This window comes from Marininema mesophilum (assembly GCF_900106775.1).
In the GTDB taxonomy this organism is placed as follows: Bacteria; Bacillota; Bacilli; order Thermoactinomycetales; family DSM-45169; genus Marininema; species Marininema mesophilum.
The window spans coordinates 57672-107692 of record NZ_FNNQ01000014.1 but is presented as its reverse complement, the minus strand read 5'-3'; the positions used below and the strand labels follow the sequence as shown (position 1 = coordinate 107692).

At 45.3% G+C, this 50021-nt stretch carries 42 protein-coding genes, 11 tRNA genes and 3 pseudogenes (1 of these 56 only partly in view); 11 read left to right on the top strand and 45 right to left on the bottom strand.

Annotation, left to right across the window (positions count from 1 at the left end):
* A pseudogene (locus tag BLV90_RS16415) lies at window positions 1-285 on the top strand (amino acid permease); the annotation flags it as partial.
* A gap of 86 nt (window positions 286-371) precedes the next feature.
* On the top strand, window positions 372-896 hold the full coding sequence (locus tag BLV90_RS13350) for a bifunctional transcriptional activator/DNA repair enzyme AdaA (RefSeq protein WP_245726357.1): 525 nt from the start codon (window positions 372-374) through the stop codon (window positions 894-896).
* A 146-nt stretch (window positions 897-1042) separates the two neighbouring features.
* Here BLV90_RS13350 and BLV90_RS13345 read toward each other — a convergent pair.
* The 3 genes from BLV90_RS13345 to BLV90_RS13330 form a co-directional block, all read right to left on the bottom strand.
* Window positions 1043-1128, bottom strand: a tRNA-Leu gene (locus BLV90_RS13345).
* Window positions 1129-1157: 29 nt separating this feature from the next.
* Window positions 1158-1242 (bottom strand) — tRNA-Leu (locus BLV90_RS13340).
* Window positions 1243-1599: 357 nt separating this feature from the next.
* Window positions 1600-1884, bottom strand: coding sequence for a hypothetical protein (locus tag BLV90_RS13330; protein WP_091742017.1), 285 nt, complete (start codon window positions 1882-1884; stop codon window positions 1600-1602).
* 266 nt (window positions 1885-2150) lie between these two features.
* Here BLV90_RS13330 and BLV90_RS13325 point away from each other — a divergent pair, with 266 nt between their 5' ends.
* Window positions 2151-3281 (top strand): hypothetical protein, encoded by a 1131-nt coding sequence (locus BLV90_RS13325; protein ID WP_091742014.1) that lies wholly within the window; start codon window positions 2151-2153, stop codon window positions 3279-3281.
* Window positions 3282-4245: 964 nt separating this feature from the next.
* Here BLV90_RS13325 and BLV90_RS16015 read toward each other — a convergent pair.
* Window positions 4246-4371 (bottom strand): annotated as a pseudogene (locus tag BLV90_RS16015) (IS982 family transposase); the annotation flags it as partial.
* Window positions 4372-4704: 333 nt separating this feature from the next.
* Here BLV90_RS16015 and BLV90_RS13310 point away from each other — a divergent pair.
* Window positions 4705-4902 (top strand): DUF3951 domain-containing protein, encoded by a 198-nt coding sequence (locus BLV90_RS13310; RefSeq protein ID WP_245726356.1) that lies wholly within the window; start codon window positions 4705-4707, stop codon window positions 4900-4902.
* A gap of 1203 nt (window positions 4903-6105) precedes the next feature.
* Here BLV90_RS13310 and BLV90_RS13305 read toward each other — a convergent pair.
* A complete protein-coding gene (locus BLV90_RS13305) occupies window positions 6106-7770 on the bottom strand; it encodes a catalase (protein WP_091742008.1) in 1665 nt (554 codons plus the stop codon).
* A gap of 211 nt (window positions 7771-7981) precedes the next feature.
* Window positions 7982-8635 (bottom strand): type A chloramphenicol O-acetyltransferase, encoded by a 654-nt coding sequence (gene catA, locus BLV90_RS13300; protein ID WP_091742005.1) that lies wholly within the window; start codon window positions 8633-8635, stop codon window positions 7982-7984.
* Between the two features lie 171 nt (window positions 8636-8806).
* Between catA and BLV90_RS16880 the strand changes: the two are divergent.
* Window positions 8807-8902: pseudogene (locus BLV90_RS16880) on the top strand (NAD(P)-dependent oxidoreductase); the annotation flags it as partial.
* A 110-nt stretch (window positions 8903-9012) separates the two neighbouring features.
* Here the strand turns inward: BLV90_RS16880 and BLV90_RS13295 are convergent.
* The 15 genes from BLV90_RS13295 to BLV90_RS16710 all read right to left on the bottom strand — a co-directional run bounded on the left by BLV90_RS13295 (window position 9013) and on the right by BLV90_RS16710 (window position 15916).
* A complete protein-coding gene (locus BLV90_RS13295; protein ID WP_091742002.1) occupies window positions 9013-9651 on the bottom strand; it encodes a DUF6518 family protein in 639 nt (212 codons plus the stop codon).
* Window positions 9652-10306: 655 nt separating this feature from the next.
* Window positions 10307-10382: transfer RNA gene (locus BLV90_RS13290), tRNA-His, on the bottom strand.
* Between the two features lie 10 nt (window positions 10383-10392).
* Window positions 10393-10469, bottom strand: a tRNA-Asp gene (locus BLV90_RS13285).
* Between the two features lie 203 nt (window positions 10470-10672).
* Window positions 10673-10748 (bottom strand) — tRNA-Lys (locus BLV90_RS13280).
* Window positions 10749-10822: 74 nt separating this feature from the next.
* Window positions 10823-10898: transfer RNA gene (locus BLV90_RS13275), tRNA-His, on the bottom strand.
* A gap of 10 nt (window positions 10899-10908) precedes the next feature.
* Window positions 10909-10985 (bottom strand) — tRNA-Asp (locus BLV90_RS13270).
* A gap of 6 nt (window positions 10986-10991) precedes the next feature.
* Window positions 10992-11067 (bottom strand) — tRNA-Val (locus BLV90_RS13265).
* Window positions 11068-11072: 5 nt separating this feature from the next.
* Window positions 11073-11148, bottom strand: a tRNA-Glu gene (locus BLV90_RS13260).
* A gap of 36 nt (window positions 11149-11184) precedes the next feature.
* Window positions 11185-11276 (bottom strand) — tRNA-Ser (locus BLV90_RS13255).
* Between the two features lie 7 nt (window positions 11277-11283).
* Window positions 11284-11358: transfer RNA gene (locus BLV90_RS13250), tRNA-Asn, on the bottom strand.
* Window positions 11359-11647: 289 nt separating this feature from the next.
* A complete protein-coding gene (locus BLV90_RS13245) occupies window positions 11648-12139 on the bottom strand; it encodes a MogA/MoaB family molybdenum cofactor biosynthesis protein (RefSeq protein ID WP_091741999.1) in 492 nt (163 codons plus the stop codon).
* Window positions 12136-12621: a cyclic pyranopterin monophosphate synthase MoaC gene (gene moaC / locus BLV90_RS13240; protein WP_091741996.1), complete on the bottom strand. Its 486-nt coding sequence runs from the start codon at window positions 12619-12621 to the stop codon at window positions 12136-12138. The genes BLV90_RS13245 and moaC overlap by 4 nt, the downstream gene beginning before the upstream one ends.
* 13 nt (window positions 12622-12634) lie before the next feature.
* On the bottom strand, window positions 12635-13651 hold the full coding sequence (gene moaA / locus BLV90_RS13235) for a GTP 3',8-cyclase MoaA (protein ID WP_091741993.1): 1017 nt from the start codon (window positions 13649-13651) through the stop codon (window positions 12635-12637).
* A gap of 57 nt (window positions 13652-13708) precedes the next feature.
* Entirely contained in the window at window positions 13709-15523 is a 1815-nt protein-coding gene (locus BLV90_RS13230; RefSeq protein ID WP_177168064.1) for a molybdenum cofactor synthesis domain-containing protein, read from the bottom strand.
* Between the two features lie 270 nt (window positions 15524-15793).
* Window positions 15794-15916 carry a hypothetical protein gene (locus BLV90_RS16710; RefSeq protein WP_281242040.1) on the bottom strand — a complete coding sequence of 41 codons (123 nt, stop codon included), beginning with the start codon at window positions 15914-15916 and terminating at the stop codon, window positions 15794-15796.
* Window positions 15917-16126: 210 nt separating this feature from the next.
* Here BLV90_RS16710 and BLV90_RS13225 point away from each other — a divergent pair, with 210 nt between their 5' ends.
* The gene (locus tag BLV90_RS13225) at window positions 16127-17272 is read left to right on the top strand and encodes an aminotransferase class I/II-fold pyridoxal phosphate-dependent enzyme (RefSeq protein WP_091741988.1); all 1146 of its coding nucleotides are present in this window, start codon (window positions 16127-16129) and stop codon (window positions 17270-17272) included.
* Window positions 17273-17474: 202 nt separating this feature from the next.
* Here the strand turns inward: BLV90_RS13225 and BLV90_RS13220 are convergent, their stop codons facing one another.
* Window positions 17475-18164, bottom strand: a complete 690-nt coding sequence (locus BLV90_RS13220) for a Bax inhibitor-1/YccA family protein (RefSeq protein ID WP_091741985.1) — start codon at window positions 18162-18164, stop codon at window positions 17475-17477.
* Window positions 18165-18293: 129 nt separating this feature from the next.
* The gene (locus BLV90_RS13215; RefSeq protein ID WP_091741983.1) at window positions 18294-18794 is read right to left on the bottom strand and encodes a hypothetical protein; all 501 of its coding nucleotides are present in this window, start codon (window positions 18792-18794) and stop codon (window positions 18294-18296) included.
* A gap of 402 nt (window positions 18795-19196) precedes the next feature.
* On the opposite strand from BLV90_RS13215, the gene moaD reads away from it, so the two are divergent.
* Both moaD and BLV90_RS13205 read left to right on the top strand, forming a co-directional pair.
* Window positions 19197-19916, top strand: a complete 720-nt coding sequence (gene moaD / locus BLV90_RS13210) for a molybdopterin converting factor subunit 1 (RefSeq protein WP_091741980.1) — start codon at window positions 19197-19199, stop codon at window positions 19914-19916.
* On the top strand, window positions 19913-20944 hold the full coding sequence (locus BLV90_RS13205; RefSeq protein ID WP_091742039.1) for a ThiF family adenylyltransferase: 1032 nt from the start codon (window positions 19913-19915) through the stop codon (window positions 20942-20944). Before moaD ends, BLV90_RS13205 begins: the two co-directional genes overlap by 4 nt.
* A 237-nt stretch (window positions 20945-21181) precedes the next feature.
* Here BLV90_RS13205 and BLV90_RS13200 read toward each other — a convergent pair whose 3' ends face one another.
* The 4 genes from BLV90_RS13200 to BLV90_RS13185 form a co-directional block, all read right to left on the bottom strand.
* The gene (locus BLV90_RS13200; protein ID WP_091741977.1) at window positions 21182-22093 is read right to left on the bottom strand and encodes an NAD(P)-dependent oxidoreductase; all 912 of its coding nucleotides are present in this window, start codon (window positions 22091-22093) and stop codon (window positions 21182-21184) included.
* Between the two features lie 19 nt (window positions 22094-22112).
* Entirely contained in the window at window positions 22113-22685 is a 573-nt protein-coding gene (locus BLV90_RS13195) for a thioredoxin family protein (protein WP_091741974.1), read from the bottom strand.
* 198 nt (window positions 22686-22883) lie between these two features.
* Window positions 22884-23459: an N-acetylmuramoyl-L-alanine amidase gene (locus BLV90_RS13190; RefSeq protein ID WP_091741971.1), complete on the bottom strand. Its 576-nt coding sequence runs from the start codon at window positions 23457-23459 to the stop codon at window positions 22884-22886.
* A 265-nt stretch (window positions 23460-23724) separates the two neighbouring features.
* Entirely contained in the window at window positions 23725-24183 is a 459-nt protein-coding gene (locus tag BLV90_RS13185) for a SprT family protein (RefSeq protein ID WP_091742036.1), read from the bottom strand.
* Window positions 24184-24272: 89 nt separating this feature from the next.
* Here BLV90_RS13185 and cmpA point away from each other — a divergent pair, with 89 nt between their 5' ends.
* Window positions 24273-24404: a cortex morphogenetic protein CmpA gene (gene cmpA / locus BLV90_RS13180; protein WP_091741968.1), complete on the top strand. Its 132-nt coding sequence runs from the start codon at window positions 24273-24275 to the stop codon at window positions 24402-24404.
* Between the two features lie 210 nt (window positions 24405-24614).
* Here cmpA and BLV90_RS13175 read toward each other — a convergent pair whose 3' ends face one another.
* Window positions 24615-25031 (bottom strand): hypothetical protein, encoded by a 417-nt coding sequence (locus BLV90_RS13175; protein WP_091741965.1) that lies wholly within the window; start codon window positions 25029-25031, stop codon window positions 24615-24617.
* A 132-nt stretch (window positions 25032-25163) separates the two neighbouring features.
* Entirely contained in the window at window positions 25164-27305 is a 2142-nt protein-coding gene (locus tag BLV90_RS13170; RefSeq protein WP_091741962.1) for a Tex family protein, read from the bottom strand.
* A gap of 261 nt (window positions 27306-27566) precedes the next feature.
* On the opposite strand from BLV90_RS13170, the gene fdhD reads away from it, so the two are divergent.
* A complete protein-coding gene (gene fdhD, locus BLV90_RS13165; RefSeq protein WP_091741959.1) occupies window positions 27567-28421 on the top strand; it encodes a formate dehydrogenase accessory sulfurtransferase FdhD in 855 nt (284 codons plus the stop codon).
* Window positions 28422-28580: 159 nt separating this feature from the next.
* Here the strand turns inward: fdhD and sigB are convergent, their stop codons facing one another.
* From sigB to BLV90_RS13095, 14 genes are all read right to left on the bottom strand, one after another.
* Window positions 28581-29366, bottom strand: a complete 786-nt coding sequence (gene sigB, locus BLV90_RS13160; protein ID WP_091741956.1) for an RNA polymerase sigma factor SigB — start codon at window positions 29364-29366, stop codon at window positions 28581-28583.
* Window positions 29329-29817 (bottom strand): anti-sigma B factor RsbW, encoded by a 489-nt coding sequence (rsbW, locus tag BLV90_RS13155; protein ID WP_091741953.1) that lies wholly within the window; start codon window positions 29815-29817, stop codon window positions 29329-29331. The genes sigB and rsbW overlap by 38 nt, the downstream gene beginning before the upstream one ends.
* 11 nt (window positions 29818-29828) lie before the next feature.
* Window positions 29829-30146, bottom strand: a complete 318-nt coding sequence (locus BLV90_RS13150) for an anti-sigma factor antagonist (RefSeq protein WP_091741950.1) — start codon at window positions 30144-30146, stop codon at window positions 29829-29831.
* A 66-nt stretch (window positions 30147-30212) separates the two neighbouring features.
* On the bottom strand, window positions 30213-31217 hold the full coding sequence (locus tag BLV90_RS13145) for a PP2C family protein-serine/threonine phosphatase (RefSeq protein WP_091741947.1): 1005 nt from the start codon (window positions 31215-31217) through the stop codon (window positions 30213-30215).
* Window positions 31218-31502: 285 nt separating this feature from the next.
* Window positions 31503-31853 (bottom strand): type II toxin-antitoxin system PemK/MazF family toxin, encoded by a 351-nt coding sequence (locus tag BLV90_RS13140; RefSeq protein WP_091741943.1) that lies wholly within the window; start codon window positions 31851-31853, stop codon window positions 31503-31505.
* 4 nt (window positions 31854-31857) lie between these two features.
* The gene (locus BLV90_RS13135; protein ID WP_091741940.1) at window positions 31858-32133 is read right to left on the bottom strand and encodes a CopG family ribbon-helix-helix protein; all 276 of its coding nucleotides are present in this window, start codon (window positions 32131-32133) and stop codon (window positions 31858-31860) included.
* A gap of 303 nt (window positions 32134-32436) precedes the next feature.
* Window positions 32437-33612 carry an alanine racemase gene (alr, locus tag BLV90_RS13130; RefSeq protein ID WP_091741937.1) on the bottom strand — a complete coding sequence of 392 codons (1176 nt, stop codon included), beginning with the start codon at window positions 33610-33612 and terminating at the stop codon, window positions 32437-32439.
* Entirely contained in the window at window positions 33602-34126 is a 525-nt protein-coding gene (locus BLV90_RS13125) for a hypothetical protein (RefSeq protein ID WP_091741934.1), read from the bottom strand. Before BLV90_RS13125 ends, alr begins: the two co-directional genes overlap by 11 nt.
* A 58-nt stretch (window positions 34127-34184) precedes the next feature.
* Window positions 34185-35207 (bottom strand): LolA family protein, encoded by a 1023-nt coding sequence (locus BLV90_RS13120; RefSeq protein ID WP_091741931.1) that lies wholly within the window; start codon window positions 35205-35207, stop codon window positions 34185-34187.
* A gap of 88 nt (window positions 35208-35295) precedes the next feature.
* On the bottom strand, window positions 35296-36831 hold the full coding sequence (locus BLV90_RS13115) for an NAD(P)H-hydrate dehydratase (RefSeq protein ID WP_091741928.1): 1536 nt from the start codon (window positions 36829-36831) through the stop codon (window positions 35296-35298).
* Window positions 36832-37078: 247 nt separating this feature from the next.
* The gene (gene acpS / locus BLV90_RS13110) at window positions 37079-37465 is read right to left on the bottom strand and encodes a holo-ACP synthase (RefSeq protein ID WP_091741925.1); all 387 of its coding nucleotides are present in this window, start codon (window positions 37463-37465) and stop codon (window positions 37079-37081) included.
* A 39-nt stretch (window positions 37466-37504) separates the two neighbouring features.
* Window positions 37505-38617 (bottom strand): ABC transporter permease, encoded by a 1113-nt coding sequence (locus tag BLV90_RS13105; protein WP_091741922.1) that lies wholly within the window; start codon window positions 38615-38617, stop codon window positions 37505-37507.
* Window positions 38614-39579 (bottom strand): ABC transporter ATP-binding protein, encoded by a 966-nt coding sequence (locus tag BLV90_RS13100; RefSeq protein ID WP_425433897.1) that lies wholly within the window; start codon window positions 39577-39579, stop codon window positions 38614-38616. Before BLV90_RS13100 ends, BLV90_RS13105 begins: the two co-directional genes overlap by 4 nt.
* 40 nt (window positions 39580-39619) lie before the next feature.
* On the bottom strand, window positions 39620-40048 hold the full coding sequence (locus BLV90_RS13095) for a DUF2621 family protein (RefSeq protein ID WP_091741919.1): 429 nt from the start codon (window positions 40046-40048) through the stop codon (window positions 39620-39622).
* A 192-nt stretch (window positions 40049-40240) separates the two neighbouring features.
* Here BLV90_RS13095 and BLV90_RS13090 point away from each other — a divergent pair, with 192 nt between their 5' ends.
* Complete coding sequence (locus tag BLV90_RS13090; RefSeq protein ID WP_091741916.1) at window positions 40241-42448, top strand: transglycosylase domain-containing protein; 2208 nt, start codon at window positions 40241-40243, stop codon at window positions 42446-42448.
* A gap of 79 nt (window positions 42449-42527) precedes the next feature.
* Here the strand turns inward: BLV90_RS13090 and BLV90_RS13085 are convergent, their stop codons facing one another.
* Both BLV90_RS13085 and BLV90_RS13080 read right to left on the bottom strand, forming a co-directional pair.
* Window positions 42528-46628, bottom strand: a complete 4101-nt coding sequence (locus tag BLV90_RS13085; RefSeq protein ID WP_091741913.1) for a non-ribosomal peptide synthetase — start codon at window positions 46626-46628, stop codon at window positions 42528-42530.
* On the bottom strand, window positions 46625-50021 hold the 3' portion of the coding sequence (locus BLV90_RS13080; RefSeq protein ID WP_091741910.1) for a non-ribosomal peptide synthetase. 4079 nt of this gene lie beyond the right edge of the window; only the last 3397 of its 7476 coding nucleotides appear in the window; its start codon lies beyond the right edge, outside the window; the stop codon is at window positions 46625-46627. Before BLV90_RS13080 ends, BLV90_RS13085 begins: the two co-directional genes overlap by 4 nt.

Genomic DNA, 50021 nt, shown 5'->3' with positions numbered 1-50021 from the left:
GTAATGATCACCACAGGATTAGGGATACATTTCACGAAGTTACTCTTTATACCGAACTCCCTAGGCATAGTTGTTTACATCCTTTCCATGATGGCGGCAATGAAATTATACAAAAAGAATTCCATGGTTTGGGTTAGCGGATTGATTTCGCTTATAATGCTGGTACTGTTTAGTCCTTTCCTTGGATTGCACCTCATCGTGCCTGCCTTTGTTAGTGGTCTGTATTTCACCTATAAGAAATCAAGAAACAGGAGAGATTCTAAAGCACAAGTTAATTCTTCTTAGAAGGGGGCTTTCATCCCACATGAACACGATTGAACTTGGAGGTGTGAAAAATTAAAACTTTCCAGTCGGAAAAGTTATGGCAGGCAGTGGTTCAATGCGATGGAACCTACGATGGATGCTTCTATTATGCAGTAAAAACTACTAAAATATTTTGCCGTCCCTCATGTAGATCAAAGACGCCCAAGGAAGAAAACGTGGAATACTTTTTTCACATCGAGGATGCGCTTTGTTCCAATTATCGGCCTTGTAAACGGTGCCGTCCCGATCTTCTCCAAGCTAACTATGAGCCTACTCAAGAAGTTGTTGATCAAGTTCAACAATTATTGGAAAGTAAGTATGATCAATCGTGGACATTGGAGAAGATTTCTAACCATGTGGGAATCAGCGCTTGTCATTTGCAACGGCTATTCAAGAACAAGACGGGACTTAGTCCTCGACAGTATCTCAATCAAATTCGTATACAACGAGCAGAGCAATTGCTTCTAAATGGGGAAATGAATAATGTGGAGATATGTTATGCAGTAGGATTCAGAGAACCAAATCAGTTTTATGCTGCTTTTCGCAAGGAAACGGGCTCTTCACCATTGAATTTTAAGCGTAGTCAATATTGAACTATTTCTCCAAGTGAGTTAGTGGTTTTGGGTTGAATAGCGAATTTCTTCAACACAAAAAACCACTCCTCGATTAAAATACCGAGTAGTGGTCTTCTCTTCGTAAATAGGGCTTCAAATGAGCCAAATCACATAAAAGCCCATTTTGGTGCGGTCGGCGAGACTCGAACTCGCACAGCCAGAGGCCACTACCCCCTCAAGGTAGCGTGTCTGCCAATTCCACCACGACCGCCCATTTGGTATATCATCTTAAAACAAAACTGGTGCGGATGAAGGGACTCGAACCCCCACGCCCAAAGGCGCTAGATCCTAAATCTAGTGCGTCTGCCAATTCCGCCACATCCGCTCAATGGCAATATTTCTAACGATTTACTTATGCGCTTTTTTCGACCTATGTGTTAGACCATCTAAAGACGCGCCTCAAAATCACAAGGATTATACTACACCTTTACGGGTATCTTGTCAACTATTGCGTCAAAAGTTTCATTTTCGATTTAAAGATCCAGAGGTAACGGAGGCGGAGACATCTTCGCAATGAATGGATGAACAGCTTCACCACCCGATCTAATGACATTAATCCCATGCCAACGCTTTAGATTCATCGCATCTTCAACAGCATATGGTGCGATCTCTTCCTTTAGTTCTTGAAACGTCTTTTTTGATATCGGGTATAACGAATAATGCGGAAGAGCCGACTCAATAATCACTCGCCGTTCTTCGGCATATGCTCCCAGTTGTGAAACATCCATATGTGGGCTACGCGATACTTGCGGCTGGTCACCGCCGCACCCTTCCACACTTCAGAACCTTTGATATAGTGGTGTGGTTCATCAAGAACGACAAAATACGGAAATTGAGGCTCTGGACGCAATCTCATCGCAAGGTGAATGCTGGCATTGAAAATACATAAACCATGCTTGTCGTTATTCTTATAAGCTTTTTCCGAGGTACTTTCGGCATAATCTCCCCTTAGAAAAACGGCCCCCATTCGATGCTACCGTCTTCGATTTTTCTCCTTATATTTTCTCCCTAATTTATATTGTTGTTCTCCAATGGGCCTTATCCAGGCCCTCTTTTTTTACTAGGGTAAATCTACCTTCTCACGTTGTCATTGTCATAGAAACTGGCGACTGTCAGGCCATGCATATATTGCCAACATCACCAATAACTTTAGCTTGATAAAGCCTTAGTTTATCTATTTAATTAATTTAGATAGAAAGAGGGGGACACAATTAAATAAAAGGAGAGAAGATCATGAAAAATGGCAAAAGAAGATTGTTTACAGGTGTGATGGCTTTACTACTAGCTGCTAGTGTGAGTGTGGGTGCGAGCTCAAAAGCCTTTGCTGCACAAAAGAAAGATGCGAAGCTACCCGATAAGTATATTCAAGGGTATAAGGTGGACAGCAAAGATGGTAAAAAAACACCAGTCTATAATACTACACCACAATCTAAAGGTAATAAATTACTAGATTCACCACAAAATAAAGAGGCTAGTCCGTATGAGGCCAATTACCCTAAATTATCCGAAGATCCCTATGCGCCTGCACCGGAAAGCGGAACAACTACAACTGATTCGGGGAAAATAGGAGATGTCGTATATTTTAAACTAAAAGGTGTACAAGCACACTTTAATGGGTCAAAGGAATTCACAGATGCTGGAGTTTATTTAGAAAAAAAATCGGATGGTACCATTGAAAAGGGGCTCTATGATGTGAAAACAGGTGCAACAAACACTGCCCCAGTTGAGACAATTAATAACGAGAGGGCTCAGCATGGCGAAGCATGGATGGTAGAAAAATATGGACCATCCATGGCTTGGAGTAAAGCTTTTGATGGAACCTCCAAGTTAAAAAGAGAGAGCAAATATAAATTACTTGGAACAAGTACCGTTGCCAATTCCGCAGAGTGGTGGTCTGGGCTAGATATTAAACATGGTGTATCGAAGACAGAATCATATAGTTTTGCATGGACTATTGGATTCAAGTTTAGTGTTGAAGAAGGTGGCGGTATAGTTCCAGGGAAAGTTACAGAAGAATTTAGTACGGACTTAACGAATACATTTGGCGAAGAGATTGCCATTTCGGATGAAGTAACGTATAAAGATCAAACTAGAGTGCCAAAAGCTGATAATTCAGCTTATCAATATGACGTCTATCGAGGAGCATTGTATCAATTGACAAACACTTATACCCTTGAACCTGGAACCGGTTTACAAGAACTGATCAACGCTGAGGAATATCCGGGAGACTACGGTTTTAAACAAGGATTGGCTAACCCTTCATTCCAATATAATTCCAAAGAACTGTATTATCCCATAACACCGGGTTCACATGTTAAACCTGGAGAAGGCGGCGAAGATAACCCACCTGAAGAAGGCGAATAATAATTCCAAAAACCTAGTTAAAACAACTTCTATACACCGCATTAGAGATTGTAAAAGCCCGATTATTAAAGAATAGAGTAGCGAGGAGATCGAACACCCTCGCTACTCTATTTTTTTATGCCTCCATCACCATTGACAACGTGATTAGGAAAACTTTTATTTCAAAATATCGGAAAAACTTCATATAATTATAGTGGAGTTGAAATGTATTTTGCTGTAACACCAGGTTCACATTGTATCTCGAATCACTGTGAGATAACTTAGAAATTCCGCGATTCCAAGCCATCTAAGATAAATAAATCAGGCGCTGAGAGCCGTTGCGGAAGCCCCGGATCTGAGATCCCAGTGATGTCGCCTCCATTTTTGTCCCCGATGTGGTAAGAAAAGCAGTCTCGGAATCCTTTTCATTTCGGGATTTCTGTTCAAAAAGAAGTTCCCCAAATCAGCCCTTAACTTCATATTATATTTAAGTTGGGACGAAGCTCACCGGAGAAAATTAATGGAGCCACTATTCGTCTCTGAAATAATCAGTATCATTCTTCGCTTGCGAAATACTATTTCATGGACTGGGAACGCATTAGATAGATAAGCTGATTTCGCATGTCCGCGACTTGCCGCCCATGCTATTCGAGCGGTTTTATTTCGGTTTGATACCGAATCCAAAATCCTTGAGAGTTTCCTATGGAACTCAGGTGCACCGTCTTTATCCACTGTCGCCGAAGGAACTAAGTTATCTGGGTTAACTGGGTTTCTCGCCTCAGAGAAATACTCATAGAAAAAATAGAGCATATCAACTTCTGCCCGATATATGTGATCTAAGCGTTGTAACTCTCGAAAATATACATCCATCTCTTTTCAGCTTCAATCCAAACCCTCTATATACCTCTTAGAGCTGAGAATGTAAAATGTGTACGATAATTGGAAGGAGGGTAAAACTAGATATATTAAAATTAGGCAGAAAAGGAAATAGATTCTCACAAACAAACCGGTGCCACATTCGCTCTGAGGTAAAGCCAATCATGTGTCCAAGAAGATGAACCGCGATGATCACTGCATCTCATTGTTTTTGTAGGTGAATATTCCGTCGATTTTGTACAAAATAGGGGACGATGATCTCGTAAGCTTTCTCTACTTCCTTTAATATCCTCGATAACAAATGGTGAACTTGAGGGAAGGTTTTGATACTATGAAAAGGCACTTGCATGAGAATCCTCCTTATGAATTGTTCGCACTTTCAATATGAGGGATTCCTTTTTTTGCAAGGGCTATTATTTAACTAGCACTACGGGTTATGAAGTAGGTTATGAAGTAGGTTTGCAAACCATAGACTTTATCATCAAAGGATCGCTTCTTTAACTACAGTTTCTCTAATAAGAAGAGGGATTTTCATGTTCCTAGTTAATATCCTACTTATGTTATTTTTTTGACAATAGTTTCTTTATTATCAATTATTGCAATTAAAATTTTTGTAAAAAAAAGAACTATCGATATTCATTATGCACCATTTGAACACATTACCGGTCAAGCTAGCATTGAGTTTCATGAAGAAAAGGAAGATGAGAAAGAAGATAACGCAGAAAATGGTGAGGATAAGAATAAAAAGACAGATCCCACCCTCTAGGCAATAAACCAGATACGTTTGACTTCCTAGGTTTTACACACTTTTGTGATCTAACTCGTAAAGGGAAGTTTAAAGTAGGAAGGAAAACAAAAGGAAGAAACTCAATGAGTCTCTTAAGAAAATGAATAGTTGGTTGAAATCGGTGAGATGCATGGTTGGACTTAAGGAGTGGTGGGCAGTTCTGACTGTCAAAATAAAAGGTCACTATGAGTAGCTAGTTTACGAGTGTTCTAAAGACTGACTCGCAGATTAGGCCTACAAGTGGCTGAATAGGAGAAGCCAGAAAAAGAGTATGAACTGGGATCAGTACATGCAGTATGTTCGACTATTCCCTCTCCCAACTCCTGAGATCAAACATAATATCTATATCGGATGAAGAATGACAAAGTGAGTATTGATGAGGGGCCGTATGCGAGAAAACCGCACGTACAGTCCTGTGAGGGGCATAATAAGTTCCTCACGTTAACGCAGTTAACGAAAGGATGGGATTTAGATATGTCTACTCGACTGGAAAGCCATAAGTTGATACTATATTAGAACGAAGAATTTTTTTATGCAATACTTTGGTGTTGGAGGAATCTACGTTCGTATATAGTGGGTGATACATACCCAATTACGAGCATGAGCATATAGATAACAACAAATTTTCAGATCGCAAAAACAATCTATCGAGCATTTTAAATAAAATTGAGAGTGATATCTTTAATGAGTAGAAGCACTGGTTTTATAAAGAAACAAGGGACATTATTTTGCATTTCCATCCGGAACGTCTAGGTGATAATAGATACAGACGAAGAGCCCAATATATTTCAGAAGAAATAAGAGAATATATTTCAAAACATAATGTCATCGGTTATGGTGAAAAAGTTTTATCATCCCGAAATAAAAGTCAGCGAGTGGCAACGGTGGAGCCACCAATTTCGCAATAAACGGATGAAATCGCTTCACCGCCAATTAAAGTTGTAGAATTTGTTCGCAACACAACAAAAAAGTGATCCCCCGGCTCCCAACCTAAGGTATCACTTTTTACCCAGAGGTTCCAGCTTGGCCAATGTTGTCAACTCCCAGCCAAGGTGTTTCAGCACCTTGGCTTTTCTATTGTATCCAAGCTGACACTCTGGTATTACGACTCCCAGAATTCTGGATGCATTGCCATGAATCAAATGAAACATGCTCTTTTTTTGCTAACGAGATCAGGATAAATCAATAGAAATCTGAGGGGTGCCCCTTTTCCATCGACCACTGTACAGCTTCCTCAGTGCCATTTGCTCCCATGGGGCCACCGCCTCCTACAGGAAGAGCACCGGGCTTCCAGCGACTTAATCCCTCAGTCACACGGCGACCGTACTCTTCATCGCATTGGTGGAACATCTCCAGCATCTTCTCTTGAACGCGAGGATCACAAGGTCCAAGACCAATCACCAGGTTGTTGATTAAATCTTCCCGCTCCCACTCTTCCATTTCTCTAAAGGTGCGGCCAGCCTGGCCAAAATTATTGGTTCGTTCAATCGATTCTCGTTTTACATTCCCCTCCACATAGGGTTCGTGGGGAATTCCGCCAGTATCTGCTTCCTTCAGACCGGCTCGTAAGGAAGGTTCATAGTTGATATGAGGGTCTTCTCCTGGAGCCATATCGACGTAATAAGCCATTTGACCATCCCGGAGATTGGTTGCTACATGCTTTTTCGGAGCATTGATCGGCAGTTGCTGATAGTTACTTCCTACTCGATAGCGTTGTGTATCAGAATAGGAGAAAGTCCTCCCTTGTAACATCTTATCGTCAGAGAAATCGAGTCCATCTACGAGGACACCTGTACCGAAGGCCGCTTGTTCCACTTCAGCAAAGAAGTTAGTCGGGTTTTTATCCAGCACCATCCGTCCAACTGGAAGAAACGGAAATTGCTCCTTTGGCCATAGTTTTGTATCATCGAGGGGGTCAAAATCCAGTTCTGGATGGTCGCTATCTTCCATGATCTGTACATATAGCTCCCATTCCGGATAATCCTCTCGTTCGATGGCTTCGTACAAGTCTTGTGTCGCGTGGTTAAAGTTTTTCGCTTGGATTTGTTCGGATTCTGGTTGAGTGAGATTTAGAATCCCTTGTTTGGGCTCCCAATGGTATTTAACCAATACCGCTTTCCCCTCCGCATTGACCCATTTGTATGTATTGACTCCGGAACCTTGCATCTGGCGGTAGTTAGAAGGGATTCCCCATGGAGAGAACAGGAAAGTGATCATATGCATTGCTTCAGGGGTTTGACTGACGAAATCAAAGATACGGGTGGTATCCTGACGATTGGTTACAGGGTCTGGTTTAAAGGCGTGAACGAGATCAGGAAATTTGATTGCATCGCGGATAAAAAAAATTTTGAGGTTGTTTCCGACCAGATCCCAGTTTCCTTCCTCTGTATAAAATTTGACCGCAAACCCCCGTGGATCACGTAATGTTTCAGGTGAATGAATCCCATGAATAACTGTTGAGAAGCGGACAAAGACCGGGGTTTTTGTCCCTGCTTCTTGAAATAGCTTCGCCCGCGTGTATTTGGAGACAGGTTCATTCCCTACCTTTCCATAGGTTTCAAACCAACCATGCGCTCCTGCTCCACGTCCATGAACTACCCGTTCAGGAATACGTTCTCGGTCAAAGTGGGTAATCTTCTCTAAAAAATTATAGTTCTCTAGAGTAGATGGTCCTCGATTCCCTACTGTACGGATGTTTTGATTATTACTAATCGGGTGTCCTTGACGATTAGTCAATGTATCTTCTTGCTCTCTCTCAGACAATCTCCGATCTGTACTGCCACCGACACCGGTAACCGAAGTTCCAGTGGTACTTGGAGTAGTTCCGTTCTTAGAATCATCACTCATCCAGGTTTCCTCCCTCATGTGAGAAAAATGATGTATCGAGGATTAGTGTGATTCTAGGACTCTTCATTTATGCCCCTATCCTCAATAAAAGGAACCATGATCCTTCTAAAAATAAAAGAATCGTGGTTCCTTTTATCGCCGCTGCCACCTTGCTACCCATGGCAACGATTTCGGTGATTGATTTCTGAAACTTTGAAGACCCTTCTATATGCTATATTAGCCATTCTTCACAAGAGTCCACTAGTTTTTGCAGATCATTCACAAAAATGCTTACGTGATAACCATCACACACAGCATGGTGAACTTGCAGAGAAACAGGCAAAAATACCTCTTCCCCAACTGAAAAGTATTTTCCACCTGTAATAATAGGGAGTAAATACTCCGCATCATTATAAAGATTAAGATTGAAACCAGTAAAGCTAACCCAAGGAAGAAAAGAGATTGAGAATGTATTAGCTGGCAGTTCTCCTCTTGACCAAAGCCCCTTTTTGTTTCCGAATTGCTCCAAATCCCTTAGATAGCGCTTATAAAATAGAGAGAAATCATTTGAGTAATCCGTCCACGTTACGGAAAAGGTATGATCTTCTTTATGAAAAATCGTATAGCTCGGTGACATTTCATCCCAATATCCCAATTGCCTCTTATCATTAAAAGAAGTTCTGAACTCAGTATATAAATTGATAACCCTTGAAACCATGTATATAAAAACAGGATACAGCTTAACATTCTTATTTCTTATCATATTAAGCAACGTAGTAATATTCAAGTTTACTGTAATGCTATAAGTACATTTGCTTTCTTTCATATAGTGTTCAAAATAAGGTTTTCTACCCCATCGATCTATATCAATCCGATTAAAGCTCATTATTTACACTCCAGAAGTCATGTTAACCTAAGGAGGATCATATCATCACTTAATATTTGGTTTTTTTATCCTCTACCTATAGGTCTCTATTTCACGATACCGAATAATTTACCCTAAGTCCAATCTCCGACTTCCCCACTCGGCTTCTTGACTCCGTTTTTTTCTGGAAACCCCTCACTGCCTTCTCACCTGCCTTACATTTATTTGGCATCAGATGATTCATCCTATGTAACGGGGCAGGTACTCCACGTAAACGGAGGGATCTGACGGAATCCTGATGCGGGGAAGACCACGAAGCCCGAGAGGATCATTGGCAGCTTTACCTAAAGGACGAACTCACATAAGTGAAGTGCGCTTTAAATTTATTGTCCGGTAAGCTATCTTATCATTAACAAAAAGTTAATTGAATGCAGCAGTTCATAAATGGTTATCCCTAAAATTAAAATAGGCATTAATGCTTTGTAGCAGGAAATACGATCCCTTTTTTCTAACCAATAAATCAAAACAAGCCCAAAAATTATTTGAACTATACCAACGTTCATCATATGAGAATAATCATTGAAGTGTATGAACGTAGTTAACCCTTCTGAAATAAATACACCACCAATGAGGGAACTTCCAAATTTATGCATTGGATGTCCATCATTTCTCCAATAAAAACCGGCTAGACCGATAATAGCCCCACCGATTAGTGCCATAACAGTCCATAATGAAATAAAGGCTGTTGAATAAGGAACATGTTTTATAAGCATGCCATAACCGTAATATCCTACTACCATGCCAAGCAATGTTAAGATGCTGGATATGATGGACTTCAAATTTGATGAACCTAGTGAGCCTGTAAAAAAGGCTGGTAGTAGCCAAACTGATCCAGAATTAGCAAGTGAGTCCCAATATTCCGGGAGAACTCCTTGCCCTAGGATTGTAAGAATTCCTATGATGATTCCAATGAAGAATGAGAATAATAGATACTCTACCTGCTTCATCGCTTTCAATTTGTCTGATATGTTCCCCATAAAGTATCCCTTCCTCTACTTAGCTACATTTTATACGAATGCATGATCCCAATTATACTGCCAATATATAGAAACCCTGAATAAACGCCTTATACTTCTCAATCTATCGTATCTGCCTCTGTGCGCCTCATACAGCAATGATAGATTTAAGATTTTTAGTTATTGGTCTGAAAAATCAGTCTACTTACTCCCTCAAGTTATTTTTGGTAGTTTCTCCCCCCTAGACTGGTACAATGAAATGGCAACGCAAGTGATGGCCGGGGGCCGGTCAAACTCCCTATGAAAGGGGGTGCGGCTTGTTGGAAATCTGGCGATTCGTAGTTTACGAACGAATTCCCGGAAAGAACAGCAAACGCCCCCGGTCTAAGCGTAAAGGTTCCTAGGCCAGATCGCTTAGCAGGGGGCGTTTTTTCACCTGAGGCCGGCCTAAGCCAGCGTTGTACATCGACAGTCGGGCTACTCACCCGGCTGTCTTTGTTATTGTATGATTATTTTACCCAAATTATCGCATTGTGTAAACAAGCTGTCTACTTCAGCATTCAGCAATATAAGCCATACTCCCATCATCACAAGAAGTATCTATATTAACATACTAAAAACCTCTAACGCTATTTATCACAACGCTAGAGGTTTTTATCTTCCTAATCAATCGATGTGGGGCGACCGATGGGAATCGAACCCACGAATGCCGGAGCCACAATCCGGTGCGTTAACCACTTCGCCACGATCGCCATATAAAAATGGCGGAGCTGACGGGGCTCGAACCCGCGACCTCCGGCGTGACAGGCCGGCGTGAACTCCAACTTCACCACAGCTCCATGTTTTAGAGAACTCTTATATTTTATCATCCGAGCAAGCGTTTGTCTACGGTTTTTCCAAAGAAGATAATCTTCATTCTCTTTTCACCTAAAGAACAAACCAAAAAGCACCTTTTCTTTCATCTTTGTTGTTAACGTGTAACAATGAAGTTCCGATATACAAAAAATGGAAGATCCATAAAGAATCCTCCATTTTTTATATCTGGTGAGCCATGCAGGATTCGAACCTGCGACACCCTGATTAAAAGTCAGGTGCTCTACCAACTGAGCTAATGGCTCTCACTTGGTAAAAAGGCAGGAATCGAACCACGCATCACAGTGTCAACATCCATACCCTTACCTAAAATACACAGTGGGGCGACCGATGGGAATCGAACCCACGAATGCCGGAGCCACAATCCGGTGCGTTAACCACTTCGCCACGATCGCCATATAAAAATGGCGGAGCTGACGGGGCTCGAACCCGCGACCTCCGGCGTGACAGGCCGGCGTGAACTCCAACTTCACCACAGCTCCCCATTATGGTGGACGATGACGGGCTCGAACCGCCGACCCTCTGCTTGTAAGGCAGATGCTCTCCCAACTGAGCTAATCGTCCATTTGTGGTGACCCGTAGGGGATTCGAACCCCTGAATGCCAGCGTGAAAGGCTGGTGTGTTGACCGCTTCACCAACGGGCCTAATATTAAGATAACTTGTCCATTATCTATAAATAATGGCGGAGAGAGCGGGATTCGAACCCGCGCGGGGCTATAAGCCCCCTAACGGTTTAGCAAACCGTCCTCTTCGGCCTCTTGAGTATCTCTCCATAAAAATGGCTCCTCCAACAGGACTCGAACCTGTAACCTACCGGTTAACAGCCGGGCGCTCTACCATTGAGCTACGGAGGACCGTTTTATAAGCGACATGGTTCATTGTAACCGATGATCACTCTAAAAGCAAGGACTTCTTTTAGAAAAGTTCAGCCTAACTTCATGAACCATTCACTCCTTAAAGCGCTTTAGCATATTAGCACAGGCCGAAAGAGTTCGTCAATAGGTTTCTATTTTTCAAGTGTCTATGACCGTTCCTAAAAACCTTGACAGCAATCGCGTATAATAATCCGATAATATCCCATTTATCTATTTCCTTTTATTTGTTGGGCCTAAGGTCAAAAAGCTATATCAATAATGGTTGTTCTTAACCATGGTCACCAACGTGTCCCGTCAGCACATCCAAACCATGCGGCAATACATCGATAATCGCCTCTAAACACTCTCTCACTGCCTTTGGACTGCCAGGCAAATTAATAATGAGTGTCTTTCCTCTAATTCCTACGACTGCACGAGAGAGTAGAGCATATCTCGTTTTTTTCAACGAAGCCATCCGCATCGCCTCAGCAAGTCCTGGAGCCTCTTTATCAATCACCGAGCGGGTCGCCTCAGGGGTGACATCTCTAGGCGCAAAACCTGTCCCACCTGTTGTCACGATTAGATCTACCTGGATTTGATCCGCGAAGGTGATCAAGCGTTGTCGGATCGTATACCAATCATCGGCAATCATCTCGGAAACCACAACTTCCCCATCCATTCGAGGAATTAAGCTTCGGATTTCCTCCCCACTTAGGTCTTCCCGTTCCCCTCTAGCTCCCTTATCACTTGCAGTCAACACCCCTACTCGCCATCGCTTCATCCCTCTTCATCCCCTCGATGAAAGTCCCCACTTTTTCCACCCGTTTTTTTAAGAAGACAGGTCTGCTCGATGACGATCCCTTTATCATAGGCCTTGCACATATCGTAAACGGTGAGAGCTGCCAATGATGCTGCTGTCAAGGCTTCCATTTCTACACCTGTCACGTTATCTGTTTTAACCGTCGCTATAATTTCTAATTGATCCTCTCCAAGAGACGAAAAGGAAATATCCGCCCCGCGCAGAGGAATGGGATGACACATCGGAATCAGATCCGAGGTTTTCTTCGCTGCCATGATTCCCGCTACCTGCGCTACTGCTAGTACATCTCCCTTCCCCACCGTACCCTCATAGATGGCAGTTAAAGTCTCTGGTTTCATCTTTAACACGCTCTTTGCTTCCGCAGTGCGCCTTGTTACCTCTTTTTCGCTCACATCTACCATCCGAGCGCGGCCTTGTTCATTGATATGTGGATAATTCCTCATATTTTTCACCTCCTCAACCACCGATATAAGACATCTCTATTTTCTCATAGGAAGAAGGGTGGTTCCCCCGTTCCTCTGAATAACGATCTTTGCGTTCTCCCCAGGTTTCACGGATGATCTTTAAGAGCTCATCATCCTCTGCACCTTGCCGCAATGGGGCTCGCAAATCAACCCCGCCTGAAGCGAAAAGACACGTATATAACTGACCCTCCGCGGACAATCTTGCTCGTGTACATTGACCGCAAAAGGGTTCTGAAACCGAAGAGATGAACCCGATCTCCTGATCAGTTCCCTTGTAGCGGTAACGAGAAGCCACTTCCCCAAAGTAGGACGCTTCCATAGGGATGAGGGGCATTTCTTTTCCGATCTGCTCTACCATTTTATTTTTGGAGACCACATCGGATCGATTCCAACTGTTGCTATTGCCTACATCCATATACTCAATAAAGCGAAGGGTGTGTCCCTTCTCCTTAAAATACTGAGCCATCGGCAGGACCTCATGATCATTGATCCCCTTTTGCACCACCATATTCACCTTGACCCTCAGCCCTACCTCAGCGGCCGCTTCAATCCCTGTAAGTACCCGATTAACATCGGATCGATCTCCATTCATCCGGCGAAATACCTCTTCATCCAAAGCATCTAAGCTCACATTTACTCGATCTAACCCTGCTTTTTTCAACTCTTCTGCTTTCCCCTGTAAGAGAGAAGCATTCGTAGTTAGAGCAATATCCATAACGCTATCGATTTCTCTAATCCCGCGAATTAAATCAGGTAAATCAGCTCGCAGTAGAGGCTCTCCCCCTGTCAAACGAACCTTTTCTACTCCTAATCCTGTGAATAGACGAATTAAACGAAGAATCTCTGTAAAGGTAAGCAACTCCTTATTGTGCAAAAAAGCATAATCAGGACCAAACACTTCAGCTGGCATGCAATATCCGCATCGAAAATTACAACGATCAGTAACCGATATCCGTATGTCTCTCAATGGCCGGTTCAACTGATCGGTCCAATCCACTCGTCCATTCACAACGATTCCTCCCTTCTAAAAAGAGATAGTTCTCTATCTCACTCGATTCTCAAAACACTAGAAAAATACATACCCTGGTAATGAATGAATGACCTCTCTCATCTCCATCGATTGAAGTGAAGCAATCAACTTTTCTTTCCCTTCAAATTCTATCGAATCATCCATTTCTAGACTGAGTGTACATGTTCCACCCTGTACGAATTTTAAACCCACTTCTTCTGCTACAGCACGAGGACCTATCGTTCCACTTGCAACCCCCGATACAACACAGGCGGCGGCTTTCCAAATCAATGGAGTAGTCCAGTCTATATCCTTCCTCAGTATCTCATCTAACACAATTCCTTCTCGTTGAAGCCTCCATGCTAACTCCTGTGGAAACGCACTTTTACAAGGTGGGAGAAGCCATCGCGCCTCAGTTCCCTGGTCCAAACCATCCATCAGCAAACCCCACTCTTGTTTTGCAAAAGATAATACTTCTCCTCTTTGCTGTGGACCTTTATCCTCTTGATCCCCTTTTTCGCTTCGCAGGATCCGTCCATGAGCAGGAAAATGCTCACTTTCCTTCGCTTCTATCCGCTTTCGTAATGTCCACCCAGGGAAATGTTTAGGGAACAAAGCCATCCATCGATCCAGCAGCGGATCATCCACCCCACCAATCCACAACGTCTGCTTAATCGCAGTTAATGGCCTGAGTAACTTCACCTCCACTTTCGCTCCAGCCTCTACCCCTTCACAATCAACAGAAAGACTCAGCATCGCATCAGCCATCACCAGGGACATAGTCACCCCGGCCCCTCTACTCATAGGAAAGGCGTGATACTCTCCCTTGTGGTACATCACTCCCAAGCGGATAAAATCTTCTCCACCCTTCTTTCCCTTAATTGCCTCCAACATACGAACATTCAAAAAACCTTGTTCATTCATTCGCATCTGATATCCATACCATGTATCGATCAAAGGGGGGAGAAACCATTCTAATGCTAAACATGCGGAGACTGGATACCCAGGTAAACCCAATACCGGTTTTCCATCAACCTGGGCTAAAATCGTCGGTTTACCTGGACGAGCCGCTACCTGATGGACGACGATCTCCCCTAGTTCTGCCAAAGCTTCCTGGGTAAAATCTTTAGTACCTGCTGAAGAACCGGCGAGCACAAGTAGGATGTCACAAGACTGCACCATTTTCGCAACGACTTGATGCAACATACCTAGATCATCGGGAACAATGTCAGTTACTTCTACTTGCGCTCCCCATTCTTCTAGGGTGCCATGAATGATTTCACTATTGAACTCAATCATTTTCCCTCTTTGCGCAGGTGTTCCCGGAGGCACCATCTCGGAACCGGTTGGAATCACTACAACCTGTGGTTTACAGAGAACCCGCACCTCCTCTACTCCCCCTGCCAAGAAAGCCCCTACATCCAGCGGACGAATGCGATGTCTTGCAGGTAGAAGCAGTTCCCCTATTGCAACATCTTCTCCCATCTGCCGCACATGCTTCCAAGGTACGGCAGATGCATCAATCTCCACTCTCCCCTGCCCAAGATTACGCACGTGCTCGATCATGATCACTGAATTTCGACCTACAGGAAGCGGATCCCCTGTATTTACCTCGTCATAATCGATTCCAATCCGTAACACGATGGGCGTGGAAGCTGTTGCCCCTTGCGTTGCCTGAGAGTCGACCGCAATTCCATCCATCGCAGCTGCTGGGAAAGAGGGTGTTGCCTGACGCGCAATAACTCCCTCAGCTGTCACGCGATGGATCGCTTCGGTTACAGGTACTCGTTCCATCCTTGCCGAGAAGGAAATAGACGAAAGTAGGCGCTCCCTCGCCTCTGCGATTGACACGGTTTTTTTAGTCCTTCGCAAAAACATCCCTCCTCATGTTAAAAAAAGTCTCCTCACTATAAAGGATAACAAACACCCTTACTAGTATCGAGCCGGAGGGAAAATACAGAATAAAGAGAATAGAAAGAGGGGCATCCATGCCTAGTTGTTTACAACCGGGTGTGATTTGGATATGATGATCATATAATACAAAGATCACCGGGAGGCGACCCGGTGATCGATGAATCATGACGCTGGCTTAGGCCGGTCGCACATGAGGTTTGCAAACGCCCCCACTAAGCGATTTGGCCGTTAACCTTTACGCTTAGACCGAGGGCGTTTGCTGTTTTTTCCGGACATTCGTTCGTCAACGAAACGCCAGACTTCCAGCAAAACGCGTAAGATGGTGAAGATCATCACCATCTTCTCCAGCATAGGCCGCACCCCCTTCCATTAGGGGAAGTTGCGACCAGCCCCCGGCCTTTACTTGCGTCACGATAGGGTCATTATATCAATCTTTGCAGGAATAGACTACCAATTGCGAAAAAATCAAATCCTATGAAGAAAATCAGAATTGGGTTTCCAGTAAATATTTGATACTGTATAGAGATACAACTCCTCCATAAAAGAGGTGAACCGATACCGATGAAAAAGAACATTATTAAGGCTGAACAGGAAGTACTTCAAGCGACACGCCCTCCCTTCTCAAAGATCGTCACCAATCTCCCCCCTACAGTCCCCTTCGTCCCCCCAGAGGAAATGGAACGACGTACAGGACAATCGATTCATCTGCGACTGGGAGCCAATGAAAGCAACTATGGAATGTCGCCAAAGGCACGCCAAGCTATGGAACAAGCCGTATCAGAATCCTACCTATACGGAGATGCGACAACCTACCACCTGCGAAGGAAATTAGCCGACATTCATGATGTAGACCCCGACCAAATCATCCTTGGTAGTGGACTGGATGATTTACTCGGTTTGATCGTCCGAACGTTCCTTGATCCTGGTGACTCTGTCACCACTTCCTTGGGTGGGTATCCTACCTTCAATTTTCACGTGCAAGGATATGGCGGCATCCTTCACACGGTACCCTACCAAGATTTTCGCAACGATTTAGAGGGGCTCGCTCAAAAAGCCCGTGAAACGAACTCTCGTATTCTTTATCTTGCCAATCCCGATAACCCTACTGGCTCCTGGTGGGAAGCCGATGCCATCTCCAAACTACGCGACTCCCTCCCTGATGGTTGCTTGCTCCTAATGGATGAAGCCTATGTCGACTTTGCTCCCGCGGACACGGTCTGGCCTATCGATCCAACCGATTCCCAAGTCATTCGTGCCCGAACCTTTTCCAAGTCTCATGGAATGGCTGGTACGCGCATCGGTTATGCCTTTGCTGATAAAGAGACGATCCAAGCCTTTGATAAAGTGCGTAACCACTTTGGTGTCAATAGAATCGCCCAAGCAGGGGCACTCGCCTCCCTACAGGATACTGATTTCCAACGGGATATCATCCATGCTGTATCCGTTGGCAAAGAGGAGTATGCTACCCTCGCCACTGAATTAGGAATCACCACCCTTCCTTCATTCACCAACTTCGTCGCCTTCGATATGGGCACTCCTGAGCGAGCGACCGCAGCAATGGATACCCTCTGGAATCGTGGCGTCTTTACTCGTGTTCCTGGCGCTCCACCCTTGAATCGTCTGTTACGCGTTAGCGTCGGAAGGCCCGAGGAGCGACAGGAATTTGCTCAGATCTTCGGGGATATCGTGCCTACACTCCCCAAGTAACGCAAAAAGATAGCAAATAGACGTTCATCATAAACCGGCTCGGCTCGGTTTCTCTAAGTAAATCATTCTCCTTCCACACGCCCTCTCTGGCGTGTATTTTTTCACTAATTTGCCCTCCCCCCATCAAAAAAAGGACGCTGACCTCAAGAGCACCTACGTACTCTTAAGGCAACGTCCTTTTTCTAACTCTACATCAATAAACTTAGTCCCTGCTTCCAAAAAGGCGAAGCAGGTAGATAAAGATATTGATGAAATCCAGATACAGACTTAGTGCACCTAAGATCGCTACTTTGGTGTGAGTAGCTTCATCCACCGCCATCTCTGCCTGCATTCGTTTGATCTTCTGTACGTCATAGGCGGTCAAACCACAGAAAATGATTACACCTAAATAACTGAGGACTGTGCTAATCATATTGTTATTTAAGAACATGTTAACGAGGGTCGCAATAATCAACCCAATCAAAGCCATGAACAGAATACTACCGAGTTTAGAAAGATCCTTCTTCGTAATCGCTCCATATACCGCAAATGCCCCAAACATCGCTGCTGCGGTTACGAATACACCAAGAATGGAACCTGTTGTATACATACTGAGTAGTGGAGTAAGGGTTACACCGTTAAGGGTCGCATAAAGGAAGAAGACAAAGGTGGCCGTATTAACGGACATTTTATGAACTCGTACCGCCAGGAAAAACACCAACACCAATTCAAAAATCACTAATCCAATAAAGACCGGTGGGTGCTCGTTGAAGTAGAAAATGATTTTCTTATCTGCTAGCAAAAGGGCAGAAATTATAGCCGTCAGCGAAAGCCCTGCAAACATCCAAGCGAACACTCGTGTCATCAGGCTTGAGGTAGGCACTGCGTGACTATGATCGACATATGGATTCATCGTAGTTAAATCTCCTCCTAATAAGGTTATCCCATTTAGTATATAGATAAGAGCAATGCTTTTGCAATAAAGGAAACTACGGCCAATAACCTACTCACTATTGCAACGATATGCTTATCTTCAACGCTCTTAAAACCGCATGTCCGCCTTCTCACGTTCAGATTGGTCTAAGGCCTCTCGCAGTCTTTCAACAAGTCCCTCCATCATATCCGCCCGTTTTTTCCACGGAAAGTCAGGTACTTGCTCAGATAGCTCTGCCATCTTATTCATATCATATTCGAGGAATTGGATGACTAGCTCACAAGTTTGCACTAGATCCTCCCATTTTTCCTCTTTTAGTGTTATTACACCGTTCTCTTCTTCCCGTTGATTCTGCACGTTCAAATCATCCTCTCTCGCTACTTGACGTCCGCTTTGATCTAGGGAAGTCGCCTCGGGTAGAGGAAACCCTACTTTTCGTTCCAAGGGCTTCACCTCAATTTTATAACTTTCCCCTCCAACGTGATCCACCTCTAGGCCCTCCCCAACCCACTCAATCCGAGTAAAGGGACGCTCACCCTGCTCCATCGCATCCAGCTGATCCACAATCAATTGAAATAGTAATTGAACCGTTTCTAATTTAGATTCCATCATAAACCTCCTCGACTAGTCAGTAATTGGAACAACATTTGACAGTGACAACTGTACACTAACATGTATATGTTCAGCCTAGTAATCTCCATGAGAAATTCCCATCAAGACACAAGGCCGATAAATTCCCTAAGTAAATTCAATGGAGAAATCCTGTCATAGGAAAAGAAAATGAGTGCCTATATCTGATACTCGCCAGACTGACCCAGGTTTGATATCCTGTATCACAAGGAAAATCTCCTTATACCAGCTAATCAAGTTGATATCCATACTCTACACCTAACAACGATGTCGATGATACTGGAAAATCATGATCATCGCTTTCTCCCATGGAGGATACGAACCTACCCAAAGTTAAGCCACCTATCACCGAAAGGAGGCAGGCGCCTCTTCGCCGCTTCTATGCAAATTACCATTTTTCTGTTCGCTGGGATAGCAGAGACTCTCGGTCAGCGAGACCTTCACCTAGACCTACCAGAAGGGTCCACCGTCCAGGAACTTACCCAGCAGCTAGCTATGCAATATCCCCAGATCACAGAGGCCCTCCAACGCTCTGTTGTTGCTTGCAATGAGGAGTATGCTTCGCCAACACAACGACTCCAACCTGGGGATGAAGTTGCTATCATTCCCCCTGTCAGCGGTGGTCAGGAAGAAGGGGAGAGAGGTACCTCGACTTGTTTCATTACCCGTGATCCCCTCTGTCCAGAATCTCTCATGAAACAAGTCTCCAATCCCCGAGCAGGTGCCATCCTCACCTTCGCGGGCACAGTAAGGGAATTTACGGGAGATCAGCAAACAATATTCCTCGAATATGACGCATACATCCCCATGGCTCTTCGCCAGATGGAACTGATTAGAAATGAAATAAAACACCGCTGGCCTGAGGTGGAAACTGCCATCGCCCATCGGATCGGCCGCTTAGAGATCGGGGAAATTAGTGTGTTAATCGCTGTCGCTTCCCCTCATCGAGCCATATCCTTCGCCGCAGGGGAATACGCGATCGAGCGGCTGAAAGAGACCGTACCCATCTGGAAAAAAGAAGTTTGGAAAGATGGCTCCACATGGAAAGGACCTCAGACTGAACATTGGAATCCACAAGGAGATGAATCCCGTTGCAGATAGATCGCGAACGTTTTTCCCGCCAAATTCTCTTTTCACCCATCGGCGAAAAAGGGCAAACACGCCTCGCTGGGGCACGGGTTGCTGTCATTGGACTGGGCGCCCTCGGTACTGCCCTCGCCCACCATATGGCCAGATCCGGAGTGGGCTTTCTACGTCTCATCGACCGGGACTTTGTGGAAAAAAGCAACCTTCAGCGGCAGATGCTCTATGATGAAGCGGATGCATCCGCAGGAATTCCTAAGGCAATAGCGACCCGTGAAAAACTTGCCGCTATTGATTCAACTATTCAGTTGGAAGCAATCGTCACAGACGTCACCTGGCAAAATGCTGAAGAGTTACTCACTGATGTCGACCTTATTCTCGATGGTAGCGATAACTTCCAGCTTCGTTATCTTGTTAACGATATCAGTCTCAAACATCAAATCCCTTGGATTTATGGAGGGGCTGTCGGTTCCCGAGGCATGAGCTTCACCATCCTTCCTGGTGAGACCCCTTGCATCCGCTGTCTTTTTCCCGAATCCCCTCTCCCTGGCACTACAGAGACCTGTGATACTTCTGGAGTCATTGGCCCTATCGTCCAGATGGTTGCCGCTAGGCAAGCGGTAGAGGGCATGAAGATTCTCATCGGGGATTACGAAGCCTTAGATCGACGGCTACGCCATATGGAACTATGGCAAAATGAAGAGCTTGCGCTTAATGTTGCTGATCAAAAGCGAGCAGACTGTCCTGCATGTAGCCAAGCAATATACGAGTATCTTCAACCCCAAAACGAGGGTGAAAGCACACTCTCTCTTTGTGGGCGCGACACCATACAAATAACACCCCATCATCCCACAAACCTTGACCTAGAGGGCCTTGAGAAACGGCTTACCCCCTCCGCTCAGGTTGAGCGGAACCGATTTCTTCTTCGCGCCCAAGTGGACGAGCAACACCGGCTTGTCGTATTCCCTGATGGGCGTGTCCTTGTCCAAGGGACCTCCGATCATACGACCGCTCGTACAATCGCCACACGATATCTCGGTGGGTAATAATAGACAAATAGAGCCGGAACTGTAATAAGTTAGACTTTTCTAACGTTTATGCTCCTTTAAGATTCTATCATTTTCCGTTTTTCAGGGAAACCGCCCTGAGACGAACACGATCGTCAATGAAGCAACCACCCGAATACTAACAAAACATCTTTTCTAGCAAAAAATAGAGTAGCAACGGGCAGGATCTTGGCCTTGTTGCTACTCTATTTGCTTAGTTTCGGATCTTAAGGGTCGTTACTCCCCAGACCCTTCAGGCAAGATCTCCACGTTACCCAGTTGCTCCATCACGCTGATAAGAGCATGTGTGCCATCTTCGGATCCCCCTTGGGCTTGTACTGAGCGCAGGAGTTGATTGACAGCCGCCGTGCCAAGTAAGGGTAGTTCCAGATGTTCTGCCTCTTGTAAAACAATTCGCAAGTCCTTCTGTTGAAAACGAACGGAGAAGCCCGGTGCGAGATCGCCTTTAACAACACGAGGGCCAAGGTTCGCCAACGCCCAGGAACCAGCGGCTCCTTGAGTCGTCACCTGGATCATTTTCTCCAGGTCAACTCCGGCTTTTTTTGCAAAGGAGAGGGCTTCTACCATACCAAGGAGATTGAGTCCACACATAATCTGGTTACATGCCTTCACCGTTTGGCCAGCTCCATTGGGACCACAGTGGACGATATTTTTCCCCATCGCTTCAAAGAGCGGGCGAACTTCTTCCAGGACATCCTCTGCCCCTCCAACCATGATGGAAAGCGTCCCATCTCGTGCACCAACATCTCCACCGCTCACCGGCGCATCCAGCATCCGTACCCCTTGAGCCGCCGCTTTCGCAGCCAACTGACGCGTTGCATCTGGCGAGATCGTACTCATATCCACTAGGATTGTACCTGGCTTCGCCCCAGCAAGCACACCCTCCTCGCCAGCAACCACCTTCTCTACATCTGGTGTATCCCCAACAATGGTGATTACGACATCGCTCACCTGAGCAACCTCCCGAGGAGATGTTGCCGTAGCCGCTCCCCATTCTTGAGCCAAATTCATTTTCACTTCGGTTCGGTTCCATACTGTCACTGGAAAGCCCGCCTCGTGTAAATTACGTGCCATCGACTGCCCCATAATCCCTAATCCGATAAATCCTACACGCACTGTATTTTTCAAAGTCAACTCTCCCTCCTGATTATCTTATCAAAGTAGAGGTCGCTTCCAATCGCTCACGTATACTACAATTGACAGCTTCCCAGTATTCAGGGTTCCTTTTAATTTCATATTTGAAGGCGCGATACATTTCCTTCTGTTTCGTTGCAAATTCCTCATCCGCAGGATCAGGCAGGGTGCTTCGTACTTCTTCAAGCAATTGCTGCACCTCAGGTGCCCGCGGCCCCCAAACAGCCTGCTCATTTCCCTCAGCATCGATAAAAATCATGATCGGTATGGATCTGGATTTACCATTGGTTAAGTATTGATCCATCAGATCTAAATGATCATCTCTGTTTAAAAAACGTAGTGAAATCATCGCTTCTTCAGCAATCTTTATCAGGATCGGTACACAGAGCATCGCATCTCCACACCAATCCGCAGTGAGTACCACAGCCCGCAAATCTCGCTCACGAAGAGAATGATAAAAGACCAGGTCCTCCTGACTTAGCGCAAATTGATCATGGATTGCGAGAAGGCCCTCCTGGTTCACTTTCATCCCATCAATATATTCTTTGGTCGTCATGCCCTTTGCAAACCATTGGTTTAAACCCATGGATCCCTCTCCTTCACCTACATTTTTTTCTTTTCATTGTAACCCTTTCTCTATAGAATCCAATAGAAAAATGTTGACTTCCAGAAAACCCCTTTACGTGCTAGCTTCGAGAATGTTTCTCGAAATCAACACGTAAAGGGGTTTTTTTATGAGCGACTCATTTCTAGACACGAACATGTTATCAATGGATTCCTGTGTTTACTTCTCCACTGTCCTTGATTCTGACTCTGCTTGAATATCTGCTAAAACGGACGGACGAAGCCCACTCACCATCTGCTCTGCTACCTTACGCATCCACTCTGGATTCTCTGCATATTTCTTCTCTTCTGTAGTGTACCGCCATTCAAAACAAACGGCAGGTACTTCTGCCCAAGTAAGAAGGGGGAGAGAACCTGGCATTGCCTCGGTGTCATTTTTCTTACCCCAATCGATTACATCTACCTGCCGAAGTATATACGCAGCACCATTGTGGAGTCCAGCTTGGAGAGAGCGGGTAGTGAGACCAGCACAGCAATCGATATATGAAGCGAAGCCAGGCTCTTTATGATCCGTCACGGGATGAACATGAAAGCTGAGCCACACGTCTGCATCGGTCGTTTCCATTTGACGGCGCTTCTCTTGCCATGAAATGGTCGCCCCAGTTAATGGAAGCAATGCTTCTTTGATATCATCCCTCCGTTGCAGGGAAAAAGCCAACAAATGAGCCATCTCCGTACATAGTCTCCGCTCTCGGCCATCGATGTGTCCGTAGTCCAATCCTATGGTTAAACCCATCACCCTCACCCCTCTCTCCGTAATACGATTGCCCTGTTTGTCCCTATCTTAAACCTCCATTAGTACTTAAATGGGTTTTGGGGGTTGTACTATTATATACCTCAAAAAGCGAAACCATGAGTATGTACTATGGCAATGATTCACTTCGATATTAAAAACCTATTTCTCTTGACTCTATGTCTCAGTATAAACCCTTACCTGGCTAAGGTCTCCCAAAATCTTCCCTAATAACCTAAACCTCCATATTCTACTGCAATAAATGCTCTTATATTTCACGCAAGGATAACGGGCCATGGCATGCACCACATCGGTAACGGTTTGGATCCATCTTCCTTTGACGAAATGCTTCCTGTCCACAATTCTGGCAGGTTAGCACATAGCGAGCACCTTTCCTTTTCGACTTGATCCCTGGTAAAGGTGGCGTATGACGAAGACCTCCTACACGGGCAAGTAAATCCTTGAAGTCTGCATCACGGTGGTGATATCCTTTTCCTTCGATATGTAGATGATAGTGACACAGCTCATGTCGAATAATCCGATCCATTATTTCACGCCCCAGAATTTGCAGATGACGAGGGCTGATCTCAATCCGATGGTCGGACAGAAAGTAGCGTCCACCTGTGGTCCGCAAACGGCTGTTAAACTGTGCGTGATGACGGAAGGGTTTCCCAAAATCGCGTAGGGAGATTGTTTCCACCCACCGTTGTAGAGTAGGAGCATCCATTTTTGGGAGAGATCGATCATTCACGGTACAGACCCCTCCTTCATAAACTTTTACTATGACGCGAATCTGTATAGGGGAGGCCTCATTCTATGCCTTACTGGCTACGTCGTCAGCTACAACGGGCATTTCAAGGGAAAGACCGCCACCAGATTCGAATCCTCAATGATTGTTGGTTTCAGTACCAGGAGAGAAGTGATTATCTCCCTTTTGAACAACGATAGCATCAATATCCATGGAGTAAGCCTACCATATTACAAAACCCTTGCGGGACATTTTTTATCCACTAATGAAAGATAAAATCTTTTATAAAACCTTCTCGAAAAAATCTATATAATTTAGAGATATTCCTCTTTCTTAGAAAGATCCCCTTGTTCTTGGCTGGCACAAGGGGATCTTTCTAGGAATACACGCAGTATTCTCGTTAATAAGGCTTATTGTTTAGGTACACTATGTCCCGCGGTAACCATCAAGATCGTGCCAATCAAAGCGCTACTCACAGTATAAAGCACCTCAGCCATCCCGGTGTCCATCCGGTAATGATCCTCAGCGTCATGTTTTTCCATCGTCGAAATTCCGGGGAATTGGGGATGGACATTTGTCATGTTTGCTAGAGCATCACGACACTCCTCGGATTGGATTACCATCGGGAAGAGTCGACGGAAGGTTTCCCCAATAAACTCATCGCGATTACTTGCAACCATCCCCAAGTCCTGTCCCTTCATTTCTCTTTCAACAAAGGCTACGATTCCAGTTAATTCATCGGTTCCTTCAGTGAACAATTGCGCGCAGTGGGCCGTCATCTGTGCCGTCTGCTCTGCCATCTGTTGTGCTACACCATGCTGGATCATGGATATCCTCCTTTATACTTTGCTCACCCTTACTATGCCAAGGGTGGGTAAAATCATACAAAAAAAGAAGAGACGATTCGCCTCTTCTTCTCCTTGCCCAACCCTCCAGCTGATTCATTTTTTAACCATTGATCAACGATCTACTACCATGCTGAGGGAGACCCGTTGACGCTCATGATCGACGCCGATCACCCAGACATCCACCACATCACCAACACTCACGATATCCATCGGATGTTTGACAAAGCGGTTGCTCATTTTAGAAATGTGGACAAGCCCATCATTTTTTAAGCCGATATCGACAAAGGCACCAAAATCCACTACATTGCGAACCGTACCCGTAAGTTCCATCCCCTCTGTTAAGTCCTCCAACTGTAAGACATCGGAGCGTAGGACAGGCGCAGGTAGCTCTTCCCGGGGATCACGACCAGGTCGAAGAAGCGCTTCGACGATATCTCTAAGAGTTGGAACACCACAATCTAAGGAAGTAGCCATTTCCCGTATATTGACAGCAAGAAGCTTTTCCTTTAACTCAGGGGCTCCAATCTCTCCTGGGCTGCTTTCTAACTGAACGAGCAGCTTTTCTACCGTAGGATAGGACTCTGGGTGGATGGGGGTTTTATCTAAAGGACTTGTCCCATCGATCACCCGAAGGAAACCGATACACTGTTCAAAGGTCTTCGCCCCTAAACGGGGCACTTTTTTCAGTTCTTTTCGGTCATGGAAACGGCCAAGTTCCTCTCGACGCTGAATGATATTTTTCGCTACGGTCGCATTGACACCAGATACATAGGCGAGCAAGGAAGTGGAAGCAGTGTTAACATCCACTCCCACGTGGTTTACCGCTGACTCTACGACAGCACTTAGGCTCTCTGACAATTGTTTTTGCGAAACATCGTGCTGGTATTGTCCCACACCGACGGCTTTGGGTTCGATCTTTACCAATTCAGCAAGGGGGTCCTGCAAACGACGGGCGATGGATACAGCGCTCCGCTGCGCTGCGTCAAGATCCGGGAACTCCTCTCGAGCCAGTTTAGAGGCGGAGTAGACGCTAGCACCCGCTTCGTTGACCATGATGTAATAAAGCTCACGATCCATTTCCTTAATCAAGTCAGCGATAAAGGATTCTGTCTCCCGAGAGGCTGTGCCATTCCCCACAGCGATCAGCTCAATATCGTATTTCTCGATTAGCCCCCGAACCGTTTCCTTAGCTTCCTTCACTTTGCTCACCGGAGGAGTGGGATAGATCACCCCAAAATAATGCATTCGTCCGGTATCATCGACCACCGCTAGTTTACATCCTGTCCGGTAAGCAGGATCCATCCCTAATACTCGCTTTCCACGAATCGGCGGTTGCAGAAGAAGGTTCTTCAGGTTTTCTGAAAAAATATGGATCGCTTGCTCCTCTGCAGCCTCCGTCATCCTTGATCGCGTTTCACGCTCTACAGATGGAGCGATTAAACGCTTCCATGAATCCTGGGCTGTCTCAAGGAGAAAGTGATGCGGCTTCTTAGGAAACCAGCGCGCCAGGTGCTGAAGCACGTTCTCCTCCGCCACCTGAACAGAAAGCTTTAAGATCTCCTCCCGCTCTCCACGATTGACAGCAAGTACTCGGTGAGGAGGCATCGTCCGTACAGGTTCTTTCCGATCATAGTACATCTCGTAGACACTCTTCTCTTCGGCATTTTTCACCTCTGAAACGAGTATCCCTTGATTCCACACATAGTCTCGCACCCATTTGCGAATATCCGCATCATCCGCCAAATCCTCAGCGACGATATCCATCGCTCCTTGGAGGGCGGCTTCTTTATCCTCAACTCCCTTTTCAGGGTCAATAAACTCAGTAGCCGCTTCAATTACCGATTCTTCGTCACGGCTGGCCATCATCTGTTCTGCCAAGGGAGCTAAACCACGCTCCCTCGCCTTCGCACCCCGTGTCGTCCTTTTCGGGCGATAGGGGCGATATAGATCCTCCAAGGTTTGGAGCTTATCCGCTGACGCAATTTTCACCTGGAGCTCCTCTGTAAGCTTCCCCTGCTCATCGATCAGGCGAAGTACTTCCTCCTTACGATTATCCAGCTGAATTAAGTATCGATTACGCTCCTCTACCGCTCGTAGTTGCTCCTCATCCATCTCTTTCGTCCGTTCCTTCCGGTAACGGGCAATAAAGGGAATGGTATTCCCCTCATCCATTAATTCTACAGCCGCTGCTACCCGCGTAACATCCATCCCAAGTTCTTTGGCAATCATTTGGTGTCGTAATTGTGCTTCCATAGACGCCTCCATTCAATCTATGAATTGGTGCTCTCTTATCATACCGCTTCACTGACGAAGGGTGCAATTTCAAGCAATAATCGAGGATACAATAAAGTATTATAGATTATATGAATAAAATAATAAATAATCAACTTCCGTCATGCATCTTTAAATAAAGGACGAATCATCTACTCACTAGCAGGATTCCCCTCTGTTCAACACGAAACTTGATTCAACCCTCCTCAAGAGGATGACTTTTTTCTAAAAGGAGTGCTATCCATGAATCCTTCCTATCGATCTCGCACTTCTCGTCGGCAAATCCATCAAGTAATTAACGGGCACTCCCGTGTGCAACAAGATTCTCTCGCTAGAGAGGAGCCGCTAGAGATTCGCCTCACCTCCCCACATCTCCCTGAACCGTTCCCTGTCACGGTTACTATGCGCACCCCAGGGGATGACTTTGACCTCGCCGCTGGCCTCCTCTTTACCGAGGGCATTCTCCCTTCAGGGGAGACAATCCACTCAATCACCTACTGTCATGATCCACAAGTCGATGGCGAACAGCGATACAACATCGTCAATGTGAACCTTCACGGTAATATCCCTCTTCAACTTCAACATCTTACACGAAATTTCTATACCAGCTCTAGTTGTGGCGTATGTGGTAAAGCATCCCTAGAAGCCATCCATGTTCGAGGTATAAAGGGGATTCCTGATGGTTTCACCATCACGGACGAAGTAATCTACGAGCTAAGTGATACTCTGCGCGAAGCTCAATCCGTCTTTGAAAAAACCGGAGGCATTCACGCTGCTGGTTGGTTTGATAACGAGGGGAATTTACATGCGCTACGGGAAGACATTGGCCGCCATAACGCTGTCGATAAGCTTTTTGGCCATGCCTTTCTCACCAATCAAACTCCTCTTCATGAAGGAATTCTCATGGTGAGTGGACGGACGAGCTTTGAGATTCTACAAAAAGCCGCCGTCGCAGGTGTCCCCATCGTCGTCGCCGTCTCAGCCCCCTCCAGCCTCGCCTGTGATCTTGCCCGTCAGTTTAATATCACGCTTATCGGTTTTGCACGAGGCCAACGTTTTAACATCTACACTAGCGAACAGCGTATTCGGATGAGATGAAAGGAAATTGATTTTATATCTATATTTTTAAAACGTGCTAGAGCTTTTTGCATAATCAAAAACCAAGTGTAACTCAACACACTTGGTTTTTGATCTTCGACCACTATTAGGGGTTAATATATATAAAAACCACTATGACCATTAGCGGTTAGGGTCACTCTATATAATTTCTGTGGCTTCCATGCGGATCGCTTCTTTAAGTTTAGATAACGCACGACGTTGGAGACGTGATACGTGCATTTGAGAAATACCCAGACTCTCCCCAGCCTGCTTCTGGCTTAGATTATCATAGAACGTCATTTGAAGAATATCCTTCTCACGTTCTGTCAGTACTTGAAATGCTTTTTCCAAAAGCATGTGCTGGTCAACCTGTTCAAAGCTGCGGTCATTATTACCTACCAGATCAAGGAGAGTCACATGACTGCCATCACTATTGGCCTCAATCGGACTATCGACAGAGACCGCATTGTAACTACGTCCCATCTCCATCGTCTCCAAGACTTCCTCTGGCGTCACATTCAGATAATCGGCAATCTCCTCTACTTGGGGGGACCGCTGATGCTGAATGGTTAACTCTTCTACCGCTTTTTTGATTCGTGGGCCCAACTCCTTAATTCGGCGGGGAACATGCACACTCCAAGTCTTATCTCGGATGTATCGCTTAATTTCCCCAACAATCGTCGGCACAGCAAAACCTTCAAAGCTACGACCGAATGAAGCATCGTAACGTCTCAATGCCGCAAGCAAACCGATCATCCCCACCTGAGCCAAGTCCTCAAAGGGTTCCGCTCCACGAGCAAATTTGGAAGCCATCGTCTCCACCAAAGTGGTGTAATGCTCCACTAATTGCGCTTGGATGTCCTTATCTTCCTCTTCTTGGTAGAGACGAATCATTTCTTGGATCTCATCAGCCGTGAGATTTCGTTTTTTCGGGCGAGTCGACATCCTGCTCCACCTCGTCCCTATGAATAAACTTGGTCATGGTGACAATTACTCCACGTCCTCCATTGATTTCGACGCGGTCCATTAACGTTTCCATCAGATGAAGTCCCAGCCCCCTTTCCCTCATTGAGGTCAAAGGCAAATCCTTATCAATGGGGCCAGATCGTTGCTTCACTGAAGAGATATCAAAACTGTTACCCTCATCACTCACACGAATGGCCAATCGATCCTCAAAGATGAAAAAAGAGACCGCAATCTGTCCTTCCTGACCAGAATACGCATGATCCACGGCATTGGTACATGCTTCTGCCAAGGCCAGCTTCATATCTTCGATATCATCATAGTGAAAGCCCATCCTATTCGCGATGCCGGACACGGTCAATCGGACCACACCCACATACTGAGCCTTCGCTGGGATGGCCAGTTCAATTAAATCTTTGTATGGTTCCACCATGATCCGCCCTCCTACGCTCCGTCTTCAATATCAATAATCTCTGTCAAACCGGTAATTTTTAATAACCGACTTAGACGAGCACTCATCCCGATAAGCACCAAGCGTCCACCCTGGGCACGCAATGACTTATAGGCACCAATCAAAACACCTAATCCTGTGCTATCCATATATTCTACTGTGGTTAAATCCAGGAAAACTTCCTGTTTTTGTTTCGTTAACGGCATCAATTTCTCACGCAGTTGTGGTGCTGTATAAGCATCAACTTCCCCAGAAACCACCATGGTGATGGCTGTGTCTGATTGGGTTTTTTCCTGAATGGTTAAGTTCATAGTTCGCTCACCCTCCACACAAGAGACTTTACCCCATGTGCCGGAATTTAAACCGATACTCTGTCATTATTTGGAGCGACGCAGTATCATAATCGTCTGATCGTCTTTTAGTTCATAATTTGCTTTTTCATAAAGGTTTTGATACATCGCTTCTACAGCCTCTTGAACGGGAAGATGCATATGAGCACGTACCAAATCCTTAAATCTCTCTCTGCCGAGAAATTCACCTTCTAAACGAGCTTCTGTCACTCCATCGGAAAAGAGGACAACCGCATCGCCTGGTTCTAGCTTCACCGTAAACTCCTCATAGGTTATCTCCTTGGCTACTCCGAGCACAAGACCTCTTGTTCTCATATCCTCGAAGGAGTTATCCTTCTCACGAAAGATAAAGCCGGGTTCATGACCCGCTGTAGCATAACGAAAGACATGCTTCTCCCGTTCATATACACCGTAGACCATGGTGATAAACATACTGACGTCTACATTTCGTTCCACAACAGAATTAAGACGCTCCAGGACGCCTGTTGAGCCTCCTGTCGGATGATCCAGCTGATCCATCGCGTATTTAATCATCGACATACACAAAGCGGCTGGTATACCCTTACCAATAATATCAGCAAGCGCTACACCTAAAGAACCATAACCATGGTCCACAAAATTATAATAATCCCCACTCATTCGATGGGCTGGTACACTAATGACCCCCACATCCAGTCCATGCATCCGCGGAGGATGATCAGGCAAAAGGGTTTGTTGCATACCCACAGCAACCTCGATCTCATACTCTAATTCCTTTTGTCGATGAACAAGGCTTTCATGCTTACGCAGTGCAATTCCGTAACCTATCATCATCTCCAGCAAAATGTTAAAAGAGTCACCCACTTCCTGTGGAAGATCCGGTAAATATTCCTTTAACACTTCCGCGTGGACACTGACCATCTCTTCAGGGGGAATTTTCTGCTCCATCATCCACTTACTCATTTGCTGGGCAGCGTACAGAGTATCTTCCCGTTTTTCATTCAGGTAGGAGGTGATCAGCTCCTGATATTGTTGAAATAGTTGGCTTCTCATCATGTCACCTCAAATCGATGACGTAGGAGTTCCCACGTCCGACGGCCAGCTTCTTACTACGCCAAGCTCTTCGCCTATTTTTACTAACGATCCTACTAGTATCCATCCTCTAATGATTCAATTGATTTGATCCACTTATCGAATGACATACCACTAGGATTGTTAGTTGAATTTTGCAACCACTGTACACTACCCAGACTTTGTAGCAGTGGGTCGTTCAACTTTATTATACAATAAATGAAAAAAGAGATGCTGTCGATTCACGCATCCCTTTTTTTTCCTCATTTAAAAATCAATTAGTCCCAAACTAATGTTGAGCCCTTCATTCACCCTGGACATCATCTCATCATCCAAATGGGTTATCTTATCCGTCAGACGTTGCTTATCGATGGTTCGGATCTGTTCCAACAAAATGACCGAGTCTCGGTCAAATCCGTAGATCTTCGCATCGATTTCCACGTGTGTGGGTAGTTTCGCCTTTTGAATCTGGGCGGTAATCGCGGCGATGATCACAGTAGGGCTAAATCGATTCCCGATATTGTTTTGAATTACCAACACGGGACGAACCCCACCTTGTTCAGATCCGACCACAGGAGAGAGATCGGCAAAATATACATCGCCACGCTTTACTATCAAAGGTTTACACCCCACTTACCAGCCGGATCGTCGTATCGTCAGCTTCATCTTCCGCCTCAAAAGCTTCTGATGCGATATTCAGGTTTATTTTAGCCATTTCCATGTAACCTCGTTGCATCATTTCACGGATCAACCGCTTCTTTCGCTCACAAAGATAGAGCTTCATTGCCTGACGCACAAACTCGCTACGATTGGAGTTTTCCTTTTGCACCAACCCATCCACTTCCTGAAGAAGGTGCTGTGGAAGGCTAATCATGATTCTCTTTGTCTCGGACAACATACGCACCCCCAACCAATCATCACCGTTGGCGATTCCCTTTACAATATTACCATTATGTTAAACACGTTGCAAAAATATACTGGAGAGACAGTCTTCTAATCCTTTTCGAAACATACATTTCTCCAATATTCTTGGTAGACAACAGGTAAAAAAACAGTGTTACTAATCTTTTCACAGCTTACGAATTCTAGAGGACGATATTAATTTTATTCGCGTTTCGTGACAAAATTCCTCCTCATGATCAGTAAGCCATAGGAGTTTTTTCTCCTAAATTTTTAGCGAGCTCCTTAGAAAGGAATAAACTTATTCTATCAGAAGAGGATTGGAGAAAGAGACTTTAGAACCCTTTCGAATATAACAACGCGGAATGCGTTGCCCCAAGAGACAAGTCACTTCATAGGAAATTGTACCCATCATCGATGCGATCTCATCCACATGAATGGTTTCTCCAGCCTGAGTTCCATAAAGGACTACTTCTTCTCCAGGTTTAATCGGCATCACTGAGGTAACATCAATCATCGTCTGATCCATACATACTCTACCGATGATCGGAACACGTTGCCCTCGAACCAAGGCGAACCCTCGATTGGACAACAAGCGACTAAATCCATCAGCATATCCGATCGGCAGGGTTGCTACCCATTCACCTTCTTTGGGAATATGAGTTCTTCCATAGCTGATTCCTGTCCCAGGTTCCGATTTTTTCACCTGAACCACTCGTGTTTTCAAGGTAAGTGCAGGACGCAGTTCGACAGCCGTCTGATCCACTTCTGTCGAAGGATAGTAACCGTATAGACTGATACCAACACGGATCATCCCCTGCATCAATTCAGGCAAATCAATAGCTGCCGCACTATTAGCGCAGTGGATCAGTGGAATATGGATACCACGTTGATGAAGCTTCTCATTTACCTCAACCAAACGGCCGTATTGTTGCCGAGTGTAGGATTTATCCTTTTCATCTGCCGTGGCAAAGTGTGTGTACAGACCTTCTAACTCAATCCCTGGGAGTGTGGCTGCTTCCTCTGCCAGTAAAATAATTCCATCCCCCCACACACCAAGACGACCCATACCCGTATCCATCTTCAGATGAACGCGGGCCCGTACCCCTTGTTCCATTGCAATATGGGAGATGGAACGCAAAGCCTGTACATCGAAAACAGTGAAGGTTACCTGTTGACGAAGTGCCTCGGCAATCCCTCGCTCAGGAATACGACCAAACACAAGAATTGGCGCAGTAATCCCTGCCTTGCGCAGGGCAATCGCCTCATCAAGAAAGGCAACAGCTAGATCCGTCGCTCCAGCTTCCAAAGCGGCTTCAGATACGGGAAACGCCCCGTGTCCATAGGCATCCGCTTTGACAGCTACCATCAAGCGAACCTTTGGCATGAGGCGGCGTTTGAATTGCTTCACATTATGGGCGATAGCATCCAAATCGATTTCCGCGACTGTATCACGATAATAGGGATCATTTGCCACGACGCTTCAATCCTCGTTTCACAAGTTCCCGTTGGGTCTCTAAATCAGCGATAAATTCCTCACTGACCAGTAGTGGTATTTTCTTACCGTTCACTATATAAAGGTTGGGATAATTATACCCAGGTTGAACCTGGGATAAGTGATAAGAAGAAGACTTCCCACGTTTTTGAATCACAAGAGATTCATCCGTTAACGTATAGTGCGGTCGATAGATGAGACGATACACTACTGGAGTAACTCCCATCACCAATACTCCCCAGAGAAGAATGGTGATGATAAAAGGTGTCGAACGCAACTCAATAAAAGGTACCATAGAAAAAAAACCAAGTAAAAAAACGATCATTTCACTCCAGCGTTGGCCATTTGATTTACGATATAGCAACAACTTGTAGGAAACTGTTTCCTCTTTAATGGGTTGTTCAGTCAACTCATCTACCCCTTTTCCTGCGTTACGAAGAGGTGTATCTCCATTATATAGCAAGCCCATCATACAACGGATGACTAGGATTTGCAAAGAATCTTATACTCTTATCCATACAGAAAAAACCCGCCAGCTCGTGGCGAGTTTCTGTTTACTTACCCTCTTCAGCATAGACAGACCGAGCGATTTTGGTCATTTCCTTCTCTGAAAGCGCCCCTTTTAATTCTATATCGGTCCCATTATAGGTCCAGGAAAGCCTTTTTTTTCCATCTGATTCGATAAGTACACCCGTAGTAAAGCCAAGATCAATCGGTTTTCCGTATACTTGCATGCTAGCATCTACGGCTCCTGGATTGCGTTCAGTCAAAGTGAAGGGTTTCTTACCTGAATAGCGGATAATCACTGCTTTCCCATTGGGAGTTTCTATACCCGTCTCATTCTCGAGCTCGCTCTCCATCGGTGTCCACTCTGGACTGAGCACTTTAACATCTTTCTCCGATTTTGTTTTCTTTTTGGCGAGAGTAGGAACACTGCGACCCGCAAAGCCTGTCATATTCCGCTTCATGTCAAAGGCATCTTGATCAAAGGAAGCATTCTCTTCAAAGCGATTAAACTTCACTTCGACCATTACCTTTTTTTCAGCATCCAATACTTCTACTTTTTTGGGGTGGTAGTCTTCGTTCATCCAAATTCGCTGGTATTTAAGCGACTGATTTTGTGGGTAGTTCGCAGCTACTTCAAATTGGTAGTTATTTTTGGAATGGCTCATCTTCCGTTTCGAGTCATCGATGATGCTCTCTAGAAGGGACTGGTACAAATACACCTGCCCACTATTCTCTGGCCAATCGCTTTGAAAACGGAAGCTTTTTTCTAGTTGGGGCGTCAGGACGAAGACCCCTTGTTCATTACGCAAAAGAATTTGGGTAACATCTTTTTTCGTGTTTTTTAAACTCACCCGATAGAAATTAGGTTGTTTATACCAGACTTCCACATCGTACTCCTGAAGAGCATTTCCGGTGTGAATCTTCATCTTCCCTACACTTTTGTAACTCTCCATACTATCGGTGCGCTTCGATAAATCCCCCACTACTTCTTCAGAACTCTTCTTTCCACAACCCGATACAAAGGCGATCACACTTAAAATGACAACGAAAACCCATGCAATCCGACGCATTTCATCAACCCTTTCTCCGATGATGAAACAACGGTCTCACGCTGTTGATTTCCCGGGAAATGTGTCGGTCAGGGCACAGAATACGCGATCAGTCAATCTGATGGATGGCATCTCCTATACGATCGATGACATCGGTCGCAAGGACACTATGGGCAGAGGAGGTCACCGCCAACTCACCAGCAGATCCATGGAGCCATACTCCAGCTAAAGCTGCTGTTGAAGCTGGCCAGCCCCTGGCAAGAAGGGCGCCGATCATCCCGGTCAACACATCTCCCGACCCCGCTTTCGCTAGCGCCGGGCTTGCCTTTGGCTGAATCCATTGCCTACCCTCTGGGGTAGCAATAATTGTATGCGTCCCCTTTAGGACAACAGTTACTCCCTGGGCTTGTGCCCACTCCTTCGCCACATAACGACGGGAACGTTCCACAAGCTGCGCGGATGTACCAAGCAGGCGGGCCATCTCTCCTGGATGAGGAGTAAGAATGGTAGGTGCACGCCTACCCTGAAGAAGAGTAGGATTTTCCGCGAGCAGATTCAGACCATCGGCATCGAGCACAAGGGGATGATCACTCTGGAGCAATTGACTGAGCCACTCGCCTCCATCCGATACCTTTCCAAGGCCAGGGCCTATGGCTATCGCTTGAAGGCGGCTACACCGCTTGGACCAATCCCATGGGAGAGTCCTTGAAAAATATCCCTCACCATCCTCAGGCCATCCCCATAAAAGAGCTTCGGTAACAGAGGATGCTAAGACCATCACTTGACTCTCTGGAACGCCTAGGGTTACCATACCCGCCCCCGTTCGGTATGCAGCTTCACCACTCATCTTCACTGCACCTAGCATTCCCTTAGAACCACCTAGGACAAGAAGATGGCCATGCGTTCCCTTATGGGACCAGGGAGAACGTGGTGTAAGGGATTCTCTCCATTCCTTTGGACTATTTAAGCATGTAGCAGGCCCTTGCTCCTCAGCCGCTACCTCCGGGATACCAATATCCGCAATCACCAGCTCTCCAACATATTCGGCCCCAGGTCGCAAATAGTGACACCACTTAGGTCCCGCTAAGGTGACGGTAACCTCCGCTCGGATGGCATCGGTCACCACACCTCCATCATCGCTCTCCACACCACTTGGCACATCGACAGCTAGGACCCATCCTTTTGTATCGCGATTGACCCGTTGGATTAACTCTCCATAGGGCGGACGCAAAGGCCCCTTTATTCCCGTTCCAAGAAGTGCATCGACGACAACGTCAGCTTGCTGGAGGGAATCAGAGAGCGCCGCTCCCTTGTCCTGGGTAAATCGCTCTACCTGGAGTTTTAATTTGCGACACACATGGTAATTGGCAGCGGTTTCTGCGGACATCTTCTCCTCGGTTCCTACTAACCATACCGATACTTCCCATCCAGCGCTCCATAGATGACGTGCGATGACAAAGCCATCACCGCCATTGTTCCCCCCACCTACCAGCACAACAGCCCTTCCTGTACCAGGGTGACGTCGCATTAATTCCTCTGCCGCTACTCTCCCTGCATTTTCCATCAGGACGGCTCCGGGGATTCCCAACTCCCGAATCGTGTACTGATCCAAATCGCGCATTTCCTGTGCAGTATAGAGATGCAAGAATGTCCCTCCTAACCGCGATACATATTTATGTCCAGCTTTGTCCCGTTATGCAGACAAGGTTGACGGGCTTTGGCTTGATCTAAGAAAAATGAAGCGGGGGAGAGCATGTAGCAACGCAAGAAGCTTGCCCTTCTGCGAGGGAGAGTTATCGAAAATACCCTTATCGCTTAACCTCCTTGAACCTCCGCCCCACCATTTATGTATCCAATTTTAATAACCGCTACTATCCCCATTCTTACCACTATTATTTAATACCACCCCGTTGCTCTATCACAACAAAGGCCGCAGCAGTTTTGTTTGTATGGGTGATCGATAGATGGATGTGTACATCTTCCTGATAGCCAAGGGCCGCTATACTTTTAGTGGATAGTTCTACACTGGGACAACCCTTTTCTCCTTTGATGATCGTGATATCCTGAAAGGAGAGTTGGCCCCCGATTCCACAACCTGCTGCCTTGGCTACTGCCTCTTTAGCAGCGAAACGCCCGGCAACCCACTCGAGGCGGCGCTTGGTTTCGGTGGGAATGGTCTCCATCTCCCGGGAGGTTAAGATGCGCTCACTTAACCTAGTTATCCTGATATCAGCGAGCCTGACAAACTCCACCAAGTCTATTCCTATTCCGATAATCACCCCAAGCACCTCCCTTTCTTACCCCATGAATCCAGCACACTACTTCACATCCCAGCGGAAGGTCATTGCGGCGATGGCAAAGGCTACCGCAAACCACGCTGTCAAAACCGTGGTTGGAAGCCAAAGCTGGGTGAGGGTGGCTCCCTCGTTCATTACCCCTCGTAACCCATCCGTCAGATAGCCAATCGGAATCGCTTTGACCACCGGTTGCAATAATCCCGGCAAATCTCGTACCGGGAAGAATATCCCACCGACAAAGATCATCGGAAAGGAGATTAATCCAGCAATAGGCCCAGCCGTCTCTGGGGTGCGTGAAAGACTGGCGATGATAAAACCAATGGACATAAATGTCAGCGTACCTAACAGGATGATCATAAGCAATAACAGCCATGAACCATATATTTTTACGTCGTAAACAAAATAGGCAACCAATAATACTGCCACGGCTTGCAGACTATTTAAAAGCACTCGTGCAGTTATCTGGCCTGCAATAAAGGTAGAACTCTTCAATGGCGTTCCCTGCATCCGTCGTAATATCCCTCGCTCCCGCCATGAAGCGATGGTGGCGGCGACCCCATTTAAGTTATTACTCATGATCATCAAGGAAAGGATACCTGGCACTAGAAAATCGATGGTGCGTAAGGGGCGAGACTGGATATCTTTCTCTGCTACCTTCACAGCGGGGTGATAGTTTATCGCTTTCTTGTTCAACTGATCCACCGCTTGGTTGATCACCGTCGTACCTATTTGGGAAACTGTCGGGTTGCTTTTGTCAAAGTAGAGACGGATCGACTCCTTCTCTCCCTTTGGGTAAGCTTTTCCTTTTTCTAAACGATCTCCTAACCCCTTATCGAAACGGACGAATATACTCACGTCCCCCTTCTCCACCGCTTTCAGGGCCTCTTGTTTAGGAATACGCTTTACCTTGACACCCGCTTTTTCGTCAATCATGGTGGTCAATTGCTTCGAGTATGTACTGTGATCCTTATCTTCAATCGCCACGGACATCGAAAATTGGTTGCCACCCTTCCCCATAAAGGTGCCTAAAGCGAGCATCATAAAGATCGGTAGAAAAAAGGACCAGATGATCATATTTTTATTCCGAGCAAATAAAAGAAGCTGTGCCCAGGTTAATTGCCAGTATGCTCTCATGTTTCTGTCAACCTCTTTCCTGTTCGGGTGAGAAAGACATCTTCCAGTGTCGATGTCCGTGTCCGTAATCCGGTCAACATCAAGCCTCTTTCATCTGCTAGAGCAATTAATTTACGAAGTGTCTCCTGTAAATCTGCGGTCAAAAGAGTGACGGAACCATCCTCGGAAATCTTTACTTCCTTCACACCACCTAAACCCTGATAGGTTGAAGAAGCTTCTTCCCTCCCTGGTACAAACTCGATCACACTATCGGAAGCTAACTCACGAATCAATCCTGCTGGTGAATCCAAGGCGATCACTCGACCTGAATCCATGATGGCAACCCGATCACATAATTGCTCCGCCTCTTCCATGTAATGAGTAGAGAGGAAGACCGTTCTCCCCTCGTCCCGTAACTGTAAAACGATATCCCATAAATCCCGGCGCGCTTTGGGATCCAGACCTGTCGTCGGTTCGTCGAGAAAGATGACCTTTGGATCATGAACCACAGCGATCGCAATGGCCAGACGTTGTTTTTGCCCACCCGAGAGGTGTTTAACAAGGCCTTTTTTCTTTTCTTCTAAGTTAAAAGCTGTCAACAGTTCGGAGAGGGGGCGCATTTTTTTATAGAAGCTACCATATAGTCGAATGATTTCAGCAACAGTGAGGTGATCAAAAAGAGCTGTCGATTGAAGCTGAATACCGATTAATTCCTTCACCTTGGTCTGTTCTTTTATTCCATCAAACCCCCCGACAAGGATCTCTCCTCCATCAGGGGATCGTAAACCTTCTACCATTTCCATCGTCGTTGTTTTCCCTGCACCATTGGGCCCCAGCATACCAAAAACTTCTCCCTCGGATACATGAAAAGAAACTCCGTCTACCACTCGCTTACCATCATAGATTTTGACTAGTTGCTTCACATCGATCATGCTGGCCTCCCATCCGGATTTTTGCAATCCAGTTCTTTCTTCTATATCCATGCGAAAAAGGGCACTACAGACGTCCAACGCCTTCAGCACCCTATCTTCCAAGTAGTCCTTGATAAGGGGACATATCGATCTTTTTCTTCTCTAGGGTTTTAATGAGCCACTTATGGTCTCGTTTGGGTGTAGCCAGAATATAACCTCGAATAATCAGATCTTCCCTCATCCGATCGGCCTCTTCCTTTACTGCCAATTCACCAATCTTGCCAGCGATGGTACGTCTCGCTGGATCTCGAAATAGCTGAGGGACCGGTTGCACCAGTTCTTCCAATAAATGCAGCTGCTCCTCTGACCAGAGATGGCTCGTTTTATCGATATAATGATCCTGCCAATCTAGTGCAGATTTCCCATCTTCCTTCGGCATCGCCCGCAGAAACTTGCGAAACATAAAATACCCACCCGTTGCAAAAAACCAAACCATAAAGAGAAACCATGGAATCATGATCCATATGACCCAGCCGGGCATTCCCCATCACCTCATAAAATTTCCAGTTGACTTTCTAACGATCTTCTTCTCTATTGTAGCATTTTCCGAGGATTGGAACCACGCGCTGCTCCTCTGTCGCCCAAAAACGCCTCCTTTTTAACCATATTATTCAGTCTTTCCCTTACAGCCAATTGGCGATATGATAGATATTAAGATTTAGGGGGGACAGGTATGAACCTTCGTTTACGAAAAACAAAACGATTTGGAAGATTATTTTACCGAACCATGATGACAAAAAAATGGTGGCTACTCGTAATATCTACCTCGCTCCTATTCGTAATTGGCGCGTGTACAGCAGTCATGCTCACTACTGCCTACTATGATCTGGACGGCCTAAAAAAATTACGGTTTGCTACTACGCTCTACGACCATAATGACAAGCCTGCTGTCGCACTTGGCGATACAAAAAGAGATTATGTAGATTTATCTAAAGTTAAATCCAAGGATCTCGTTAAAACCTTTGTAGCTGTTGAAGATGAGCGATTCTATGAACATAACGGCGCCGACCTCAAAGGGATTGGCCGCGCCATCGCCATCGATATTCTCACATTTAGTCCCAGACAAGGGGCTAGTACGATTACCCAGCAGGTCTCACGCAACATTATTCTCAACGAAAATAAAAAAACGTTCCTGCGCAAAGTCTACGAAATCGCCATTGCATATAACCTGGAACGAAAGTATTCAAAAAAGGATATCCTGCAAGCTTATCTCAATTATGTCTACCTCGGCAATGACTCCCGGGGCATCAAGATGGCAGCCAAGATTTATTTTAACAAGGACATCACCAAAGAAAAACTAGAGCCTAAAGAAATCGCACTGTTGGCTGGGCTCCCCAAAGCCCCAGAGGGATACAACCCGTATATTAATCCTGAACAAGCCAAGTTTAGACGAAATGTCATCCTGAATAAAATGGCAGAGAAGAAGATCATCACCCAGGCTCAAGCAGAAAAGTATAAAAAGACCTCGTTAGGCGTCAATAAGAAATATTTGAAAAATAGCAGAAGTGATGGCAGTTATCAGGCATACAAAGACTATCTGCTACGAGAAGCAGAAAAACGGTATGGTCTCAAAGCGGAAGAGTTAGTAAACGGTGGTTATAAAATCTACACCGGGATGGATAAAAAGGCCCAGCGTACCCTAGAGAGCACACTACGAGATTCTACTTTCTATAAGGGTAATACGAAACTAAACGCTGGATCTACGATGCTTAACCCGAAAACAGGTAGCATCGCTGCTATCGGTGGAGGCAGGAACTACATTCGTGGTTACCTCAACCAGGCACTGGTTCCCGCTCAGCCTGGCTCGTCTATCAAACCGCTCACGGTATATGGTCCTGCAGTGGAGGAAAAGGGGTACAATCAATACACCCCCATTTCGGATGCCCCCTTTAGTTATAAAGGATGGTCACCGAAAAATATGGATCACAGATTTCGTGGCACCCTCGCAATGCAGGATGCAGTAGCTCAATCTCTCAACGTTGCTACATCGCGCTTACTTGTAGAAAAAGTAGGCGTCAACACGGCTTTCCAGTATGCCAATAAGATGGGGCTCAAGTTGCCGTCTAATGACAAATCGCCAGCTCCCCTTGCCCTTGGTGGCCTCACCAAAGGGGTAAGTACACTCCAGATGGCACAAGCTTACTCCAGCTTTCCTAATAAAGGGAAAATGACAGAAGCCCACACCATTCAAAAAATTGTCGATGTGGATGGTAATGTGGTAGAGCCAAAGGATGATATTCAAAAGAATAAACGGATCTTTAAAGCTTCCACCGCCTCAACGATGAACAATGTCTTAAAACACGTCGTCCTTTCCGGTTCAGGTAGAAATGCAGCTCTATCGGATGGTCGTGATGTCGCAGGCAAAACCGGAACCACACAAAACAGTAAAGAAGCCTGGTTCGTTGGCTATACCAAGGAATATGTAATGGCCACCATCGTTTTCAATGAACAGGGTAGTAGCGTTGACTTAACAGGTGGCGAGTATCCCGCTCGGATCTTCAATAAAGTGATGGGAGATACCTTAGCAGGGACCAAGATAAGCCGGCTAGACAATACTAATGGATCATCCAATTCCCCTACAAATAGCGATGACGATGGATGGAAAACATATTATGGGGATCAGTCTGATCAACCAAGTAATCAGCCGACTGAACCCCCATCTGACCAGGGAAATCAGCCCGCTGATGAGACACAGGGGGGCGAGCCTTCCACTCCTCCCCAACAACCAGGAACTACCACGGGTGGAGATAACGACAACGGCGGGGATACTGACGATCCCCCTGACGAACCTGACAATCCACCTACTGATGGAGATAACCCTCAACCTCCACCCACAAACGATCAAGGTGACACAACGGGAAATGACAACACGGACCCTTAAAAAGGTTCATATACAATAACCTCTGATGTAGGTAAGTAAATGAAAAATCACCCCTGAGTAAATTCTCAGGGGTGATTTTTCATTGCTCCTTGACTCGCTGTTTTAAATTTAATCCTTCCTTTAACTCTTTAGCCAAATCCTTTACATGATCCGTGGACATCATTATTGAAAAATGATCTCCTTTTACTGGTTGTACAGTGAGATTAGGCAGAATGTTTTCCCACCCCAGTCTCTGGAGATCCCTTGTCGCTTCTAAAATCTGCTCCTCTGCACGAAACAAGATTATTTCCCCATCATAGATCTGTGGAGAATACGCTTGATAAGCGAGGGAATTCGCTCTAAACACTTGGTAGTACCTCCAAAAACGATCCTCTTGTAAATCAGAGGGGAGAACATTCTCTTCCCGATACTCACTCCACAACCGGTGAATTGCTTGTTTTTCTGAGCACGTGCCCAAGCGATCGATCCAAGGATTTTTTGGATTCCTGCCCACTCTACGCATCAAAACTAGAGCAAATTCGTTAATCAAGTCTTCTCTATCTAACCCTCCGCTTTTTGCTGCAATTCCTGGGGAAATAGTATCAAACAAGATAAGTAAAACTTCCTTACCCATACCTCGAAGAATTCGGGCCATTTCCAGAGCAACGGTCCCACCAAATGACCAACCCCCGATCCTATAAGGCCCTTCTCCTTGTTGGACCTGAAGGAGTTTCACATAGTTTACCGCCATATCTTCGATGCTTTCTATCGGAGGCAAATCATCTTCTAGCCCTTGGGCTTGTACCGTATAGAAGGGGTGCGTTTCCCCCATCCATTTTGCCAATTGAACATAGGGCAAGGCGTTTCCACCAATCGGGTGGATACAATAAAATGGCAACTCATTTCCCTTTGGTTGCAGGGGAATAAAGCGAGAATCAATTAGCACACTTGTTCGTTTACGGATCAACTCAGCCAATTGTTCAACCGTTTGATATTCAAATAATAGAGAAAGTGGGTATTTCTTTTGAAATTTATCTTCCATCCAGCTAACCAATTTGACAGCCTTCAACGAATCCCCACTCAGATGAAAAAAGTTGTCCCCTACACATACGCGATCCACTTGCAATAGGGTTTTCCATTGCTGAGCGATCTCCAATTCTATGAGATCCCGGGGCAGTACTCCTTCCGCATGATCATTGAATTGTAGGTGCACCTGTACCTGTCTCAGTTTCCGTTTATCCACTTTTCCATTTAACGTCAAGGGGAATTCATCTAGAGAAACCACTTTGGACGGGATCATAAAGGATGGTAGTTTCCCTTGTAGGTACATTCGAATTTCCTGGATAGAGAGATCCTCTTCTTGATCCTTTAGGATAAAGGCAACCAAATCTTTCCCTTCTTCAGCCTCTATCATCATTACTACACTGTTCTCGACAAGAGAATGCTGGTTTAGAACAGATTCAATTTCGCCCAGTTCGATACGAAATCCACGAATCTTAACTTGATCATCGGTTCTACCCAAGTATTCAATATTTCCATCAGGAAGATACCGAGCCAAATCCCCTGTACGATAGAGTAGACTTTCACGTTTAAAGGGGTTGCTAACAAATTTTTCAGCGGTAAGGTCTGATTGATTGAGATAGCCCATCGATAAACCCTCACCACCAATGTAGATCTCTCCCTCTACTCCAATGGCAACGGGTTGCTGAGCATCATTTAGTATATATACTTCTGTATTGGTAATTGGCTTACCAATGTGTACGCCTACACCTTGTGGGCTCACTTTAGGAACGAGACAAAAGGTCGAATATGTGGTTGTCTCAGATGGACCATACAAATTGTATACCTTTTCGATACCATTTTGTTGATATAACCTTTCTACTAACTGTCCCTTCAATGGTTCCCCAGCGAGATTGACTGTACGTACAGAGTGAGGGATTCCCTCTACTCGCAACAACTCGGTTATGGCTGATGGTACGGTGTTGATCAATTTCACTTCATGAGCATAGGGAAGTTCAGGAAGGTAAATGGCATTTTGAGTGAGGATGACCTTCCCACCACGACAAAGAGGGACAAAAATCTCAAACACGGACAGATCAAAACAGATGGAGGTGGATGCGAGGACACCATCGATTTGCTCACTCGTGTAAACCTCGCGAGACCACTGAATCAAGGCAAATGCATTACGATGTCGGATCATCACACCTTTGGGATTACCTGTAGAGCCTGACGTATAAATGATGTACGCCAAATCATCGCCATTTACCCCACTCTTTAAATCGATAGTACTTTGCTCGATTTCCTGTATTTCTCGTGCATCCAGCTTAATCATTTCTACTTCATTTATACGAGGTACTCGATCCTCTAATGAGCTTTGCGTAACAATCCATTTGGCTTGGGTATCTTGCAAAATATATGTGAGCCGTTCCTCAGGATAAGTAGGGTCTAAAGGAACATAGGCCCCACCTGCCTTTAACACCCCAAGCATACTGACAAACATATGGAAACTTCGCTCTACACAAACCCCAACCAATGCTCCAGGACCGACCCCGCGCTTTTGTAAATACCAGGCTAGCTTTTCAGCCTGATCATCTAAATCACGATAACTATATCGCCTCTCCCCCACCACGACTGCGGTCGCATATGGTTGAAGTTTTACCTGCTCCGCAAAGGATGTATGCAAACACATGGGTGAGTCCGTTGTTTCTCTCACTGGATTCCAATCCACTAGGATTTGCTTTTTCTCTTCCTCGGTCAACATCGGTATTTGCGCAATTGGTTTGTATGGCTGACAGCATACCGCTTCCAAGATTACTTCATAATGCTGGATCATTCTTTGAATCGTCTCTTCCTCAAACAACTCCGTACTATATTCAATCATGCAGGCTAGTCCATCTGTTTCTTCTGTCAATGAAAAGAATAGATCAAACTTAGCGCTGTTATTATATATATCCACTGGTTCTAACGAAAGATGAGGGAGTTTCATAGGTGGCATTGGTGCGTTTTGTAAAGCAAACATCACACGAAAGAGTGGTGACTGACTTGCATCCCTCTCTGGGTTCACCTCTGCGACTATGCGTTCAAAGGGCAAATCCTGATGTTCGTAAGCACCTGAAAAGGTTGACTTCACCCTCTCCACCAACTGTTGAAAACTAGGATCACCGGACAGATCGGATCGTATTGGCAATGTATTGACAAAGAAACCGATCAAGCCTTCTACTTCACTCCGGTTACGACCCGATATTGGAGTACCCACAATGATATCTTCCTGCCCAGAATAGCGATAGAGTAGTGTATTAAATGCCGCGAGTAGTGTTATAAACAGCGTTACATTCTCATCAACACTCCATTTTGTTAGTCGCTGTAGTAGACCTTGCGGCAACTTATAAAGTAAAACATCTCCCTTAAAAGAGGATCGATCCTTTCGTTGCCGACCTATCGTTAATTTTAATACAGGAAGCTCGCCACTTAATTGTGATTTCCAGTACTTTACTTGTTGATCCATCACTTCCCCTTGAAGATACTCCTGTTGCCAACGAGAAAAGTCGGTGTATTGAATCGGCAGTGCAGGTAGTGGAGAAGATTGTTCGTTGGAATATGCTTCGTATAATGCAACCAATTCTCTGATGAATACTCCCATGGACCACCCATCTGAGATAATATGGTGCATATTTAAAACCAGTAAATGATTTTGTTCATCGATTTGGATTACCTTCGTTCGAACCAAAGGTCCTATAGTCAGATCAAATCGATGCTTTGATTCTTTCTTAGCCAGTTCTAGCGCTTCTGCCCTTCGTTCTTCAAAGGTCCCCTGGTGAATCTCATACCATTTATAGTATGGTTCTATGCTAGGATCGATCTTTTGCGATACTCCATCTGGAGTTGTTACAAAAATGGTGCGGAGTGAGTCATGTCGCTTAATAATTTCATATATACTTCGTTGGAGAACGGAAGGGCTTAGTCTCCCTTCCATTTTCCAAACAGCGATCATGTTGTATGAAGTAGAATCCGTACTCTCCAGTTGATCTAGAAACCATAGTCGCTTTTGAGCATAGGAGACCGCGACCAATGATCGATTAGAATAGTTAGGAATGCTAGTCGAAGAGCGTTCTCCACCCGCACGAAGTTTACGGGTAATTAGTGCACGTTTTTCTGCAGGAAGCTGGTTGAGTCTTTCATAGAAAGACTGGGATTTTTTCATATTTCCACTTCCTGAAATAGTATATTTTCAATGTCCGCGGCTAGTTTTTCAATCGTCAGCCCCTCAAATATACTTTTTAGTGGCAAATCAATCTCCAGAACGTCTCGAATACGCGAAATAACCTGTGTAGCCAACAATGAATGACCACCTAGTTGAAAGAAATCATCCTGAACACCCACTTTTTCACGGCCTAAGATCTCTTCCCACAATCCTGCAACCAACTCTTCCACAGGGTTACGAGGGGCTACATACTCTTCCCCTTTCCATTGTTCAGGTGAAGGGAGTGCGTGACGATTCACTTTACCGTTTTTAGTTAAGGGCAATTCACTAAGTAGCATATAGGAATCCGGAACCATATACCCTGGTAGTTTGCTCTTGAGGTATTCCCTAAACAACGGCACTAATTTTTTAGCGAACTTTGCTTGCATCGGATTATTGGCATATCCCTGGTTAACAAATACACCTGGATAATGATCTCTTCCTTGTACAGGGATCCGCTTTAGAGATTCTTGCTTGATAAACACCACCTGACACATGCCATCCGGTTTCGAGGACAACCGTGTAACAATGACCTGATACCCCAAGTCTGCGCCCATTTTATAGAAATCGGCAGGATTCGCTCCTTCTTTACCCTTCGCTTGAATCGCTTCCCGTAGATCTCGTACGGTCAGCTCCTTCAGATTTTCCTGTTCACTAATCCATGCCCATGCAGCCACTTCCTGTTGAATCCGTTGATCAATGACATCATCAATTGTCAAAGCTTCTGGTTGTTCACCTTCGACGAATTGAAGGAGATCCGTTGTGGATTTAAAATCTGTCCCCCATGTCCGATGCTGTGCAGCTGTCGGTTGTAATGTTTTGGCACCGACGCGCACTAACACATCATAGCGGAACTGGGAGAGTTCATTATGGTAATCTCCTGGTTTCAGTCGGATTTCTACATCACCAATCTGTGAATACCGTTGTTGTAAGGATAGGAAGTACTGTGGATCAATTGTCAGCTCATTTTCACCCATGAGACGATCCTGAACGTTCCTCTGCAATTTATCTAATGGAAGTAGGTCATCCGCACGGGATAATTCGATAGCCACATGCTGTGTCTCCAGTAATGGATAGCTTCGTACATCTCCGATGAAGATCGACCCTTCATCTCCGATAGCATCCAGTGAACGTTGGATAATCAAGTCCAAGTACTCGATCCCCGAGAAGTATTGAACGACCGAGTTCATGATCACTAAATCTAAATCACCCGCAGTCACATCATCCAATTGATGGGCAGCACGATGCATGAGCTCTACATGAGACATATTTTCTCCAAGGTGCTTCTTCACAAATTGGAGAACACGACTAGAAATATCCGATCCTACATATCGCTCACAGTAGGGAGCAATTCTTTGTAATAACATCCCTGTCCCACAGCCAATTTCCAAAGCTCTACTCGGGTTTGTGGATAAAATTTGTTCCACCGTACTGTGGAGCCACTCTGCCATCTCGGGTAAAGGAATAGGTTCGTCAGTATAGCTACTAATCCAACCTGATGTGTTAAAAGTCGGATCGATGTTCTCTATCTCAGACGCCCCATATACATGATCGTCAAAGATCATCTCCCATTGGGTAACTTGCTCATCCTCCCAGGAATCTCCCTCCGTATTTTCAAGGGATTTCTCTGACTCTGGGACAATGTACGCAATAAGCTTCTTATCCCCATCATGGGTTTCTCGTGCTACAACGGCTACATCCTTCACACTTGAATGTTCTTTCATCGCTGTTTCGATATCACCTGGTTCAATGCGATACCCTCGAATTTTTACCTGATCATCCTTACGTCCCAAGAATTCGATTGCTCCGTCGTTACGTAAGCGAACTCGGTCCCCTGTTTTATAGAGGATGTCATCTTCTTTAAATGGATTGGAAACAAACCGCTCACTGGTTATCTCCGGCCGGTTCCAATATCCCTTTGCTACACCTACTCCACCAATGTATAGCTCTCCAGGTACGCCTTGTGGCACTGGGTTTTGATGGTCATCCACAATATAGACATAGCGATGCTGAATTGGATAGCCGATAGGTACTGAGGTATAAAGGGATGGCTCCTGTGGAATTGCGTAACAACAAGTAAATGTTGTTCCTTCTGTCGGACCATATCCATTTACCAATTGACATCCAGGAAGAGCTTGGACAAATTTATTGATATGTTGTACTGACAAAACATCGCCGCCAGCAAGCAAATATTTTACTTCTTGTAAAGCCGTGAGATTGTAGTCCACCATCTGATGAAAAAGTCCCGCCGTTAACCACAGAACCGTAATCCCTTGCTCTTTAACAAAGCTACCTAACTCCTCTAATGAGGGTAAATATGGTGGGAAAATTGTCAATTTCGCACCATGGAGTAAGCTACCCCATATTTCAAAAGTAGCGGCATCAAAGGAAATCGGTGCAAATTGCATAAAGGTATGCTCTGGTGAAAAGGAAACAAAATCAGTCCCCATCACAAGGCTAACCACATTCTGATGTTGGACACAAACCCCTTTGGGAGTACCCGTGGAGCCGGATGTATACATAATATAAGCCAGATCACTTGGGATAACAGCGAGGGACAAATTCTCTGTAGGCTCCCGATCCATCTGCCGTTCCAATTCTTGACCAAAAACGATTTCTTTTGCATCCCGAGGAGAAATGCGCTCTTGCAAATGCTCTTTTGTGATCAATACCTTAGGGGAGGCATCCTCCATCATAAATGCCAAACGCTCGGCTGGATACGTGGCATCCAGTGGTACATAGACCCCACCCACTTTCACTACAGCAAGTAAGGTGATAATCAATTCACTTGAGCGTTCCAGACAAACAGCCACACGCGATCCTTTCCTTACACCATTCTTCTGCAAATAGTGGGCTAGTTGGTTTGCTTTTTTATTTAATGCCTCATAGGTGAGAGAACCATTGTGATCGATCACAGCAATATTCTCTGAAAACTGTCCCACCTGTTTTTCAAACTGCTGAACAATCGTCCAATCCTCTGATAGATAAACCGTCTGGTCTTTAGCCATTGAAAGAATTTCGTCACGTTGGTTCTCTTCCAATAGGGGAATGGTCGCAATAGATTCATCTGGATTGCTTATGATATTTCTCAGTAGGTTCGTAAAGTTAGTACAGAACTTTGTAATCGTCTCAGCTTCAAATAAATCCGTGTTGTATTCCAGATCGACAATTAACTCTTTCTCTGTCTCACTGATTTCCACATTCATATCAAACTTGGATGTGTTACTCTCTAAATCCATGGTGGTAGCTTGTAAACCCTCGGTATTCCAAGCGTGACCCGGAGTATTATGCAAAGAGAACATCACACGGAATAATGGCGAATGAGAAGTATCCCGCTCTGGACATATCTCTTCT

Excerpts from the sequence above, each read along its gene's own strand:
- BLV90_RS13145 (WP_091741947.1), bottom strand. The coding sequence starts at position 31,217 with ATGAGAAGCCAACTATTTCAACAATATCAGGAGCTGATCACCTCCTAC.
- BLV90_RS13305 (WP_091742008.1), bottom strand. The coding sequence starts at position 7,770 with ATGAGTGATGATTCTAAGAACGGAACTACTCCAAGTACCACTGGAACT.
- BLV90_RS13330 (WP_091742017.1), bottom strand. The coding sequence starts at position 1,884 with ATGGGGGCCGTTTTTCTAAGGGGAGATTATGCCGAAAGTACCTCGGAA.
- BLV90_RS13190 (WP_091741971.1), bottom strand. The coding sequence starts at position 23,459 with ATGGGTTTAACCATAGGATTGGACTACGGACACATCGATGGCCGAGAG.
- BLV90_RS13170 (WP_091741962.1), bottom strand. The coding sequence starts at position 27,305 with ATGGAAGCACAATTACGACACCAAATGATTGCCAAAGAACTTGGGATG.
- BLV90_RS16710 (WP_281242040.1), bottom strand. The coding sequence starts at position 15,916 with ATGCTGGAGAAGATGGTGATGATCTTCACCATCTTACGCGTTTTGCTG.
- sigB (WP_091741956.1), bottom strand. The coding sequence starts at position 29,366 with ATGTCGACTCGCCCGAAAAAACGAAATCTCACGGCTGATGAGATCCAA.
- BLV90_RS13195 (WP_091741974.1), bottom strand. The coding sequence starts at position 22,685 with ATGGGTTTAAACCAATGGTTTGCAAAGGGCATGACGACCAAAGAATAT.
- cmpA (WP_091741968.1), top strand. The coding sequence starts at position 24,273 with ATGCCTTACTGGCTACGTCGTCAGCTACAACGGGCATTTCAAGGGAAA.
- BLV90_RS13085 (WP_091741913.1), bottom strand. The coding sequence starts at position 46,628 with ATGAAAAAATCCCAGTCTTTCTATGAAAGACTCAACCAGCTTCCTGCA.
- catA (WP_091742005.1), bottom strand. The coding sequence starts at position 8,635 with ATGAGCTTTAATCGGATTGATATAGATCGATGGGGTAGAAAACCTTAT.
- BLV90_RS13120 (WP_091741931.1), bottom strand. The coding sequence starts at position 35,207 with ATGCGTCGGATTGCATGGGTTTTCGTTGTCATTTTAAGTGTGATCGCC.
- BLV90_RS13325 (WP_091742014.1), top strand. The coding sequence starts at position 2,151 with ATGAAAAATGGCAAAAGAAGATTGTTTACAGGTGTGATGGCTTTACTA.
- BLV90_RS13220 (WP_091741985.1), bottom strand. The coding sequence starts at position 18,164 with ATGAATCCATATGTCGATCATAGTCACGCAGTGCCTACCTCAAGCCTG.
- BLV90_RS13175 (WP_091741965.1), bottom strand. The coding sequence starts at position 25,031 with ATGATCCAGCATGGTGTAGCACAACAGATGGCAGAGCAGACGGCACAG.
- moaC (WP_091741996.1), bottom strand. The coding sequence starts at position 12,621 with ATGAGGAATTATCCACATATCAATGAACAAGGCCGCGCTCGGATGGTA.
- BLV90_RS13100 (WP_425433897.1), bottom strand. The coding sequence starts at position 39,579 with ATGGATATAGAAGAAAGAACTGGATTGCAAAAATCCGGATGGGAGGCC.
- BLV90_RS13245 (WP_091741999.1), bottom strand. The coding sequence starts at position 12,139 with ATGAAGCGATGGCGAGTAGGGGTGTTGACTGCAAGTGATAAGGGAGCT.
- BLV90_RS13225 (WP_091741988.1), top strand. The coding sequence starts at position 16,127 with ATGAAAAAGAACATTATTAAGGCTGAACAGGAAGTACTTCAAGCGACA.
- BLV90_RS13135 (WP_091741940.1), bottom strand. The coding sequence starts at position 32,133 with ATGTTGTCCGAGACAAAGAGAATCATGATTAGCCTTCCACAGCACCTT.
- BLV90_RS13095 (WP_091741919.1), bottom strand. The coding sequence starts at position 40,048 with ATGCCCGGCTGGGTCATATGGATCATGATTCCATGGTTTCTCTTTATG.
- moaD (WP_091741980.1), top strand. The coding sequence starts at position 19,197 with ATGCAAATTACCATTTTTCTGTTCGCTGGGATAGCAGAGACTCTCGGT.
- BLV90_RS13150 (WP_091741950.1), bottom strand. The coding sequence starts at position 30,146 with ATGAACTTAACCATTCAGGAAAAAACCCAATCAGACACAGCCATCACC.
- fdhD (WP_091741959.1), top strand. The coding sequence starts at position 27,567 with ATGAATCCTTCCTATCGATCTCGCACTTCTCGTCGGCAAATCCATCAA.
- BLV90_RS13295 (WP_091742002.1), bottom strand. The coding sequence starts at position 9,651 with ATGGGGAACATATCAGACAAATTGAAAGCGATGAAGCAGGTAGAGTAT.
- BLV90_RS13105 (WP_091741922.1), bottom strand. The coding sequence starts at position 38,617 with ATGAGAGCATACTGGCAATTAACCTGGGCACAGCTTCTTTTATTTGCT.
- rsbW (WP_091741953.1), bottom strand. The coding sequence starts at position 29,817 with ATGGTGGAACCATACAAAGATTTAATTGAACTGGCCATCCCAGCGAAG.
- BLV90_RS13090 (WP_091741916.1), top strand. The coding sequence starts at position 40,241 with ATGAACCTTCGTTTACGAAAAACAAAACGATTTGGAAGATTATTTTAC.
- BLV90_RS13215 (WP_091741983.1), bottom strand. The coding sequence starts at position 18,794 with ATGGAATCTAAATTAGAAACGGTTCAATTACTATTTCAATTGATTGTG.
- BLV90_RS13185 (WP_091742036.1), bottom strand. The coding sequence starts at position 24,183 with ATGGATGCTCCTACTCTACAACGGTGGGTGGAAACAATCTCCCTACGC.